Below are 50,671 nucleotides of genomic sequence, written 5' to 3' on the forward strand. Positions count from 1 at the left end.
GGCACCGTCATCTCGCGGATGCTGCCGTTCGTGGTGCCGTTCTGGCTCTCGTGGGTCACCGTGCTGACGATCTTCTACCTCACCGGCGCCGACGTCGGCCCCGGCGTCGGCATCCGCACCGACTGACGCGGACACCGACAGCCGGGGACCCCGTCGCTGGTTGAGCAGCGAGCGGAGCGAGCGTGTCGAGACCGCTCAGCGGCAGATGTTGACGTCCTGCGACCCCAGCACGCCGTCCCAGACCTGGCGCATCGGCGGCAGCCAGCTCGTGGTCGTGGGCACGAAGGCGATGCTGCCGTCGACCTCCCTGCGCACGCCGGCCACGCGGACCTTCTCCACGACGAGCGGCATCGTGACCCGGCGGCTGCGCACGCCCTCCCAGCACGCCGACGCCTTCGTCCGGGTCACGGCCTCCTCGAGGGTGACGGTGTCACCGACGTACTTGCCGTTGTAGCGCCAGGCCACGGTGGTCACGTAGCCGGTGTGGCCCTCCCACGGCGCGACGACGGTGGCCGACATGCCCCAGGTGCGTCGGGTGGGGATCGTGAAGGTCACGCTGCCGTCCTCCACCTGCTTGGTGCGCGACTCCCAGACGTGGACGACGTCGGCGTCGAGGGTGCTGCGGGCGTTGACGAGCTGGACCTCGCAGCCCTCGCAGTCCGCGACGGTGAAGGTCAGCGTGGTGCGCGGCGCGGCAGCACGCTCGTCAGTGGCCGGAGCGGCCGCCGCTCCACCCCCGGCCGGGGCGAGCAGCGTGGCGAGCAGGGCGGCGCCGGCGGCGCTCCGGACAGTGGTGCGGACGGTGGTGCGGACGGTCATGCGGACGGTCATGGATCTCTCTCCCGTGATGGTGCGGACCCAGACTGGACGCACCTGCAGGGACAAAGGTTGCATCCGGTCGTCAGTCGTCGCCCAGGGTGTTGCGCTCGAGCTCCGCCAGCGTCGGCCGGCCCCTGTTGCAGAACACTTCGAGGTCCACCGAGTTCCGACCGTCGCTGAAGACCGCGTCGACGTCGTCGTCGGGGCCCTTCTCCCAGCTGACGACGCGCCAGCCCGCCGCCCGATCGGGGCGCGCCGCGATGCCGTACGCCCACGTGTCGCGGCACTCCACGACGAAGGCGCCCCACTCCCCCGACACCTCGTCGCGGACCTTCGGGCCCTCCGGCGACGGCACGTCCGTCGGCTGCACCGAGGTGTCGCGGGCGACCTCGTCGCCCACCGGCCCGCGGTCGCGGATGGTGGCGCCGACGGTCGAGATGGCGAAGACGCCGACGAGCACCGCGACGGCGGTGACGGCGGCCCACAGGCCGACGAGCAGCATCCGACGTCTCAGGGGGCCAGTCACCAGCCCATCGTGCCCTGTCCTGCGTCAGCGGGAGGTCAGGTGGTGGTTAAGGGACGGCTAAGGAAGCCGCCTGCTCCGGGCGCGGGCGGTACGGTCCCTGCGTGGCCGAGGTGCTGATCATCGAGGACGACGACCGGATCAGGCCGTTGCTGGTGAAGGCCCTGCGCGAGCTCGGGCACACCGTCACCTCGGCCCCCTCCGGCATGGCCGGGCTCCAGCTCGCCGTCGACTCCTCCCCCGACCTCGTCGTCCTCGACCTCGGCCTCCCCGACGTCGATGGCACGCAGGTGCTGTCCATGCTGCGCGCGGTGAGCCAGGTGCCGGTCATCATCGCCAGCGCCCGCGACGACGACCCGTCCCTCGTCGGCGCGCTCGACGCGGGGGCGGACGACTACGTCGTCAAGCCGTTCACCAGCGCCCAGCTCGACGCCCGCGTGCGCGCGGTGCTCCGGCGCGTCGAGTCCGGGCGCGAACGCCCCGCCACCCTCACCGTCGGCGGTATCACGATCGACCTGGCCGGGCGGCGCGTGCACCTCGACGGCCGCGAGGTCGAGCTGACCCCGCGCGAGTTCGACCTGCTCGCCCACCTCGCCGAGCGGCCGGGCGAGGTGGTCACCAAGCGCGACCTGCTGGTCGAGGTCTGGCGCCAGCCGTGGGGCGGCTCGGACAAGACCGTCGACGTGCATCTCTCGTGGCTGCGGCGCAAGCTCGGCGAGACGGCCGCCGCCCCGCGCTACCTCACCACCGTGCGCGGCGTCGGCGTACGCCTCGCCGTCCCCGAGGACGGCTGAGGTGCGGCGCAGCCTGCTGCTCACGGCCGCGGCGGCCATCTCGATGGTGCTGCTCGCGATGCTCGTGCCGATGGCGATCCTGGTCCGCAGCTACGCCCTCGAGGACCGACTCGCCCGGGCCGCGCTCGAGGTGCAGGCCGTCGAGACCGTGGTGTCGCGCCACGACGACAAGGGCTCGGTCGCGGTGTACGTCGACCGGCTCAACGACGGCGAGGAGCACACCCAGGTCACGGTGCTCTACCCGGACGGCACCGGCGTCGGGCCGGACCCCGGCGAGGACTCGCGGGTGCTCGACGCCCGCAACACCGGCCGGGCGCGGGTCGACGACGTCGCGGACGGCTCGCAGATCCTGGTGCCCGTCTCGCGCGGCGGCAACTCCGCCCTGCCCTCGCAGACCCCGGTCATCCGGGTGGTCGTCGACGAGCCCGGGATCGACTCGGTGGTCGGCGTGGCCTGGGGCCTGCTGGCCCTCCTCGCGCTCGCCCTGCTGGCCGGCTCCCTCGTCGTGGTGGACCGGCTCGGCCGGTCCTTCGTGCAGCCCATCCGGCGGCTGGCGGAGCACACGCAGACCCTCGGCCGGCCGGGCGAGCCGGACCCGGTGGCCGCGGTCGAGGGTCCCGCCGAGGTCCAGGAGCTCGGGGCGGCGATCGACCGGCTGGTCGGCCGGATCCAGCTGCTGCTCTCCCGCGAGCGCGAGTCCGTGGCCGACCTGTCCCACCGGCTGCGCACGCCCGTCACCGCGCTGCGGCTGCGCGTCGAGGCGGTGCCGGACCCCGACCTGCGCGAGCGACTCTCCGGCGACCTGGACTCCCTGCAGGCGACCGTCGACGAGGTCGTGCGCGAGGCCCGGCGGTCCGAGCGCGAGGGGCTCGACCCCCGCACCGACGGCGTACACGTCCTCGCGGAGCGGGTACGCCACTGGGTGCCGCTCGCCGAGGACCTCGGTCGTCCGCTCGAGCTCGACCTCGCCACCTCCGGTCCCCTGCTCCGCACCAGCCGGGCGGACCTCGAGGCGGTCGTCGACGTGCTGCTCGACAACGTCTTCACCCACACCGCCGACGACGACGCCGTACGCGTCACGCTGACCGCCACGGACGAGGACGTCACCCTCGTGGTGGAGGACGCCGGTCCCGGGCTGCCGGCCGGCGTCGACGCCGCCGCCCGTGGCACCAGTGGCGCGGGCTCGACCGGGCTGGGCCTCTCCATCGCCGCCCGGACCGCGACGGACTCCGGCGGCTGGCTGGCCACGGACACCTCGGACATGGGCGGAGCCCGGGTCGCCGTCCGACTGGGGACGGCCTGACCCGGGCTCCTGGGTGCGATGCTCAGCCGACGGTGACGGAGGTCGAGCAGGCGCTGCCGCCGGACGGCTTCACGGTGAGCTTGTAGACGTCCTTGCCACGGGTGTTGCGCGTCCAGGTGTCGAGGTCCAGCTCGCCCTCGTCGTCGGCGCGCACCGTGCGCTGGGCGGCGACCTTGCCGTCGTGGCGGATCGTGACCTGCCACGTGCTGAACGCCTTGGCGCCCTCGAGGTCGGCGTCGACGTCGTAGCCGCCGCGCTCACGGTCGACCGAGAGCTCGTACGTCGCTCCGGCGCAGGTGCCGCGGCGCTCGACGTCGGCGTTGGCCGGGGCGGCGACCAGGACGGCGGTGCCGACCGCTGCGGTCGCGGCGACGGCGGTGCTGGCGATGATCTTCTTCATGACGGTGTCTCCTCGTGTGTCGTGGGGTCTGAGTGGTGGCGGGTCAGGAGCCGAGCGAGGCCGTGCAGGGCTCGCCCTCGGCGGGGGTGAAGGTGGCGGTGTAGGTCGCGTCCGCGGAGTCGTCCGCGGTGAAGGCGTCGACGTCGATCTCACCGTCGTCGTCGGTGGTGCGGCTGCCCTCCAGGAGGGAGGTGTCGCCGCGCAGCAGGGCGACGTCCCACGTCTCACCGGGACCGGACGACTGGATCTCGGCGCTCACCTCGACACCGCCGTCCTCGGCCTCCATGCTGAGCTCCCACGTCGCGCCGCCACACGTGCCGCGCTCGGTGGTCTGGGCCTCGGCCGAGCGGTCGATCGCCCACCAGGTCCCGGCACCGGCCACGACCACGGCCGCGGCGACACCGCCGATGACAAGCTTCTTCCTCTGCACTGTTCCTCCTCCTCGATCGACGCCGGTGCGGCGTCATGGAAGGAGGTTCTCCGGACCGCGGCTAACCGCGCTCCAGCCCGTCGTTAAGGGCAGGCAAAGGTCGGTGGGACCGCCCGCTCGAGCGGTGGTCCACCTACATTCCGGGCTGTCCGAATGTAGGTGGGCCACCGCCCACCGGCGTGGCGTACGACGACACGCCCGAGGCCGGTGGTCCACCCACATTCCTCGCGCGACAAATGTGGGTGGACCACCGCTGCCCGGTCAGGCGGTCGGGACGTCCCGCTCGATCTCGGCCAGCCAGGCCGTGCCCTTGGCGTCGCTGGGCATCCGCCAGTCGCCGCGGGGACTCATCGTCCCGCTGGGGCTGACCTTCGGGCCGTTGGGCAGGGCGGAGCGCTTGAACTGGTTGGCGAAGAAGCGCTTCACGAAGACCTGCAGCCAGGTGCGGACCTCCTCGAGGTCGTACGCCACCCGCGCGTCCTCGGGGAAGCCCGGCGGCCACTCGCCCGCCTCGAGGTCCTTCCACGCGTGCCAGGCGAGGAAGGCGATCTTGCGCGGGCGGAAGCCGTGCCGCACCACGAGCGCGAGCGTGAAGTCCTGGAGGTTGTAGGGGCCGACGGTGTCCTGGGTGGCCTGCGGCTTCTTGCCCTCCTCGATCGGGATCAGCTCGGGGGTGATCTCCTGGGACAGGATCTCGCCGAGCAGCTCGCCGACCTCCTCGGAGAACTCGCCGTGGCTGATCACCCAGCGGATCAGGTGCTGCACGAGCGTCTTCGGGACGCCGGCGTTGACGGTGTAGTGCGACATCTGGTCGCCGACGCCGTAGGTGCACCAGCCGAGCGCGAGCTCGGACAGGTCGCCGGTGCCGACGACGATGCCGCCGCGCTGGTTGGCCAGCCGGAAGAGGTAGTCGTAGCGCAGGCCGGCCTGGACGTTCTCGAAGGTGACGTCGTAGACCTTCTCGCCCTCGGCGTAGGGGTGCCCGAGGTCCCTGAGCATCTGCTCCGCGGCGGGGCGGATGTCGAGCTCCTCGAAGGTCACGCCGAGCGCCTGCGAGAGCCGGGTGGCGTACGACTTGCTGGTCGAGCCGGTCGCGAAGCCGGGCATCGTGAACGCGAGCACGTCGCTGCGCGGCCGCCCGAGCCGGTCCATCGCCTTGCAGGCCACGATCAGCGCGTGCGTGGAGTCGAGGCCGCCGCTGACGCCGATCACCGCCTTGGGCGAGCCGATCGCGTTGAGGCGCTGCTCGAGGCCGGAGACCTGGATGTTGTAGGCCTCGTAGCAGTCGAGCTCGAGGCGCTCGGGGTCGTCGGGGACGAACGGGTAGCGGTCGACCTTGCGGTGCAGGCCGATGTCACCGGCCGGCGGCGCGAGCTCCCACTCGACGATGCGGAAGCGGTGCACGCGCTCGCGGTGGGTGCGCCGGTTGTCGTCGAAGGTGCCCTGGCGCAGCCGCTCCTGCCGGACGAGGTCGAGGTCGACGTCCACCACCGTGCGCCGCGGGCCGTCGGGGAACCGCTCGCTCTCGCCCAGCAGCGAGCCGCACTCGTAGACCATCGTCTGGCCGTCCCAGCTGAGGTCGGTGGTCGACTCGCCCTGCCCCGCCGCGGCATAGACGTACGCCGCCGCACAGCGCGCGCTGGCACTGCGCACCAGCAGCCGGCGGTCCTCCGCTCGGGCGACGGTGATCGGCGAGCCGCTGAGGTTGGCCAGCACCGTGGCCCCGGCCAGCGCGGCCTCGGCGCTCGGCGGCACCGGCACCCACATGTCCTCGCAGACCTCGACGTGCAGGTCGAGGCCGGGCACGTCGAGGCAGCGGAAGATCAGGTCCGGCCCGAAGCGGACGTCCTGCCCGGCGACAGTGATCCACTCCAGCTCGCGGTCGTCCCCGGGGGCGAACCAGCGGCGCTCGTAGAACTCGCGGTAGGTGGGGAGGTACGACTTGGGCGCGACGCCGAGGATCGAGCCGCGGTGCACCACGACCGCGCAGTTGAGGACGCGGTTGCCCTGGACGAGCGGGGCGCCGATGACCAGGGCGGTCATCAGGTCGGCGCTCGCCGCGACGATCTCCGCGATCGCCTCCTCGACCGTCGCCAGCAGCGTGTCCTGGAGGAACAGGTCGTCGACCGAGTAGCCGGTCAGGCACAGCTCGGGGAACACCGCGACCGCGACGTGGTCGTCGTGGCAGGCCTCCGCCTGCTCGATGACCACGGCCGCGTTGGCGAGGGGATCGGCGAGGTGCACCGGCAGGGTCACGGCCGCGACGCGCGCGAAGCCCTGGGCGTAGGCGGAGTAGAAGTCCACGGCCTCACTCTAGGGAAGGCGCCTGCGGCCGCGGCCCGCCCGTGCGGGTAGTCCAGTGGCAGATGGCTGTCCCGCCCGGGTAGTCCAGTGGCAGATGGCTGTCCCGGGGCCCGGATGTCGACCATCTGCCACTGGACTACCCCGACGGCCGAAACCCACTGGACGACCCCGGCGTCGCGGCGCGAAGGTGCACCCATGGCCCTCGAGATCACCCGCTGCGTCACCGACGACGACTACGAGGCCTGGCGACAGGTGCGGATCGCGGTCCTCCCCTACGAGCGGACCGTCACCGTGGCCGAGCTGCACGAGGCCGACTCGCCCGACCGGCTGATGGTCCTGGCCCGCGAGGACGGCGTGGTCGTCGGCCACGGCCTGTCCGACCGGTCCGACAGCGCCGGCGGCGGCTCGGTGATCCCGCGGGTGCTGCCCGAGCACCGTCGCCGCGGCATCGGCACCGCCCTGCTGGAGCACCTGGTCGAGCACGTCCGCACCCTCGGCGTCCCGACGCTGCGGGCCGGGGCGGACGACGACGCGTCACTCGCCTTCGCCCACCGCTTCGGGTTCGCCGAGGTCAACCGGGAGGTCGAGCAGACCTTCCACCTCGACGGGCCGGTCGATGTGACGCCGACTCCCGACGGCATCGAGGTCGTCACCGCGCAGGAGCGCCCGGGCCTGTGGGAGGCGTCCTACGAACGCTTCGGGCTCGAGGCGATCGCCGGCCTCTCGGTCGACACCCCGCTCGACGTGAGCCCGGAGAACTGGGTACGCGAGTGGCTGGGCGACCCGATGTTCCTCGCCCTGGCCGACGGCGAGGTCGTCGGCTGCGCGGGCCTCGGCCTCGACCCCGACCACCCGACCCGCGCCGAGCACCTGCTCACCGCCGTGCGCAGCGACTGGCGCGGCCGCGGGCTCGCGATCCACCTCAAGCTGCGCACGCTGGCGTGGGCCGTCGACCACGGGCTCACCGAGGTCTACACGTGGACGCAGGACGGCAACGCGGCGATGCGGGCGCTCAACACCCGCCTCGGCTACGCCACCACCCGGGTGGGCATCCAGCTCGCCCGGCCGCTCGACCCGGCGTGAGGACCTTTACCGCCGCACCGCCCTCCGCGTAGCGTCACCGGCGTGCGCCACCACCTCCGCACCACCCTCGCCCTGTCCGCCTCCCTCCTCACCGCGCTCGCGCTGGTGCCGGCCGAGGCGTCCGCGCCGCCGGGCTCCGGCTCCCGGGCCGCGGCACCCGAGCTGAGGATCCGCACCGTCGCGCGCGGCCTCCAGACCACGTGGGACGTCCAGCAGGCGCCCGGCGGGCGGCTGCTCGTGACCGAGCGCAACCGCGCCCGCATCGACGTCGTACGCAAGGGCAAGCGGCACACGCTCGCCCGGCTCTCCAAGCTGGTCTGGGTCTCCGGCGAGACCGGCCTGATGTCGATGGCCGTCGACGCCGACAAGCGCTTCCTGTGGGCGTGCCACGGCCACATGACCAGCGGCGGCCCGGAGGTCATGGTGTCGCGCTGGCGTGTGGACAAGAAGTGGCGCTCGGTCGCCCACCGCCGCACGATCCTCTCCGGCCTGCCGTCGACCAGCGGCCGCCACGGCGGCTGCCGGCTGCTGCTCGAGCGGGGCAGCGACGCGCTGCTCGTCGGCACCGGCGATGCCGCCGTCGGCACCAACCCGCGCAACCTCGACTCGCTCGGCGGCAAGGTGCTGCGCGTGCACCGCAACAATGGCGGCGCCATGCCCGACAACCCGTACGCCGACGCCTCCTCCGCGCGCCGGTTCGTCTGGACCTACGGCCACCGCAACGTGCAGGGGCTCGCGCAGCGCGGGGACGGCTCGCTGTGGTCGGTCGAGCACGGCAGCTACCGCGACGACGAGGTGAACCTGCTCGTCGAGGGCGGCGACTACGGCTGGAACCCGGTGCCCGGCTACAACGAGGAGGTCCCGATGACCGACCAGTCGCTGCCCGGGACCCAGCAGGACGCGAAGTGGTCCTCCGGCAACCCGACGCTCGCGACCTCGGGCGCCGCCTGGGTCAGCGGCGCGCAGTGGGGCGACCTCGACGGCACCCTCGCCGTGGCCGCGCTGAAGGCCGGCGAGGTGCTGTTCATGCGCTTCGACTCCTCCGGCGCGCTGCAGTCGGTGACCCGCCCGGCCGCGCTCCAGCGCTACGGCCGGCTCCGCTCGATCACCGCGGCCCGCAACGGCGACCTCCTCATCACCACCGACAACGGCAACGACCGGGTGCTGCGCGTCTCGCCGCGCTGAGTGACCATCGCCACAGGGCTGCTACCCGCGAGTCCGCACTAGCCTGATGAGTGGTCCGTGGACTCCACCAGGGAGCTGCGAGATGACGAGGAGCGACCCATGCCTGCACCCGAAGAGACCGCCCCCTACGGCTCCGGCCCGGCAGCCGCCGCGGCGGCCCCGGCCAAGCGCGTACGCACCCATCACCTGCGGGAGATGAAGGAGCGCGGGGAGAAGATCACCATGCTGACGGCGTACGACATGTACACCGCGGCCACCTTCGACGAGGCCGGCATCGACCTCCTGCTGGTCGGCGACTCCGCGTCCAACAACGTCTACGGCAACGAGACCTCGCTCCCCGTCACCGTCGACGAGCTGCTCCCGCTCACCCGGGCGGTCGCGCGGTCGGTGAAGCGCGCGATGGTCGTCGGCGACCTGCCCTTCGGCAGCTACCAGGCCTCGCCCGAGCAGGGCTACCTGACGGCCGTCCGCTTCATGAAGGAGGCCGGCGCGCACTGCGTGAAGCTCGAGGGCGGCGCCGAGATGGCACCGGTCATCGAGAAGTGCACGCGGGGCGGCATCCCCGTCATGGCGCACATCGGCTTCACCCCGCAGAGCGAGCACACCCTCGGCGGCTACCGCGTGCAGGGCCGCGGCGAGGCCAGCGACCGGATCATCGCTGACGCGCACGCGGTGCAGGAGGCCGGCGCCTTCGCGGTGGTGATGGAGATGGTGCCCGGCGACGTCGCCGAGCGGATCAGCAAGGAGCTGACCATCCCGACCATCGGCATCGGCGCGGGCGCCGGCTGCGACGGCCAGGTGCTGGTCTGGCAGGACGCCTTCGGCCTGCGGACCGGCCGGATGGCCCGCTTCGTCAAGCAGTACGCCGACGTGCACTCCGTGCTGCTCGAAGCCGCCAGGGCGTACGCCGACGACGTCCGCGGCGGCACCTTCCCGGGCGCCGAGCACACGTTCTGACTCAGGCCCAGCCGAGGAACCTCGCGCCACCGATCACGGTGGCCAGCCACACGACCGCCACCGCGGCCGGGAGCAGCACGACCGCTCTCGGCCGGGTGGTGAACCACGCGACCGCCAGCAGCAGGGCTCCGCACCACACCAGGGCCAGCAGCCCGATTGCCCACCACGGGGCGCCCACGGCGACCGGGGTGGCGCCGATGAGGAAGGCGACGCACGCCAGCCCGACCAGCCCGGCGAACGGCCAGGGCGAGAGCGGCTCGCGTGTCGGGAGCGGCTCGCTCAGCTGTCCGGCGTCCCGTCGGTGAGGCCGTCGCCGGATCCCGCGCCGTCCTCGTTCCACTTGGGGTCGTTGTCCCAGGCCTCGTTGCGCTCCTCGACCTTCTCGAGCGCCCGGGAGGCCTCGTCGGAGGTGGCGTAGGGACCGAGGCGGTCGGCGTTCTTGCAGCCGTCGTGGCCCTCGACCGTGTGGTGCTTCAGGCAGAACCAGAACTCGTTGTCGCTCACCCCTCGAAACTACACTCGCGGACGTGCCAGTCGTATCCCCCGCAGAGGTGTCAGCCCGCCGGGCCGTCCCCGCCCACATCGTCCGCCCCGAGTACGTCGACAAGCCGGCGCCGCAGCGCTTCACCGGCGAGGAGGTCAAGGACGCCGCGACGATCGAGCGGATGCGGGTCGCCGGCCGCCTCGCCGCCCAGGCCCGCGAGCTCGTCGGGCAGCACGTCGTGCCGGGTGTCACCACCGACGAGCTCGACCGGATCGGCCACGAGTTCCTCTGCGACCACGGGGCGTACCCCTCCACCCTCGGCTACCGCGGCTTCCCCAAGTCGCTGTGCTCGAGCGTCAACGAGGTGATCTGCCACGGCATCCCCGACTCCCGCGTCGTCGAGGACGGCGACATCGTCAACATCGACATCACCGCCTACCTCGACGGCGTGCACGGCGACACCAACGCCACCTTCCTCGCCGGCGACGTCGACGAGGAGTCGCGCCTGCTGGTCGAGCGCACCCGCGAGGCCCTAGACCGGGCGATCAAGGCCGTGAAGCCCGGCCGCCGGGTCAGCATCATCGGCCGTGTCATCGAGTCCTACGCCAAGCGCTTCGGCTACGGCGTCGTCCGCGACTTCACCGGCCACGGCATCGGCACGTCGTTCCACTCCGGGCTGATCATCCCCCACTACGACGACGAGCGCTTCGACGACGAGATCCGCGTCGGGATGACCTTCACCATCGAGCCGATGCTCAACCTCGGCACCCCCGACTACGACATGTGGGACGACGGCTGGACGGTCGTCACCAAGGACCGTTGCCGCTCGGCGCAGTTCGAGCACACCCTGGTCGTGACCGAGGATGGCGCCGAGGTGCTCACCCACCCCTGACTCCCGGCTAGGATCCTCGGCGAGTGGGTCGGCCGGGCGGCCGCGGCACCACACTTCGGTGCGGTGTCGAGGAAGGTCCGGGCTCCACAGGGCAGGGTGGTGGCCAACAGCCACCCGGGGCAACCCGCGGGATCAGTGCCACAGAGAACAGACCGCCAGCCCCTCCGGGGACTGGTAAGGGTGAAACGGTGGTGCAAGAGACCACCAGTACGCCGGGCGACCGGCGTAGCTAGGCAAACCCCACCCGGAGCAAGATCAGACAGGATGCGTCCGAGGGCGGCCCGCCCGAGCATCCGGGTAGATCGCACCAGGCGGCCGGCAACGGTCGTCGCAGATGGATGGTCGCCCCTGCGTCAGCAGGACAGAACCCGGCCTACAGGCCGACCCACTCCCCGCCCCGGCTGGCTCACAGGCCGGGGAGGTGGAGCACGTGCCCGCCGGCGGCCTTGGTGGCGAGGTAGCCGTGGTTGACCTCGCTGAGGTGCAGGGCGGTGTGCACGCGGCGCTCGATCCGCAGACCCGCCTCCTCGAGCTGGGCGGCCTTGTCGGGGTTGTTGGAGAGCAGGTCGAGGCGGTCGACGCCGAGCGCCTCGAGCATCTGCACGGCGGCGGTGTAGTCGCGCTCGTCCTCGGCGAAGCCGAGCGCGAGGTTGGCCTCGTAGGTGTCGAGCCCCTCGTCCTGGAGGGCGTAGGCGTCGATCTTGTTGTAGAGCCCGATGTCGCGGCCCTCCTGGCGCAGGTAGAGCAGGTAGCCGCCCGTCTGCGAGATGCGTCCGATCGCCTCCTGCAGCTGGGGGCCGCAGTCGCAGCGGGCGCTGCCCAGCACGTCACCGGTGAGGCACTCGCTGTGCAGCCGCACGAGCGGTACGTCGACCCCGGGGGCGTCGTCGGTCGCACAGGCGCCCAGCCCGATGGCGACGTGCTCCCGCCCGTCGACCAGGCCGTGGAAGGTGACCATCCGCGCGGGGACCTGCGAGCCGTCGGCCAGGCGCAGCGGCAGCTGCACGTCGCGGCGTACGACGGCAGCGGAAGGCCGGTCCGGGAGGCGCTCGATGCTCATGCTGTCTCCTGGTAGCGGGAGGACAGCGCGTAGCGCAGCAGCACCACGTCACCGATCTGGCGGGTCTCGGCGAGGGTGGCACGGTGCCCGGGGTGCCACGGGAAGGCGCCGTCGCCCACGAAGCGGCGGGCCGCGGACGTCCCGACGAAGAACGGAGCCACGACCAGGTGGAGCTCGTCGGCGACGGCGCTGGTGAGGAACTGGGTGTGCACGCGCCCGCCGCCCTCGACCATCAGGCGGCGCACGCCGCGGTCCCAGAGGTCCTCGGTGAGCCGGCCGACCTGCACGTCGGCACCTCCGTCGACGACGGTGGCGACCCGCGAGAGCCGTGTGCGGGCCGCTCCCACCGACCCGGTCGGGCAGTAGACGAGCTTCTCGCTGTCGCCGGTCGCGAAGAAGTTGCTGCGGGCGTCGAGCTGTGCGTGCCGGGTGATCGTCACTTTCGCGGGCGACTCCGGCAGCCCGCGGTCGCGCCGTCGCTCGCGGAGGGCCGCGTCGCGCACCAGCAGCCGCGGGTTGTCGTCGCGCACCGTGCCCGCGCCGACCAGGATGGCGTCGCACTCGGCGCGGACCCGGTCGACCCGGCAGAGGTCGGCGTCGTTGGAGAGCACGAGCCGCTCCTCGGTCGCGCCGCCGAGGTAGCCGTCGAGCGAGATGCTGCAGCTGAGGATCGTGTAGGGCCGGTCAGGCATGGGCGGGTTCTCCTCGCACGGGATCGGGAGCGGGGGTGGTGCGGCGGCCCGCGGCGAGCACCGCCAGACCGGGGAGGTTGGCCACGAGCACGATCGCGCCGTAGGCCACGGCGGTCGCCATGCCGGCCGAGGCGCCGAGCCCGGCGGCGGCGAAGGCCCACGCGGCCGTCCCCTCGCGCGGTCCCCAGCCGGCGAGGTTGAGCGGCAGCCCGGCCGCGACCAGCACCACCAGCGCGAGGGGCAGCAGCGTGGCCACCGGCGCGTCGACGCCGACGGCGCGGGCGGCCAGGACGAGGGTGGCGACGTAGCCGGCCGTCGCGACGACCGAGGCCAGCACGACGCCCGGCCACGAGCGGCGTACGAGGAGCGCGAGGCGTACGTCGTCGCGCACCACGCGCGCCGCCCGGCTCCACCACGCGTCACGGTCGGGCGTGCGGCGCAGCAGCACCACCGCAAGCACCGCCACCAGCGCCACGGCGGCGACCAGCCACGGCAGCGCGGGGCGCGCCGGCGACGGCAGGACGGCGAGGACCACGACGGCGAGGAGCGCCTGGACGAGCTGGCCCGCGAACCGCTCCCAGCCGACGGCGCGCAGCGCCCGGCCGGTCTCCCCGGTGGACCGGCCGTGCACCACGCCGCGGTGCACGTCGCCCAGCACGCCGCCGGGCAGGATCGTGTTGAGGTGCTGCGCGCGGTAGCAGGCCGCCACCGCCCGCGGCAGCGTGAGGGCCACCCCGAGCTCGCGCGCCACGAGGGTCCAGCGCCACGCAGACGCGATCGTGGTGACGAGAGCGAGCGCCACGCCCGCCACCAGGACGCGGACGTCGAGCGCGCGCAGGCCCTCGAGGACGGGCCCGCTGCCGACCTCGCGGACGACGAGCGCGAGGACCAGCGCACCGCCGAGCCAGCGCCAGGACGAGCGCCAGGACGAGCGCAGGACCGCCCTCACGCCGCCACCTCCCGCACCGCTTCCGCGACGCGGCCGGCCGTGACGGACCAGCCGTCCAGCAGCGATCGCCGCTCGAGCGCGGCGGACCGGAGGAGGGCGCGGAGGTCGTGGTCGGTCAGCCAGCGGCGCAGCGCCGAGGCGAGGTCGGCCGGGTCGCCCGGCCGCACCACGAGCCCGGGCACGGATCCCGTCGGCGACTCCCCCAGCGCCTCGCGCACGCCGCCGACGTCGGTCGCCACGACGGGCAGGCCGTGCGCGATCGCCTCGGTGAGCACCATGCCGTAGGCCTCGGTGCGGCTCGGCAGCACGAGCAGGTCGGCATCGGCGTACGCCGCCTCGAGGTCCGCGCCGCCGAGTGGTCCCGCGAGCAGGATCCGGTCGGCGACCCCGAGGGTCGTCGCGGCCCGGCGCAGCCGCACCGTGGCCTCCGGCTCGACCGTCAGGGAGCCGACACAGGTCCACGTCCAGGCGAGGTCGCGGAGGTCGGCGAGCGCGGCCAGCAGGTGGTCCTGGCCCTTGATCGAGCTGACGGCGCCGACGGTGAGCAGCGACGCGCCGCTCCGCGTGCCCGACGCCACCGCGGCCCGGTCGACACCAGGCCGGGCGACGACCACGCGCCGCGGGTCGAGGTCGTAGGTCCAGAGGAGCCAGTCCCGGCACCAGTCGCTGGGCGTCACCACCCCGGCCGCCGCCATCACGACCTGCTGCTCGGGCAGCCGCGCCAGCACGTCGTCGACGCCGACGGGCAGGTGCAGGAGGAGCACCACCCGCAGCCGCCGGCTCGCCGGCAGCATCACCGACGGCAGGCGCGAGGCGAGCAGCCCGTCGACGAGCACCGTCGCACCGTCGGGCAGCCCGGCCAGCGCGCCCTCCAGGGCCGGTGCCCCGAGGTCTGCGGACCACGGCCAGCCACCCTCGACCTCGACGAGCCGGACCGTCCGGCCGCGCCCGGGCAGCGCCGCGCAGAGACGACGGTCGTAGGTGTTGCCGCCGCTGGGGCGCGCCGGGTCGTCGATCCCGCCCGGGACCACGACATGGAGCACCCCGCCCGTCACAGCGACCGCTCGTAGCTCGCCCAGGCGACGTGCGACTCGTGCAGGGTCACGACCAAGGCGGCGAGGTGGTCCGCGGGCCCGAGGCGCCCGGCTGCCACCTGCTCGGCCAGCCGGTCGGCGACGTGGCGGGCGAGCACCTCGGTGGTGGTGTTGGTCCCGGCGAAGGCCGGCTCCTCGTCGAGGTTGCGGTAGGAGAGCTCGCCGACGACCTCCTTGAGCACCTCGGTCGCGCGGCCGATGTCGACGAGGATCCCGTCCGCGTCGAGCGAGTCGCCGCGGAAGGTCGCGTCGACGACGAACGTCGCGCCGTGCAGCGCCTGCGCGGGGCCGAACACCTCGCCGCGGAAGCTGTGCGCCACCATCATGTGGTCGCGGACGGTCAGGCCGAACACGACACCTCCTCCGACGACGCAGCGCCGTAGGTCACCGCGTGGCACAGTGCGGGCAGCTCGCGCGAGACCAGCCGCGGCATCACCTCGGGCAGCGCCTCGAAGTCCGACTCCCCCGTCAGTAGGCAGTCGAAGGCGTCGTCGCGCAGCAGCTCGAGCGCGAGCGCGAGCCGCTCCCCGGTCGTACGCCGGTCGCGCCGCGCCGGGGCCACCCGGCCGACCTGGCTGGCCCGGAGGCTCAGCCGCCCCGAGTGGAAGCTGCCACCGAGCGAGACGGTCGTGGGCTCGTCGCCGTACCAGCTGAGCTCCAGCACCGTGCCCTCCGGTGCGAGCAGGTCGAGCGAGCGCTGGAGGCCGGCGGACGTCGCGCTCGTGTGCACCACCAGGTCGCAGCCGCCCGACGCCTCCTCGGGCTCGGCGAAGGCCACGCCGAGCGCCTCGGCGACGCCTGCCCGGGACGGGTCGACGTCCACCAGCGTCACCGTCGTCCCGGGGACCTGTGAGGCCAGCCGTGCCACGCTGCAGCCGAGCACGCCCGCGCCCACGACCGCGATCCGGTCGCCGATGAGCGGCGGCTGGTCCCACAGCGCGTTGAGCGCGGTCTCGACGATGCCAGCGAGGACGGCCCGGTGCACGGGCACCCCGTCGGGCACGGGCGTGACCGCGCCTGCCGGGACGACGTACGTCGTCTGGTGCGGGTGCAGGCAGAAGACCGTGCGCCCGCGGAGGTGCTCGGGCCCGGCCTCGACGCGACCGACGTTGAGGTAGCCGTACTTCACCGGCCCGGGGAAGTCGCCGTCCTGGAAGGGCGCACGCATGACGTCGTACTGGCTGGTCGGCACGCGGCCGCCGAAGACCAGGCTCTCGGTGCCGCGGCTGACCGCCGAACGGAGCGTGCGCACGACGACGTCGTCGGCGCCCGGCTCCGGGAGCGGGACGTCGCGGATCTCGCCGATCCCCGGCTCGCGCAGCCAGAACGCCCGCGCCTCCCACGGCGTGTGCTCGTGCATCCGTCCACCTCTGCCCGGTCCCGTGAACCGAACGGGGCACCGCCCCGTTCCCTCCCGAAGAGCTGCTTGTACCCGGGGTGAACGGAGGGGATGTGCAGACGGTTCAACGCCGCCGCGCCCGGTCCGGACTGCTGACGCTGCTCGCCCTCGGCCTGGTCGTGCTAGCCCTCCTGGCGCCCAACCACCTCGAGGACATGACGCCCGCCGCCTTCCTGCGGCTGCCGGTCGAGCTGCTCGTGCTCGTCGCGCTGGTCCTCGCCCTGCCCGACCGCATGGCACGGGGGCGTCGCCTGCTCGTGGCCGCCGCCGGCGGCCTGCTCGCGCTCGTGACGGTCTTCAAGCTCCTCGACCTCGGCTTCTACCAGGCGCTCAACCGGCCCTTCGACCCGATGATCGACTGGCGCTACGGCGCCGACCTCGTCGAGACGGTGCGCGGCTCCGCCCCCGGCGCGCTGGGGGTCGTGCTCCTGGCCGGTGCGGTGGTGTCGCTGCTGGCCACGCTGCTGGTGGTGCCGCTGGCCGTCGCGCGCGTCACCCGCGCGGCACGCGCGCACCGGCCGGTGGCCGTGCGCCTGCTCGCCGTGCTCGCGCCGCTGTGGCTGGTCCTCAGCCTGCTCGGCGTGCGCGCCGGCTCCGTCCCGGTCGCGTCCGAGGCGGCAGCGGCGTACGCCTACGGCCAGGTCGCCCGCGTCCCCTCGCAGCTGCGTGACCAGCGCGAGTTCGCCCGCGCCGCCGCCGACGACCCCGCGCGCGACCTCGACCCCGACGGGCTGCTCGCCGGCCTGCGCGGCAAGGACGTGCTGCTGGTCTTCGTGGAGAGCTACGGGCGGGTCGCGCTGGACGACCCCGGCCTGTCCGACGGGGTCGCGGCCGCGCTCGAGGAGGGCGACCAGACGCTGTCCCGACGCGGGCTCACCGCCCGCAGCGGCTGGCTGACCTCGCCCACCTTCGGCGCGCTGAGCTGGCTCGCGCACTCCTCGCTGCAGGCGGGCCTGTGGGTCGACAGCCAGCAGCGCTACGACCACCTCGTCACCACCGACCGCGAGACGCTCACCAGCCTCTTCGGCTCGGCCGGCTGGCGCACCGTGGCCGCCGTCCCGGCCAACACCCGCGACTGGCCGCAAGGCGAGTTCTACGGCTTCGACCGGGTCTACGACTCCCGCACGCTCGGCTACCGCGGGCCCCGCTTCGGCTACCCGACCATGCCCGACCAGTTCACGCTCGACGCCGTCCAGCACCTCGAGCTCGCCGCTCCCGACCGGCAGCCGGTGATGGCGGAGATCGACCTGATCAGCAGCCACGCACCCTGGTCGCGGACGCCACGCCTCATCCCGCAGGACAGCGTCGGCGACGGCTCGATCTACGCCGGCATGCCCGACACCCTGCCCTCGGAGGCCGACATCTGGCCCGACGCCGACCGCGTGCGAGCGGCGTACGCCGGTGCGGTGGCGTACTCGCTGCGGTCGGTCGTCGCCCACCTCGAGGCGTACGCCGACGAGGACACCGTCGTCGTCATGCTCGGCGACCACCAGCCGGCGACCATCGTGTCGGGCCACGACCCCGGCCACGACGTGCCGGTCACGATCATCGCCGGCGACCCGGCGGTGACGGACCGGGTGGCCGCGTGGGGCTGGGACGACGGCCTCCGGCCCTCCGACGAGGCGCCCGTGTGGCGGATGGACGCCTTCCGCGACCGGTTCCTCGCGGCGTTCGGCGACGAGCGCCAGACTGGGACGGCGCAGGCGGGCGCGGGGTGAACCGAACGGGTCGCTCCGGCGTTCCTTCCCGAGGGAGGTGACATGCCGAAGGACGAGGTCGCGCTGATGCAGCAGGTGCACGACGAGCACGCCGACGTGCTCTGGCGCTTCTGCCTGCGCCTGGTCGGCAACGACCGCGCCCACGCCGAGGACGTCACCCAGGAGACCCTGCTGCGGGCCTGGCGGCACGGGACGATCCTCGAGAGCCCGCCCGCCGCCGTGCGGTCCTGGCTGTTCACCGTGGCCCGCAACATCGTCATCGACGACTGGCGCAGCCGGAAGGCCCGCCCCGAGACGCCCGTGGACGAGGTGCCCGAGCAGCGCCGCTCGCTGGAGGACGACGACAGCGACCAGCTCCTGCTCTCCTGGGTGGTCGCCGAGGCGCTGACCCACCTGTCGGAGGACCACCGCACCGTGCTGCTGGAGTGCTACTACCGCGGCCGGCCGGTCGCCGAGGTCGCCCGCCGTCTCGGCGTCCCGCCGGGCACCGTGAAGTCGCGCACCCACTACGCCCTCCGCGCCCTCAAGCTCGCGCTCGAGGAGATGGGGGTCTCCGCATGAGCTGCACCCACTCCCACGACGACGCCGCTTACGTCCTCGGCGCGCTGAGCCCCACCGAGCGGCTGGAGTTCGAGCGCCACCTCGCGACGTGCGACGAGTGCACCCGCTCGATCCGCTCGCTCGCCGGCATGCCCGGCCTGCTCGACCTGGTCGACGCCGGCGTGCTGGAGGACCCGCCGGCCGACCCGCCGCTGCCCGCCACGCTGCTGCCGTCGCTGACCCGGGCGGTCGACGCCCGGCGCCGCCGGCGCACCGTCGTCATCGCGGGGCTGGCCGCCGCTGCGGCCGCGGTCGTCGCGCTGGCCGTGCCACTGGCGCTCGACGACGACGCACCCCCGGTGTCCGGGCCCGGCACGAGCGGCCCGTCGACGGCCGGCCAGGACGAGGTCGAGACGCGCGTGATGGCCCCGCAGGGCGACGTACCCATCGAGGCGACGCTGGGCCTGGAGCAGGTCACGTGGGGCACCCGGATGCTGCTGACCTGCACCTACGACAAGGACGCGATCGACGTCGAGCTGCCCGAGCAGGTCGACTACCTGCTCTACGTCACCGACGCCCGGGGCCACACCGAGCAGGTGGGCAGCTGGACGTCGGTCAGCGGCACCACGATGACGGTGCCGGCCGCCACCTCGGTCACCCGCGACGACCTCGCCTCGGTCGAGGTGCGGACGCCCGACGGGCGGGTCGTGCTACGACTTGACGCGTGAGGCGAGCGGGTTGTCCACGGCGAGCAGCCGGGCGCCCGCGACGATCGCGACCACCTCGGAGGCCGCGGCCACCCACACCGCCCAGCCCGACCAGTTCGCGGTGGTGCCGAAGAGACCCACGGTGGTGGCGAGCACGAAGGCCAGCAGCGTCGAGAGGCCGAAGCCGAGCGCCAGGAACGCCGAAATCCAGTGCCGCCAGACGAGCAGCAGCACCGCGATCACCGCGCCGGCGACCGCGTTGAGCATGAACGACGGCCCGAGGAAGTCGTCGTCCCTCGCCCAGTCCAGCCAGAGGTAGAGGTGCACCGCCGCCGAGACGAGGACCGAGAGGGCTGCAAGGACACGCATCGCGCTCACCTGTTTCGCTGGAGGGTCTTTCCCTTCCGTACGTCCCACACGCCCCGCCGGTTCAGTCCGCGCCGGCGCCACAGCCACACCACGTCCCAGCCGAACGACTCGGCGAGCAGCAGGAGCGCCACGACCAGCACGGCGTACGTCGCCACTGCTGGCAGCAGCCCGGACGCGGCTGCCGTCAGTGCGATGCCGGCGTAGGCCGCGACGACCTTGCGCCAGTAGCGCGGCGGGAGCTGCCGCTGCATCCATGGCACCAGCCAGGTCGCGACGGCGTACGCGTAGCGCACCAGGCCCATCGCCAGCACCCACCAGCCCGCCTCGCGGCCGACGTACGCGCTCAGGACGAGGATGAGGAAGGCGTCGGCCTCGCCGTCGATCCGGCCGCCGAAGGCCGACGCCGTGCCCGTCCGACGCGCGACCCGGCCGTCGACGAAGTCGAGCGCCAGCGCCACGACGGTGAGGGGCACCAGGGTGCGCACCATGTCCGTGCCGTCGAACGACTGCGCCACCAGCGCTGCGACCGCGCACGCGAGCGTGGCCCGGGTCAGCGTGACCAGGTCGGCGGGGCCGAAGGCCTCCACCTCGTCCACCACGGCCCGGCGCGCGGTGGCCACCGCCAGCACGAGGCCGCACCCGAGCCCGGCGACCCACCCGATCGTCCCGACGCCCAGCACGAGATGGAGCCCAGCGAGCACAACCAGGCAGACCGCCAGTCCGCGTCGCACCTCGATGACGGCCACCTCCCTCGGCTGCCCAGTGTGTACGCACGGCTCGGCGATGTGGTTCATCCCGACGTGCTCAGGAGCTCGCCACCAGCCCACCCAGCAGCTCGTCCCTGCCGCGCACCCCGCACTTGCGGTAGATGGACGACAGGTGGTCGTTCACGGTCCAGGGTGAGATGTCCAGCTCCCGGGCGATCGACCGGGAGGTGAGTCCGCGCGCGGCCAGCACGAGGACACGGTGCTCGCGGGGCGTGAGGCGGTGCCCGGCCGCCACGGCGTCGAGCAGCAGCGGGACTCCGGCCGGCTGCAGGACGACTGCGACGTCTGCCTCGCCGCCCGGCAGGGCGTGACCCGACACCTCGAGCCAGCGACCGCTGATCGTCCTCACGGCGGCCCGGACGCTGTCGGGGCCACCGGCGCGAACGACCTGGGCCGCGTCGTAGAGGACGCGGGTGACGTCGTTCGGTCCCGTCTCGTCCCCATGCCCCGGGACGAGGTCATCCAGCCATGCCTGCGCCTCGGGCGAGACCGCCACCAGGCGATCGTCGGGTGCGAGCAGCACGACCCCGGTGGGAGCGGGGCCGGGGGCACCGCGCAACGTCCGCACGGGGTGGCGGCGGAACGCTTCGGTGAGCTCCGGCGCGATCGTCAGCAACCGGGCCACGTCGCGCTCACCGAAGCTGGTCCCCGCGTCGCGGTACAGCACGATCGCACCCCACACGGCGTCCCGGTCGCGCAGCACCAGGCGCAGCTCCGAGCCGACCCCCTGGGGGATCAGGATCTCGTTGAGCCGCACGCTGGTCCCCGCCAGCGGGTGCCCGGCCCCCAACCATCCGGCGGGCACGGCGGCGCGGGCGAGGTCGGCGTACTTGTTGACGTCCGGGACGGCTGCCTCCAGGCGCGCGAGCTCGGCGGTGCCGTCCGTGCCGTTGCGGCAGAACTGGAACGTCCGCAACCTGGTGGCCGGGTCGAGCCCGACGAGGACCCAGCCGTCGTGCGGCACCGTCCGGCGCAGGACGGCAGCGACGACAGCAGCGAACTCCTCCGGCTCGGCGTCGTCCCCCCGGAGCAGGTCCGAGGCGAGTCGTGGCTGGACGCCCACCTGCTCATCGTCGCACCGGTCCGACCCCCAGCAAATAGGGATGGTGCGCCGCGGGTGGCACGCTGCACCCTCGAGTCGTGGACACGAGGACGATGGTGCGGGCCGGGGTCTCGGTGCTGCTCGCGACGCTCGTCGCCGGATGCTCGAGCAGCACGCGCGACGCCGGAGCTGGCAGCACGACGTCGACACCGGCCTCGCCGACGGCGAGCGAGGCGGCAGGCCTGGCGTACGTCGCGTTCGGCGCGTCCTGGGCGTACGGCGCCCACTGCGGCATGTGCGAGACGTTCGTGTCCTACTACGCGACCTACCTCGAGGAGGAGACCGGCAGGCAGGTCGAGCTCGACAACCGCACCACCAACGGCGGGGACACCGCCGACCTCCTCCGCACCCTCCGGAGCGACGACGACGCCCGCGCGTCCGTGGCGCGAGCAGACGTCGTGGTCATCGGCGACGGGCTCAACGACCTGGACCGGACGGGCACCCTCGAGATGGTCGCCGACGACAGGTGCGGGGCAGGCGGTTCGGAGTGCCTGCGCCGGATGGGACCGCGCTGGCGCCGCAGCTTCGATGCGATCCTCGACGAGGTCGACGCCCTCACCTCGGGTCGAGCGGTCGCCGTCCGGCTGGTGGGCGCCCAGAACGTCTTCCTGTCCGATCCCTCGATCGTGGCGGACTACCGGCTGCCTGCAGGGTTCGCCCGTGGGGGCGGCGAGACCCTCACGCGCGACCTGGCCGACGCCATGCAGTCCGCGGCCGACCGTCACGACGCCAGGTTCGTCGACGTGTGGCGGTCGTTCAACGGCCCCTCCCACGACCGATCGTGGGACGAGAACAGCCCGGAGGCCCACCAGGCCGTGGCGCGCGCGCTCCTCGACACCGGCCTGGCGCCGCTCGACCTCGGCTGAGCAGGCACGCCGGGTTCAGGCCAGCCGGAACTCCACCGTGCGGGTCCGCGGATCGGCCTGCGCCAGCTCGACGGTGACCTCCTCGCCCAGCGGCAGCTCGTGGGTGCTGGTGACCGTGGCCTCGATGGCGGGGTCCTGGATGGTGATGTCGCCCTTGCGGTCGTCCTTGTCGTCGAGGTCGACCACGACGGCGGCGAACGACTCCCCCACCCGGTCGTGGAGCAGCTCGGCTTCGCAGAGGTCGACGACGGCGTTCTCGTACTGGTTGGCACGACGGCCCGAGCTCGTCATGGTGTCCGGCAGCTCGTGCATGGCGGTGAGCACCCAGTCGGGGACCTCGGTCCCGGCACACAGCGCCACGCAGATCTCGCCGGCGTAGCGGTCGGCGAGGCGCCGCAGGGGGGCCGTCACGTGGGCGTACTCCGAGGCGAGGGCGGAGTGCTGCGCCTGCTCCGGCAGCTCGCCGTTGAAGGTCACGTAGCCGGCGCCGCGGAGCAGCCGGGTGCACGCGACGATCATCGCGGCGTGCGTCGGCCTCGACGGGTCGAGGGTGCGGACGAAGTCGGGGTAGAGCTGCTCGGCCGGCCACTCGATCCCCAGCGCCCGCGCCGTGCGGTGCAGCCGCTGCACGTCGCGCGGGTCGGCGGGCGGCAGCGTGCGCAGGATGCCGACGCGGGCGTAGACCATCAGCGAGGCGGCGCCCATGCCGGTTAGCAGCGAGATCTGCGCGTTCCAGGTCTCCACGGGCGTGAGCCGCCGGAACTCCAGCTCCCAGTGGCCGTCGCCGGTCTCGACGAGCTCCTGCTCGGGCAGCGGGAGCGAGACGCCGCCTCGGGCCGCTTCGCGGGCGAGGCGGAGCTCGCCGACCTCCTTGAGGAGCCCGATCAGCTCGCCGGCCTTCCCGGCATCCAGCTCGGCCTGCACGGCCTCGTAGGACAGCTGGGCGCGCGACCTCACCAGCGCCCGCTCCACCTGGACGTCGGTGCCCTCTCCGGTCTCGTCGACCCGGATCGTCCACAGCAGCGCCGGGCGCACCTGGTCGGGCAGCAGCGAGGCGGCTCCCTCGCTCAGCACCGGCGGGTGGAGGGGGATCTTGGAGTCGGCGCCGTAGAGCGTCTCCCCACGCCGGTTGGCCTCGACGTCGACCGGGTCGCCGGGCGAGACGAACGCCGCCACGTCGGCGATCGCGTAGTGCACGACGTAGCCCTCGCCGCTGCGCTCGATGTGCATCGCCTGGTCGAGGTCCTTGGCGCCCTCGGGGTCGATGGTCACCAGCTCGATGTCGGTGCGGTCCAGCTCCGGCAGCCGCGGGTCGGCCGCCGCCTCGGCCGCAGCCTGCTCCACCGCCTCCGGGAACGAGGCGGTCACCTTCATCTCCTGCTGGATCGCGGCGATGCCGTCCCGCATCTCCTGCGCCGTCACGCTGTCGCCGGTCGAGCGGACCTTCACCACGCGGTTGCTGGGCATGTCACGACCCTAGCCGGGCGCGACGGAGTCGCGCACGGCGTGGGGCGGGAGGTCGAGTGGCGCCGCGACCGAGGCACGAGGTCGCGACGGGGCGTACCGAGACCCGACCCTAGCCAACCGACGTCCCCGCGCCATCCCTACGCTTGCCGCGTGCTGATCCTGCTGCCGCCCAGCGAGGGCAAGACCGCCGCCCGCCGGGGCAAGGCCCTCGACCTCGCCTCGCTGTCGTCGCCCGTCCTCACCCCGACGCGCGCGACGCTGCTGGAGGCGCTGACCACCCTGTGCCGGGAGGACCCGGAGAAGGCCGCGGCGGTCCTCGGCCTCGGACCGGCGCAGCGCGACCTCGTCGAGCGCAACGTCCACCTCGCCACGGCCCCGACCGCCCGCGCGGACGCGGTCTACACCGGCGTGCTCTACGACGCGCTCGGCTTCGACACCCTCTCCCCCGCCGCCCGCCGCCGCGCGACCTCCCGCGTCGCGGTGACCAGCTCGCTGTTCGGCATCGTCCGCCCCGGCGACCGGATCCCTGCCTACCGCCTCTCCGGCGACGCTGTCCTGCCCGGCGTCGGGTCAGTCGCCGGCGCGTGGCGCGAGGTGCTCGGCGAGGCGATCACCGACGGCATGCGCACCGGGCTGCTCGTCGACCTCCGCTCCAGCACGTACGCCGCGTTCTGGCGGCCGACGAAGGAGCTCGCCGGGCGCGTCGCGACCGTGCGCGTGCTCCACGAGTCGGGTGGGAAGCGGACGGTCGTGAGCCACTTCAACAAGGCGACCAAGGGCCGGATCGTGCGCGCGCTGCTCGAGGACGGCGCCGACCCCCGCACCCCGAAGGCGCTCGCCGAGGCGCTGACCCGCCTCGGCTGGACCGTCGAGGTCGGCGGCCCCACGCCGAGGGGCACCCAGCTCGACGTGGTGGTCAGCGAGGTCTGAGCACGATCCGTCGAGCCGCTACCGCAGCGGGATCAGGTCCGTCGCCTCGAGCGGGTCGACGCCGCAGAGCGCCAGCAGGTCGGCGATGATCGAGCGCACCTGCGCCAGGATCACCTCTGCCGAGAGGTCGTCGCTGTGCTCGACCGTGGCGGTCGCCCGGCCGAGCTTGACCAGGTCGTCGACGACGGCGGTGGCCATCCGGTCGGCGACCAGCTCGTCGGCGACGCGGTCGGCGAGGTCGGCCAGGTCGCGCATCAGGGCGGCGTACGACGGCGGCACCGGCTCGCGGCGGTAGACCGCCACCGCCACCCGGCGCACGACGACGCGGGTGTTGCGCAGCGCGACGTCGAGCGGCTCCACGAGCTCGGCGAGCTGGCGCTGGTGCTCGCCGTGGCGGCGGCGGAAGGGCGAGGACTGCACGACCGAGATGCCCTCCTCGGAGGCCGCCCGCAGCTCGCCGATCAGCACGTCGGTCGCGCGGGCGTCGCGCAGCACCGCCAGCGCCCTGTCCACGTCACCGTCGCCGAGCCGGTCGGCGGCGGAGCGCAGCAGCTCGACGATCTTGCGGACCACGACGGCCGCCTGGTCCCGCGGCTTGCGCAGCGCGGCGCGCGGCACGACGGTCGCCGCCACGAGCGCGACCGCGCCGCCGATGAGGGCGTCGGTCCAGCGCAGGAAGGCGGCGCCGGGAGCGGGCGCCAGCGCTGCGACCACGATCCCCTGGACGGCCGCCTGGATGACGATCAGCTGCGCGGCGTCGAGGAGCAGCGCGATCGACATCCCGCAGGCGACGATGATCGCGATCTGCACCCCGCCGGACCCGATGAGGTGGGTGAGCAGGTCGCCCAGCAGGACGCCCAGCGCGACACCGACGGTGACCTCGGCCACCCGGCGCTGCCGCTGGCCGTAGGACATGCCGAGGGAGACGACGGCGGCGATCGGCGCGAAGAAGGGCAGCTGGTGGTCGAAGACGTCCTTGGCCAGCCACCACGCGACGCCCGCCGCGATCGCGCACTGTCCGATCACCCAGCCCTTGGACCTCAGCCGGGAGACGCGGGCGCGCAGCGACGTACGACCGCGCGCCGCGAAGTCCTCGGCGCGGAGCACGGCTCCTGCCCTCAGAGACCCGACTCGTCGGTGCGCACCAGGATCCGCTGGCACTCCTCGCAGCGGATGACCTCGTCGGCCGGCGCGGCCTTGATGCGGGAGAGCTCGGAGGCGTCGAGGGTCATGTTGCAGCCGCCGCACTGGCGGGCGCGCAGCAGTGCGGCGCCGATGCCCTTCTGCTCGCGGAGCCGCTCGTAGAGGGCCATCAGGTCCTCGGGCATCCCCTCGGTCGCCGGGCCACGGGCGCCGGCCACCTCGTCGAGCTTCGCGTCGATCCCGACGCGCTTCTCGTCGCGCGCCGCCACCAGCTCGGCGAGCTTCGCGTCGATGTCGTCGGCACGGATGCCGAGCGCGTCGAGCACCTGCTGGGCCTGCTCCAGGGCCTCCATCACCTCGAGCTCGGCGTCCTCGAGAGTGGTGATCCGGCGCTCGAGGGAGACCAGCTCGTGCTGCATCCGCTCGAGGTCCTTGGGGTTGGTGATCTGGCCGCTGTCCATGCGGCTGCGGTCACGCTCGCGACGCGCCTTCACCTGCTCGACCTCGCGGTCGGCCTTGGCCTGCTCCACCGTGAGGTCGTCGACGACGATGCGCGCGTCGCGCACCTGGTCGGTGATCGTGGTGCGCTCCTCCTCCAGCGAGGCGATGTCGGCGAGCTCGGGCAGGTGCGCCCGCTGGTGGCGCAGCTGGGCAGCCAACGAGTCGAGCTCGGCGACGTCGAGCAGCTTGAGCTGGTGGGTGGGATCGGCCTTCAACGGCACTCCTGCTTCGACTACGGATGCGACTTCAGTGGCGGAACGTCCAGGGGTCGGTGCACAGGGTGCTGACCCGGGTGTCGACCCTATCGCCCATGGCGTCGCGCAGCCGAGCCTCCACCACCGGCAGCCAGGTCCACTCCGCGGCCCAGTGCGCGACGTCGACCAGGGCCGGCCCCTCGTGCTCCAGGAACTCCCCCGCGCGGTGGTGCCGCAGGTCGCTGGTGACGTAGACGTCGACGTCGCTGCGGGCGAGCTCGTCGAGCAGGAAGTCGCCCGCGCCGCCGCACACCGCGACCCGCCGCACCGGTCGGTCCGGGTGCCCCGCCACGCGGACGCCGTGGGCGGTGCTGGGCAGCGCCCGTGACACGCGCGCGGCGAACTGGTCGAGCGTGGTCCTCTCGACCGTGCCGATCCGGCCGGTGCCGGTCGTGGCCAGGCCGGGGTCGGCGAGCGGGACCACGTCGAAGGCCGGCTCCTCGTAGGGGTGTGCGGCCAGCAGCGCCCGCACCACCGGCGTACGCCGTGCCCGCGGCGCCACGACCTCGACTCGCACCTCGTCGACGACCTCGAGGTCGCCGACCTGCCCGATCGCGGGCGCGGCTCCGTCGAGCGGGCGGAACCGCCCCTCTCCGCGCGATGACCAGGACGCCGAGTCGTAGTCGCCGATCCGTCCGGCACCGGCCTCGTGGAGCGCGGCGCGCACCCGCTCGGCGGAGTCCACCGGGACGAAGACCACGACCTTGTCGAGCGGGGCGGCGGGCGCCGGCCGGATCGGCTCGAGGTCGGACAGGCCGAGGGCGAGCGCGAGCGACTCGGAGACCCCGGACACCGCCTGGTCGGCGTTGGTGTGGGCGGTCAGCAGCGCGCAGCCGTTGGAGGTGAGCGCGTGGAGGGTGCGCCCCTTGGGCGTGGTCGCCGCGACCGAGCTCACCGGCGTCAGCAGCAGGGGGTGGTGCACGACCAGCAGGTCGGCGCCCCACTCCACCGCCTCGCGCGCGACCTCGAGGGTCGGGTCGACGGCGAACATCACCTTGCCGACGTCGGCGCGCGGGTCGCCGGCGACCAGTCCGACCGCGTCCCAGGAGTCGGCGGTGCCCGGCGGGTACCAGGCGTGCAGCAGGTCGACGACGTCTGCGAGCGAGGGCATGCGCTGATTATCGGGGGCTAGTTGACCTGTCGCTGCTGCCCCTCCCAGTAGGGCTGGCGCAGCTTGAACTTCTGCAGCTTGCCGGTCGCCGTGCGGGCGAGCTCGTCGCGGAACTCGATCGACGTCGGCGCCTTGTAGCCGGCCGCCTTGTCCTTGCACCACGCGATCAGCTCGGCCTCGTCCGCGCTCTCGCCCTCGACCAGCACGACGAGCGCCTTGATCGTCTCGCCCCACTTCTCGCTGGGCACGCCGATCACCGCCACCTCCGCGACCGCCGGGTGGGAGAAGAGCACGTCCTCGACCTCGATCGAGGAGACGTTCTCGCCGCCGGTGATGATCACGTCCTTCTTGCGGTCGCTGATCGTCAGGTAGCCGTCGTCGCCGATGACGCCGCCGTCGCCGGTGTGGAACCACCCGTCGACCAGCGCCCGCTCGGTCTCGTCGGGCCGCTCCCAGTAGCCGTCGAGGATGACGTTGGAGCGCGCCAGCACCTCGCCCTGGTCGTCCGTGCGCAGGCGTACGCCGATCGCGGGCGCACCCGCGCGCACGAGCTTCGCGGCCCGGTCCTCCGCCGGCAGGTCGTCCCACTCGGCCCGGGTGCGGTTGACCGTCAGCAGCGGCGAGGTCTCGGTGAGGCCGTAGATCTGCATGAACTCCCAGCCGAGCTCCTCCTGCACCCGCACGACGGTCTTCGTGGGCGGCGGGGCGCCGGCCATGATGATCCGCACCCGGTCGCGGCCGGGGATCTCGCCCTCCCAGTCGGCGGCGGCGTCGAGCACCGCGGCCGCCACGGCCGGAGCCGCGCACATCACGGTCACGCCGTGCTGCTCGACGCGGCGCAGGATCTCGGCGCCGTCGACCTTGCGCAGCACGACCTGCGGGACCCCCAGGCCGGTCATCGCGAATGGCATCCCCCAGCCGTTCGCGTGGAACATCGGCAAGGTGTGGAGGTAGACGTCGCGGTCGGTCACGCCGGCGTGGAGGCCGAAGGTCACGGCGTTGGTCCAGAGGTTGCGGTGCGTCAGCTGGACGCCCTTGGGCCGGGCGGTGGTGCCCGACGTGTAGTTGATGGTCGCCGTCGCATTCTCGTCCGGCTCCCAGTGCCGCGGCTCGACGCCCGGCGCCGCGAACATCGACTCGTCCTCGCCCAGCACGAACTTGTGCTCGACGTCGATGCCCTGGAGCTGGTCGACGAGCTCCGGGTCGACGTAGAGCACCCGCGCGCCGGAGTGGGCCACGATGTAGGAGATCTCGTCGGGCCGCAGCCGGAAGTTGATCGGCACCAGCACGCGGCCCGAGCCGCACACCCCGAAGAACGAAGTGAGCAGGCGCGAGCTGTTGTGGCTGATGATCGCCACCCGGTCGCCCACCTCCATGCCGAGCTCGTCGAGCCGGGCCGCCTTGCGCCGGGAGAGGTCGTACGCCTCGGCGTAGGTGAGGGTGCCGAGCGGTGACGCCGGCTGGTCGGGCTCGTCGATGAAGCCGGGGCGCTCGCCGTAGACGGCAGCAGCGCGCTCGATGAAGTCGGTGACGCTGAAGGGCACGATCATGCGCCCACTGTGGCATGCGTCACCGACGGCGACGAGGGGCTCGGGGCGCGGTGCGACGGACGGTCAGCCGCCGGCGCCGAGCGGCAGATGAGAGGGTTCTCATCCTGCTCTCATGCCCCCGCCACGTGCGGCCGGGAGGCTGCGACCGTGAGTCACGTGACCAAGGTGCTGCTGCTCCTGGCGTTCGTGGTGCCCCTCGTGGCCTACGTCGCCGGGTCGCTCGCCTCGACCGGCGGACCCGACCCCGCCGACCGCGGTCCGGTCATCCTGCGCGACGCACCCACCACGCCGGCCGTCACGCGCGACCCCACTCCCGAGGACCCTCCGCCCGACGGACGGCGCGAGCGGCGCGACAGGGAGCGGGACGACCGCCAGCAGGAGGCGAGGGTCGTCACCCCGCTCCCCACGCCGGTCGGGGAGGATGACGACGACGAGTGGGACGACGACGGGCCGGACGATGACGACACCACGGACGAGCGCGACGACTGATCGTGCGACGCGCCGCCTTGCCCAGGTCTCCGTGCGCACCCGCATCGCGGGGGTCATCGCCGTGCTCACCGCGGTCGCGATGACGGGCGCCGGGGTGCTCGTGTACGCCCTCGAGTCCGCGCGCATCGAGCGCGCGGTCAACGCGCAGATCGACCAGGAGATCGCCGAGTTCCGCGAGCTGCGCATCGACCCCGGCACGGGCGAGGAGTTCGCCGACGTCGGCAGCCTGCTCAACGTCTTCCTGACCCGCAACGTGCCGGACGACGACGAGATGCTCGTCGGCTACGTGCGGGGCGAGGTGCCCGAGCGCACCCGCAACAGGTACGGCCAGGAGGTGCTCGACGAGCCCGCCTTCCGCAGCGCGGTCAGCGACCTGTCCGGGGCGGGCGGCACCCGCGTGATCGAGTCCCCCGCCTTCGGCGAGACCTGGGTGACGGTTGTCCCGGTGGTCAACACGCTGGGCAGCGGCGCGCTGGTGATCGTCAACTTCCTCGCCGACGAGCACGACGAGCTGCGGCGCACCCTGCAGACCTATGCGCTCGTCGCCCTGCTCTCGCTCGGGCTCATCACCACGATCGCCGCGTTCCAGTCCGGCCGGCTGCTCGCGCCGCTGCGCACCCTCGAGGAGACCGCGCGCGAGATCACCGCGACCGACCTCTCGCGCCGGCTCCCCGAGCGCGGGAACGACGACATCACCGCGCTGACGCGCACCATCAACGGGATGCTGGAGCGGCTCGACAGCGGCTTCGCGGCCCAGCGGCAGTTCCTCGACGACGCCGGCCACGAGCTCAAGACCCCGCTCACCGTGCTGCGCGGCCACCTCGAGCTGCTCGACCACGGCGACCCGGAGGACCTGGCCGACACGCGCGACCTCCTGCTCGACGAGGTCGACCGGATGTCCCGGCTGGTGGGCGACCTGATCCTGCTGGCCAAGGCCCGGCGTCCCGACTTCCTCGTCACGAGCGAGGTCGACCTCGACCAGCTCACGCGGTCCGTGCTCGCCAAGGCCACGGCACTGGGCGAACGCGACTGGCAGCTCGACGGCACCGCCTCGGGCACCGTCGTCCTCGACGAGCAGCGGGTCACCCAGGCCGTGCTGCAGCTCGCCGACAACGCCGTCAAGCACACCGACCCCGGCGCCCTCGTCGCCATCGGCTCGGCGCGTGCAGGCGGTCGGCTCACGCTGTGGGTGCGCGACGCGGGCGACGGCATCGCCCCGGAGGACCGCGACGCCGTCCTCGAGCGCTTCGGCCGCAGCCACGTGCGCCCCGGTGACGACGGCTTCGGCCTCGGGCTCTCGATCGTCAGCGCCATCGCCCACGCGCACGGCGGCGAGGTCCGGATCGGTGACGCCGAGCCGCACGGGGCCCACGTCGAGATCGTCCTGCCCGACCCGGCGACCAGCCGCCCGTCCACCCGCCCCGCCAGCACCAGCACCCGCCCCACCGAGGAGTCGACGTGGCCCAGATCCTGATCGTGGAGGACGAGCAGCGCATCGCCTCGTTCGTGGCCAAGGGCCTGCGTGCCGAGGGTCACCAGCCGACGATCGCCCACGACGGGCCCACCGGGCTGGACGAGGCCATGTCGGGGCGTTTCGACCTCATGGTGCTCGACATCGGCCTGCCTGGCATGGACGGCTTCGAGCTGCTGGACCAGCTGCGGTCCCAGGGCAGCCGGATGCCCGTCATCGTGCTCACCGCCCGCGACTCGGTCACCGACACCGTCACGGCGCTCGAGGGCGGGGCGGACGACTACATGGCCAAGCCGTTCCGCTTCGCCGAGCTGCTCGCGCGCGTACGACTCCGCCTGCGCCAGGCGTCCGAAGGAACCGGGGCGACCTTCGACGAGGAGCTCGTGGTGGGTGGCACGCGACTCGACCGACGCACCCGTCAGGTCCGCGTCGGGGGGCAGGTGGTCGAGCTGTCGGCCCGCGAGTACACGCTCGCCGAGATCTTCATGCTCAACCCCGGCCAGGTCCTCACCCGCGAGCAGCTGCTCGACCACGTGTGGGGCTACGACTTCGACCCGGGCTCCAACGTGGTGGACGTCTACGTCGGTTACCTGCGCAAGAAGCTCGGCGGCACCGCGATCACGACTGTGCGGGGCGTCGGCTACCGCTTCAGCGGATCTTGAAGCCCGCCAGCGAGCCTCGCGGCTGCCTGGCCAGCACGGGCTCCAGCGCCTCGGCGACCTCGTGGGGCAGCGGCCGGTCGGAGGGGTCCCGACGCAGGCTCGCCATGATCACGTCGGCCACCTCGTCCGGCACGCCGGCCGGCAGCGGCGCCGGGTCCTCGACCAGCTGCGGGAAGCGGAGTCGTACGTCGTGGTGGTCCGGGTCGCCCTCGGTGAACGGCCGGTGCCCCGCGACGGCGTGGAAGAGCGTGGCGCCCAGACCCCAGATGTCCGAGGCGTACGACGGGACGTGCTCGCCGGGGTCGCTCTGCTCGGGCGCCATGTAGGCGTCGGTGCCGATCGGGTGGCGCAGGCGGCGGGCGTCCTCCTCCGGCCTGGCGACGGACAGGTCGATCAGGCGGGCGGGTGCGCCCATGATGACGTTGCTCGGCTTGATGTCCAGGTGCGTCCAGCCGACCTGGCGGAAGTAGTGCAGCGCGGACGCCACGTCGATGGCCAGCGGCAGGTACTGCGCCTCCTGGAGGCGCCCGTAGCGCCTGATCAGGCTGGAGAGGCGCGGCCCGTCGACGTGCTCGAGCACCACGAGCGGCCGGTCTCCGTCCTGGCCGTCGCGCAGGCCCCGCGCGACGACCGGGTGGTTGATCGTCCGCAGCGCGAGGACCTCCCGCCGCAGCCCGCGGCGGGAGGACTCGTCGTCGACCTGGGAGGGCCGCAGCACCTTGACGACCACCGGCGACCAGGTCACCTCGTCGAAGCACAGCCACGCCTCGTAGGCGGAGCCGCCGCCGAGGCGCCGCATCGCGGTCAGCCCCGGCGCCAGCAGGTCGCCCTCGGCCAGCCCCCAGACGTCGTCACGCGTGCTCATGGACCGGCCTCAGCCGCGGGTGTCGTTGCGGCTGCGGTCGTTGGTCTTGTTGGCCGACCAGTCCCGGGTCCGGTCCCCGCCGTCCCGCGTCCAGTCGCGGGTCTTGTCGCCCCGGCTGTCGTCGCGGTCGCGGCTGACGCCCGTGAAGTTGCTCGCGGTGTTGTCACGGGTGTCGCGGCTCTTGCCGGTGCGGGTGTCGTCGTCGGTGTCGTCGTCGTTGGTGTCGTCGTCATCGTCGTCGGCGACCAGCACCAGCGACGGGGCGTCGTCCTCGCGCTTGGCGGCCTCGTCGGAGGCCGAGGCGGTGAGCGGCGACGACGTCGCGATCAGGCCGACGGCAGTGAGACCGGCGACGCCCAGGAGGGCGGTGGGCAGGAGCTTCCTCATCAGGTTTCCTCTCGTCGGGGCCGTGCCGGCCCGGTGGACGAGGAGCAGCCTGCTGGCGCGGCGTGAGCCGACCGTGAGGCGCCGATGAGAGGGCTCTCATGAAGGGGGACGTGGTGCGTCGGGACGGTTTCGAACCGCCGACCGCTCGGGTGTAAACCGAGTGCTCTACCGCTGAGCTACCGACGCGCGAGGGCACACACTACGGGACCGACACGGCCCGCCCGGAATCCGGCGAGGACGCGCACGGACCCGGCTGGCGGGCGGAGATGAAATGAGTTGAGCCGCTGGCGTCTCGGGTCACCAGCGGCTCAACAAGTAGAAGATTACACCGTCACCCAAGCCTGTCCGAGGAATCCGGAATTTCTCCCAGCCGGTCTAGACCACTGCCCGGCTCCGGGGTCAGGAGACCGCCGCGTGGAGCTCGCGCAGGTGCTCGTCGAGGTCGCGCCCGTCCGGGTTGGCGTTGTGCACCGACCACCGCAGCCGGCCCTCCAGGTCCACGACGTACGACGACCGACGCGGCGCTCCCTTGACGCTGTCGAACACCTCGTAGGCCGAGGCCACCGCGCCGTGCGGCCAGTAGTCGGAGAGCAGCGGGAAGTTCAGGCCCTCGGCCTCGGCGAAGGACCGCAGCGCGTAGACCGAGTCGCACGACAGCGCGATCACCTCGGTGTCGAAGGTCATGAACTCGGCCAGCCGGTCGCGTACGCCGGACAGCTCGCCGGTGCACACGCCGGTGAAGGCGAACGGGAAGAACATCAGCACGACCGCCTTGCGGCCGCGGAAGTCGCTGAGCCGCACGTCCTGGCCGAACTGGTCGCGCAGGGTGAAGTCGGGTGCCTCGTCACCGATGCACAGTCCCGGGCCGTTCACTCCTCGCCCTCGCTGTCCTTCGCCTCCGCATCGTGCTGCGCGAGCTCCCGCTTGAGGATCTTGCCGGTGGCGTTGCGCGGGAGCTCGTCGAGGAAGACGATCTCACGCGGCACCTTGAAGCGAGCCAGGTGGGACTTCACGTGCTCGCGCAGCTCGTCGGCGCTCACGTCGCCGGAGCGCACCACGAAGGCCCGCAGCCGCTGGCCGTAGTCGTCGTCGACGACGCCGATCGCGGCCACCTCCTCGACCCCCTCGTGCGTCACCAGGCAGTCCTCGACCTCCTGCGGGAAGACGTTCTCGCCACCGGAGACGATCATGTCGTCGTCGCGGCCGGCCACGTGCAGCCGCCCAGCAGCGTCGTAGTAGCCCACGTCGCCCGACGACATCAGCCCGTCCACGACCTCCTTGGACCCACCGTTGGTGTAGCCCTCGAAGAGCAGGCCGTTGCCGACGAAGATCCGGCCGGTCTCGCCCTGCGGCAGCTCCCGGCCCGCGTCGTCGAGGATCTTCACGACCGTGCCGTAGGGCGGCTTGCCCGCGGACGTCGGGTCGGCACGGAGGTCCTCCGGCGTCGCGATCGAGGCGTAGGCGACCTCGGTGGAGCCGTAGATGTTGTAGAGGTTGTCGCCGAAGCGGTCCATCCACGCCTGCGCGAGCGTGGCCGGCAGCGCCGACCCCGAGGACGCGACGACCTCGACGCGGGACAGGTCGATGCGGTCGAGCTCGGCCGGATCGAGGGCCAGCATCCGCTGCAGCATCACCGGGATGACCACCATGGACTGGCAGCGTTCGTCCTGCGCGGTGCGCAGCGCGGCCAGCGGGTCGAACGAGCGCCGGAGCACCACGGTCGAGCCCAGCAACATGGCGAGCGCGAGGTGCGCGAAGCCCCAGGTGTGGAAGAGCGGTGCCGCGATGTGCGTGCGCCAGCCGGCTCGCAGCGGCATCCGCGAGAGCAGGGAGACCGCGGCGTCGATCCCCGCCTCCTTGCGCGGCGCCCCCTTGGGCGCGCCGGTCGTGCCACTGGTGAGGATCACGACCCGGGCATGGCGGCCGGGCGGCTGCAGGTCGCTCTCGTCGTACGCCCCGACGAGCTGCTCGAGCGTCTCCCCGTCGGGGTCGCCGTCGGTCCACGCCAGCAGGCGGCGCTCGACGCGCGCGCCCGACAGCAGGCCGGTGAACTCCTCGTCGTGGATGACCATGCTCGGCGCCTCGCGCTCGAGCACGTCGACCAGCTGGGGGCCGGCGAAGGCGGTGTTGAGGTAGAGCACGTCGGCGCCGAGCTTGGCGACGGCGATGGAGGCGTCGATGAAGCCGCGGTGGTTGCGGCACATGACCGCGACCGAGTCGCCCTCCCCCACGCCACGCTCGGACAGGGCGCGGGCCAGGGAGTTCGACCGCCGCTGGAGCTCGCCCCAGGTCAGCTCGCCGAGCTCGTCGACCACGCCCACCTGGTGGGGCGCCCGGGCGGCGAGCGTCGCGAAGCCGCCGGCGGGCCCGGTGCCCCAGCGGAGCACCACGCGGCCGATGTCGACGAGCGTGCGGGGGCCGTAGGGGCGGATGACGCCGGCACGGCCGAGCACCCGGACGGTGGTGCCGATGCCGGAGACCGTGCCCGCGAGGTCACGGGCGGCCGCGCGGGCCGCCGAGGTGCCGGAGCCGGTCACGCGGGTGTCTTCGGAGCGACCAGACGGGTGGCCTGCCAGTCCTTGCTGACGGCCGCCGTCGTGGTCTGGGAGAGGCCGGCGATCGGCGCCGCCTCGGAGACGTCCGCCGCGTCGACGGTGCCGGGCCGCCCCACCTTCGGGGTGAGCAGCCAGATCGAGCCGCCGCCGACGAGGTCGGTCAACGCGTCGACGAGCCCGTCGACGAGGTCGCCGTCGTCGTCGCGCCACCAGAGCAGGACCGCGTCGACCACGTTGCCGTAGTCGCCGTCGACCATGTCGGCGTCGATGCAGTCCTCGACGGCGATGCGCAGCTCATCGTCGGTGTCGTTGTCCCAGCCGAGTTCCTGGACGACCATGCCGGGCTTGAGCCCCAGCCGGTCCCCCACACCTGTCGCCGGGGCAGAGTCGCCCACCGTCGAGCTCACGCAGTTGCCTCCCATGTCCCGGTGCGCCGGTCACGCACGGTGACGCACAGTCCACAGGAACACGGCAGGAGCCGCAACCCCGTCCCGTACGACGAGCCCCGCACGCGTGCGCCGTCTCACGGCGATGGGTCTACCCGCGGGTAGATTTCGCGGGGGCGAGTCGCGTGACACGATGAGCGGGTGAGTGACGCCGAGAAGTCCAGCAAGAGCCCCGTCGCATCGGTCATCCACGAGGGACTCCCCACCCAGCTGCCCGACATCGACCCCGACGAGACCCAGGAGTGGCTCGCGTCCTTCGACGCGATGCTCGACGACCGGGGCCGCGACCGGGCTCGCTACGTGATGCTGCGCCTCCTCGAGCGCGCGCGCGAGAAGCAGGTCGGCGTGCCGGCCCTGCGCTCCACCGACTACATCAACACCATCCCCCCGGAGCGCGAGCCCTGGTTCCCCGGTGACGAGGAGGTCGAGCGCCGGATCCGCGCCTTCATCCGCTGGAACGCCGCGGTCATGGTCTCCAGCGCCAACCGCAAGGGCCTCGAGGTCGGCGGCCACATCGCCACCTACCAGTCCTCCGCCTCGCTCTACGAGGTCGGCTTCAACCACTTCTTCCGCGGCAAGGACCACGAGGGCGGCGGCGACCAGATCTACATCCAGGGCCACGGCTCGCCGGGCGTCTACGCCCGCGCCTTCCTCGAGGGCCGCCTGACCGAGGAGCAGCTCTACCGCTTCCGTCAGGAGGTCCAGCACGGCAAGGGCGCCGGCCTCCCGTCGTACCCGCACCCGCGCCTGATGCCCGACTTCTGGGAGTTCCCGACGGTGTCGATGGGCCTCACCGCCATCGGCTCGATCTACCAGGCCCGCTTCAACCGCTACCTCGACAACCGCGGCATCAAGGACACCAAACAGCAGCGCGTGTGGGCGTTCATGGGCGACGGCGAGATGGCCGAGCCCGAGTCGCTGGGCGCGATCCGCGTCGCCGCGCGCGAGGAGCTCGACAACCTCACGTGGGTCATCAACTGCAACCTCCAGCAGCTCGACGGCCCGGTCACCGGCAACGGCAAGATCATCCAGGAGCTCGAGGCCAACTTCCGCGGCGCCGGCTGGAACGTCATCAAGGTCGTCTGGGGTCGCGAGTGGGACGCCCTGCTCGCCCGCGACGTCGACGGCGTCCTGGTCAACCGGATGAACTCCACGCCCGACGGCCAGTTCCAGACCTACTCCACCGAGGACGGCGCCTACGTCCGCGAGCACTTCTTCGGCGGCGACCCGCGCCTGCGCGCGATGGTCGAGCACATGTCCGACACGCAGATCGAGAAGCTGCCGCGCGGCGGCCACGACTACCGCAAGGTCTTCGCCGCGTTCGACGCCGCGTCCAAGCACACCGGTCAGCCGACGGTGATCCTCGCCCACACCATCAAGGGCTGGACGATCGACGCCCTCGAGGGCAAGAACGCCACCCACCAGATGAAGAAGCTGACCCTCCCGGACCTGAAGAAGTTCCGTGACCGGCTCTACCTCCCGATCAGCGACCGCGACCTCGAGGAGTCCTACGAGAAGACCGGCGGCGCGCCGTTCTACCACCCGGGCGCCGAGTCGCCCGAGATCGAGTACATGCTCGAGCGCCGCACGGCCCTCGGCGGTTCGATCCCGCGCCGGATCAACCGCGCGGCCTCGCTCAAGCTGCCCGGCGACGAGCTCTACGCCGAGCTCAAGCAGGGCTCGGGCAAGAACAAGTTCGCCTCGACGATGGCCGTCGTCCGCCTCCTCCGCGACTGGATGAAGGACCCGGAGATCGGCGAGCGCGTGGTGCCGATCGCCCCCGACGAGTACCGCACCTTCGGCATGGACTCGATGTTCCCGAGCGCGAAGGTCTACAACCCGGGCGGCCAGCAGTACGAGTCCGTCGACCGCAAGATGCTGCTCTCCTACAAGGAGTCCGCGCAGGGCCAGATGCTCCACGAGGGCATCTCCGAGGCCGGTGCCATGGCGTCGGCGACCGCGGCCGGATCGGCGTACTCCACGCACGGCGAGCACATGATCCCGTTCTACATCTTCTACTCGATGTTCGGGTTCCAGCGCACCGGCGACTCGATCTGGGCGATGGCCGACCAGCTCGCGCGTGGCTTCCTGATCGGCGCCACCGCCGGCCGGACCACGCTGACCGGTGAGGGCCTCCAGCACGCCGACGGCCACTCCCCGCTCATCGCGGCGACCAACCCGGCGATCGTGCACTACGACCCGGCGTTCGCCTACGAGATCAGCCACATCATGCAGAACGGCCTCGAGCGGATGTACGGCACCGGCGGGCCCGACGGCAACGGCGAGGACGTCATCTTCTACCTCACCGTCTACAACGAGCCGGTCTCGCAGCCGGCCGAGCCCGACGGCGTCGACGTCGACGGCATCCTGCGCGGCATCCACAAGGTCTCGACCGCCGAGGGCGAGGGCCCGCGGGTCCAGCTGATGGCGTCCGGTGTCGGCTACCCGTGGATCGACGAGGCGGCCCGCCTCCTCGCCGAGGAGTGGGGCGTGCAGTCCGACCTGTGGTCGGTCACCTCCTGGAACGAGCTGGCCCGCGACGGTGCCGCCGCCGAGCAGTGGAACCTCCTCAACCCGGGCGAGCAGCGCCGCACCGCCTACGTCAGCGACAAGCTCGCCGGCGTCGACGGTCCGGTCATCGCGGTGTCCGACTACATGCGCGCCGTCCCGCTGCAGATCGCCCGCTGGGTGCCGGCCGACTACCGCGTGCTCGGTGCCGACGGCTTCGGCTTCGCCGACACCCGCCCCGCCGCCCGCCGGTTCTTCCACATCGACGCGCAGAGCGTCGTCGTGCAGGCCCTGCAGGCGCTGGCCGACGCCGGTCAGTTCCCGGTGGAGAAGGTCGTCGAGGCAGCCCAGCGCTACCGGATCGACGACCCGACCGCGACGAAGGACATCAAGCAGGAGGGCGGCGACGCCTGACCGTCGCCGGCTCCACCTGGTGGGTCACGCTTCTCGCGCGTAAGCGGCGGGAGGGTGGCCCACCAGCTGCGTGAAGGCCCGGATCAGGTGGGACTGGTCCGCGTAGCCCAGGCGCGCGGCGAGGTCCGCCCAGTCCACGACCTCGTCGCCGTGGGCCGCTGAGGTGACGTCGAGCAGCCGGAAGCGCTGCACCACCCACTTCGGCCCGATGCCCACGTGGGAGTGGAAGCGGCGCTGGAGGGTGCGGAGGCTGACGCCCGCCAGGTCCGCCAGCTGCTCGGCCCGCACCAGCGTGGTGTCGGCCTCCGCGCGCTCGACCAGCGCGGCGAGCTCGGGCACCAGCGGGTCGTCCTCGGGTCCGAGCCCGCGGAGCCACCTCGCGAGCACGGCCGCACCCTCCTCGGGGCGCTCGTGGGCCAGCACCTCCTCGGCCACGGGGCGGTCGTCGACCCCGAGCACGTCGGCGGCCGGCACCTCGCGCCCCTCCAGCGCCCCGACGTCTCCGCGCAGGAACGGCCGGAAGCCCGCCGGCCGGAAGCCGGCCGCGACCGTGTGCCCCCGGCCCTCGAGCCGGCGGCGGAACATCCGTGGGTGCACGCCGTGCACCAGCAGCCGCGGCCGTCCCTCGACCAGCTCCGCGCTCACGTGCACGACCGGTCGTGGCACGACCTCCTGCACGTGCGGTGCGGGCGCGTCCCAACGCACCCACCAGAAGTAGTCGACGAGCCCGGCCAGGTCGGCGTCCGGCTCGCCCCGGCCGATGTCGATGCGGTGCCCCGCGCTGCTGGGACGCATGATCGCCGCCTGCACGCGGCCCGACCGGGAGGGCACCACGCCAGCCTAGGACCGTCCTCCGACAGCCCTGTCGCCTTTGTCCAATCCCCGCGCTCGGGCCCGCGGAAGACTTGGTGCCACCGATCGACGAGCACGAGGAGACGAGAAGTGGCCCAGCAGACAGCCCGGATCGCGATGGTGACGCTCGACTGCGCGGAGGTCGCGCCGTCAGCAGAGTTCTGGTCGGCCCTCCTGGGGTGGGACGTCGCCGCCAGCACCGAGGACTACGCGATGCTCACCGGCCCGGACGGCTCCCCCGCCCTCGGCCTCGGCCGCGTGCCCGACCACCAGCCGCCCTCGTGGCCCGACGAGGGCGGGCGCAAGCAGTTCCACCTCGACCTCGCCGTCGACGACATCGACGCGATGGCCGAGCGCGCGGTGGGTCTCGGTGCGCGGCTCGCGGACCCGCAGCCCGGCGAGACGTGGCGCGTGCTGATCGACCCGGCCGGCCACCCGTTCTGCCTGACGGACGCCGCCAGCTGGGGCTAGGAGCTGGGGCTAGGCGCCTGCGGCTCGGCGTACGGCGTGGAGCGGGGCCACCGGTGCGTCGCCCGCGCCGCCGTAGGCCGGCACCAGCGGCGCACCCTCCTCGAGGAGGTCGCGCCAGCGGTCGCGGTCGTAGCGGCTGGGCTCGGTCGAGCGGATGAAGTCCCGCACGATCTTCACGAAACGCTCGGGGTGGTCCTTGTGCGGGAAGTGTCCCGCGTTGGGGACGACCTCCACGCGCGCCGTCGGCGCCAGCGCGCGGGCGTTGCTGGCGTGGTCGACGGGGATGACGAGGTCGTCGGCACCCCACACCACGCACATCGGCATCGCCTCGGTCAGGTAGGCGCGGTCTGCCATGGTCACGATCTGGCCGCGCCAGTCCACGACCGCACGCACCACGTGGCGGATGGCGGCGCGGGTGTCGGGGTCCTTGAACGAGTCGTAGATCGCGGCGACCTCGTCGAGGTCGCGCAGCTGGGTGACCCCGCTGGCCGCGAGCACCCGCATGGAGGCGGTGGCGAGGTGGCGCAGGCCCGGCAGCGAGAGCACACCCATCAGCTGCTGGAAGCCCGGCGTCGTGATCGCCCGGATCGCCGGGGTGACCTCGGGGCCGAGCCCACCGGAGCCGACGAGGATCAGCCGCTCGGTCCGCTCGGGGTACTGGTAGGCGAACTGCATCGCCACGCCGCCGCCGAAGCTGTGGCCCACCACGGTCGCCGAGTCGATGCCCAGGAGCGTGAGCAGGTCGCGCATGCCGTTGGCGTAGCCGCCGACGCTGTAGTCCGCGCGCGGCTTGTCCGAGGCGCCGTGGCCGAGCAGGTCCGGTGCGATCACCGTGTGGGTGCGGGCCAGGGAGTCAATGACCGGGTTCCAGGTGGTGTGGTCGCAGCCGAGTCCGTGCAGCAGGAGGACGACGGGCCCGGACCCCTTCCTGACGTACGCGCGACGGTGTCCGTGCACGGTGACGTACTGCAGGTGCGGGTTGCTGCGACGGGGCACTCGTACTCCTACCTGTGAGGACCGATCCCGGATTCAACCAGACGCATCCCCGGTCCGACCCGCGCGGCGGGCGGCGATGCGAAGTCGTGACCTCGGGCGGCTGCCGCGGGGCGCCGGAAGGGTCGCGAGCGGCTTCGTGGGAATCCCACTACGGGCCGCACCGCACTACAGTCGCCCCATGCCCCCCTCCCGCCGTCGCGCCGCCGCGGCGCTCCGCAGCTCGACGGGGGCCCTCAGCACCGCCGCCACGGGCCGGATGTCGAGCGACCTCCCGTGGTTCGACGACCTGAGCGCCGAGGACCGCTCCTGGGTCGGGCTGATCGTCCAGGCCGGCATCAGGGGCTTCGTCGACTGGTACGACGTCGAGGTCGAGGCCTCCGCCCACGACCCGCTCGACGTCGTCGTGTTCGGCGCCGCGCCGCGCGAGCTGACCGGCGTGATTTCGCTGCAGCAGACGGTCGAGCTGGTCCGGCTGAGCATCCGCGTGGTCGAGACCAACATCGACGCGTTGCTGCACCCCGAGGACGTCGGCGAGGTGCACCAAGCCGTGCTGCGCTACGCCCGCGAGGTCGCGTTCGCCACCGCAGCGGTCTACGCCCGCGCCGCGGAGTCCCGGGGCGCCTGGGACGCGCGGCTCGAGGCGCTGGTCGTCGACGCCGTCGTCCGCGCCGAGACCGACGAGTCGGTGCTGTCCCGCGCGAGCGCGCTCGGCTGGGGCGCGCACGGCGACGTCGCCGTGGTGCTGGGCTCCGTGCCCCCGCACCGCGCGGAGATCGACGTCTTCGAGTCCGTACGCCGCTCGGCGCGCACCGCCGACATGGACGCGCTGTGCGCCACGCAGGGCGACCGGCTGGTCGTCGTGCTCGGCGGCGTGGACGACCCGCTGAAGGCGGCCACCCGGTTGCTCGACCACTTCGGCGAGGGACCGGTGGTCGTCGGACCGGTCACCGCCGACCTCGCCCACGCGAACGCCTCGGCGCGCGCAGCGCTCTCCGCGCACCGGGCCGCGAGCGGCTGGCCCGACGCGCCCCGCCCCGTCGCCAGTCGCGACCTGCTGCCCGAGCGGGCGCTCGCCGGCGACGGCCACGCCCGCCGCCACCTCGTCGACGACGTCTACCTCCCGCTCGTGGCGGCACGGGGCACGTTGCTGGAGACGCTGGGCGCCTGGTTCGAGCACGGCTCGTCGATCGAGGGGACGGCCCGAGCGCTCTTCGTCCACCCCAACACCGTGCGCTACCGGCTGCGCCAGATCACCGATGTCACCGGCTGGTCACCCACCCGTCCCCGGGAGGCCTTCACCCTGCAGCTCGCGCTGATCCTAGGGCGTCAGTCCGGCCGGACGGAATTGTAGGAACCCTACAAGGATCTGGGGGTCAGTTTCGTCGGCGTCGGACCCGCGGCCGGGGCCAGCGGTTCGGCACAGTGGACTCGTGCTCGTCATCGTCGCCCCCGGTCAAGGGGCCCAGACCCCCGGATTCCTCGCCCCCTGGCTGGAGGATCCCACCTTCGCCGCGCGGTTCGACTGGCTGGCCACCGTGGCCGGCATCGACCTCGCCCACTACGGCACCGAGGCCGACGCGGACACCATCCGCGACACCAAGATCGCCCAGCCGCTGCTGGTCGCGACCGGCCTGATCGCAGCCCTCGACCTCTTCCCCCACCCCGCCGACGCGTTCTCCCGCATCGGCGCCGTGGCGGGCCACAGCGTGGGTGAGCTCACCGCCGCGGCCGGCGCCCGCGCCATCACCGCCGAGCAGGCGATGGTGCTGGTGCGCGAGCGCGGCAACGCGATGGCCGACGCGGCCGCCGTCACCGCCACCGGCATGACCGCCGTCCTCGGCGGTGACCGCGACGAGGTGCTGGCCACGATCGAGCGCCACGGCCTCACCGCGGCCAACGACAACGGCCCCGGCCAGGTGGTCGCCGCGGGCACGATGGAGCAGCTCGCCGCGTTCGCCGAGGAGCCCCCGGAGAAGGCGCGGATCATGCCGCTCAGCGTCGCGGGCGCCTTCCACACCACGCACATGGCCCCGGCGGTCGACCGGCTGGCCGCGCTGGCCCGCTCGGTGTCGACCCACGACCCGCGCACCCCGGTCATCTCCAACCGCGACGGCCAGGTCGTCCACGACGGCCGCGACGTGCTGCGCCGCATCGTCGGCCAGATCGCCAACCCGGTCCGCTGGGACCTCTGCATGGAGACGATGAGCGACCTCGGCGTCACGGGCATCCTCGAGATGCCTCCCGCCGGCACCCTGACCGGCATCGCCAAGCGCGCCCTGAAGGGCGTGGAGACCTTCGCCCTCAAGACGCCCGACCAGCTCGACGCCGCCCGCGAGTTCTGCGACAAGCACGGCGAGGCCTCGATGATCGAGACCACCCCGACCTGGCGGATGATCGTGTCGCCGGCCAAGGGCACCTTCCACCTCTCCCCCGAGGCCGCCGAGCTCGACGTCCTCCCACCGGGTGCCGAGATCGGCGCCGTGGCCAGCCTGCGCGACCGCACACGGGTCAGCGCCCCGCACGGCGGCTCGGTCGTGGAGTGGCTCGTCGAGGACGGCGACCTGGTGTCCCCGGGCCAGCCGCTGCTCCGCCTGCACCCCGAGGCGAGCCACTGATGGCCCCCATCACCGGGGCCGCCGGCTCGGCCCAGGCCCGCATCCTCGGGATCGGCGCCTACCGACCGTCCCGCATCGTGCCCAACTCCGAGGTCGTCGAGGCGATCGACTCCAGCGACGAATGGATCCAGCAGCGCTCCGGCATCCGGACGCGGCGGTTCGCCACACCGGAGGAGACCGTGCAGATGATGAGCGTCGCAGCGTCGCGGGAGGCGATCGAACGCGCGGGCATCAGCCCCGCGCAGATCGACTGCGTCGTCGTGGCCACGGTCAGCCACCTGCTGCAGACGCCCGCGATCGCCCCCGCCATCGCCCACGAGCTCGGCACCGACCACGCTGCCGCCTTCGACATCTCCGCCGCGTGCGCCGGCTTCTGCCACGGCGTCGCCCTCGGGGCCGACATGGTGCGCGCCGGCAGCGCCGGCCACGTGCTGGTGATCGGCGTCGAGCGGCTCTCCGACATCACCGACATGCGCGACCGCGGCACCGCGTTCATCTTCGCCGACGGCGCCGGTGCGGCCGTGATCGGCCCGAGCGACACCCCCGGCATCGGCCCGGTCGTGTGGGGCTCCGACGGCGAGCAGTACGACCTCATCCGGCAGCGCGAGGACTGGCGCGACGTCGTCGGCGACGACGACAAGCCCGGCAGCGGCCTGATGCCCCACCTGACCATGCAGGGCAACCCCGTCTTCCGGTGGGCGTCGTTCACCATGGCCAAGGTCGCCCAGCAGGCGCTCGACGCCGCCGGGGTCAGCGCCGACGACCTCGACGTCTTCGTCCCCCACCAGGCCAACATGCGCATCATCGACGCGATGGCACGCTCCATGAAGCTGCCCGAGCACGTCCGGATCGGCCGCGACATCGCCGACCAGGGCAACACCTCCGCCGCCTCGATCCCGCTCGCGCTCGACCGGATGATGCTCGAGGGCGACGCGCGCAGCGGCGACACCGCCCTGCTCATCGCCTTCGGCGCCGGCCTCGCCTACGCCGCGCAGGTCGTCACGGTGCCCTGAGCGGCACCCCACCGGTTCCCACCCGAGTTCTGACCCAAGCACCACCACCACACAAGAAGGGAAGGCCCCATGGCCACCACCGAAGAAATCCGCGCCGACCTCGCCGACATCGTCAACGAGGTGGCCGGCGTCGACGCCGACGACGTCCAGCTGGACAAGTCCTTCGTGGACGACCTCGACGTCGACTCGCTCTCCATGGTCGAGGTCGTCGTGGCCGCCGAGGAGAAGTTCGGCGTGACCATCCCGGACGACGAGGTCAAGAACCTCAAGACCGTGGGTGACGCCGTCGCCTACATCGAGCGCGCCCAGGGCTGAGCCCTCCCCCGACGTCACGGGCGGCCGGCCAGCCTCGGCCGCTCGTGACCACGGACCCCACACCACCGCACCGAGAAACGGAAACCCACAGATGCCCTCGACCCGCGTAGTCGTCACCGGCCTCGGCACCACCTCCCCCGTCGGCGGGGACGTCGCCTCCACCTGGCAGGCCATGCTCGCCGGCACGTCCGGCATCGCCCGCCTCACCGACGAGTGGGTCGAGGACCTTCCGGTGAAGATCGGCGGACGCGTGGCCGTGGAGCCCTCCGAGGTGCTCGACCGGGTCAAGGCACGCCGGCTCGACCGGTCCAGCCAGTTCGCGATGGTGGCGGCCGACCAGGCCTGGGCCGACGCCGGCCTCGAGGGTGCCGACATCGAGGCCGAGCGCCTCGGCGTCGCCCTCGCCTCCGGCATCGGCGGCGTCACCACGCTGCTGGCCAACTACGACACCCTCCTCGAGAAGGGCGCCCGCCGGGTCTCCCCGCTCGCCGTGCCGATGCTGATGCCCAACGCGCCCGCCGCCAACGTGAGCCTCAAGTACGGCGCCCGCGCTGCTGTGCACGCGCCCACGTCCGCCTGCGCGTCGGGCAACGAGGCGATCGCGATGGCCCTCGACCTGATCCGCCTCGGCCGCGCCGACATCGTCATCGCCGGCGGCACCGAGGCCGCCATCCACCCGCTCCCGATGGCCGCCTTCGCCAACATGATGGCGCTGTCCAAGACCGGCAGCGAGGAGGGCGGCGACCCCACCACGGTCTCCCGCCCCTGGGACAGTGGCCGCGACGGCTTCGTCCTCGGCGAGGGCGGTGCCGTGCTGATCCTGGAGTCGGAGGAGCACGCACGCGCCCGCGGTGCCACGGTGTACGCCGAGGTGCGCGGCGCCGGCATCAGCAACGACGCCCACGACATCGCGCAGCCCGACCCCGAGGGCCGCGGCGGCACGCGCGCGATCAAGATGGCGCTCCGCGAGGGCGACGTCGACCCGGCCACCGTGGTCCACGTCAACGCCCACGCGACCTCCACGCCCAAGGGCGACATCGCCGAGGGCCTGATGCTGCACGCCGTCCTGGGCGAGCACGTCGACCGCTGCGTGGTCACGAGCACCAAGTCGATGACCGGCCACCTGCTCGGCGGAGCCGGTGCCCTCGAGGCGGTCGCCACGGTCATGGCGCTGCGCGACCGGGTCAGTCCGCCGACGATCAACCTCGACGACAAGGACCCCGAGGTCGACCTCGACATCCCCACCTCGAAGCGCGACCTGCCCGAGGGGGACATCGTGGCCCTCAACAACTCCTTCGGCTTCGGCGGCGCCAACGTCGCCGTCGCCTTCGGCAGCGTCTGATCCGCACCCGCCCCCGGGCAACCCATCGGAAGGACTCCCCACTGTGACTGCCACCGCCGCCAAGCCCGCCAAGCTGCCCCGCGAGGAGGACCCGCGCAACCCGGTCCACCGCCTCACCGCACTGCTCGACGAGGGCACCCTCGAGCTCATCACCCCCGACGACGACTCGGGCATGCTCGCGGCGGTCGGCCGGGTGGACGGCACTCAGGTGGTCGCCTTCTGCAGCGACGCCACCGTGATGGGCGGCGCGATGGGCGACGTCGGCTGCCGGGTGGTCGTCGACGCCTACCACCGCGCCCTCACCGACGGTGTGCCGATCATCGGCCTGTGGCACTCCGGCGGCGCCCGACTGGCCGAGGGCGTGCTGTCCCTCCACGCCGTGGGCCGCATCTTCCAGGTGATGACCCAGGCCTCCGGCGTGATCCCGCAGATCTCGGTCGTGCTCGGTCCCGCCGCCGGCGGCGCCGCCTACGGCCCCGCCCTCACCGACGTCGTCATCCTCGGCCCCGAGGGCCGCATCTTCGTGACCGGCCCCGACGTGGTCCGCTCCGTGACCGGCGAGGACGTCGACATGCTGCGCCTCGGCGGCCCCGAGCCCCACGGCCGCCGGTCCGGCGTGGTCCACATCCTCACCGACTCCGAGCGCGAGGCGCTCGACAAGGCCCGCACCGTCGCGTCGCTGCTCGGGGCCCAGGGCAGTCTGGCCGCCGACACGGTCGAGGACCGCGACCTCGACGCGCTGCTGCCGGAGTCCAAGAAGCGCGCCTACGACGTGCACCCGCTCGTCGAGGGCCTGCTCGACGAGGGCACCATGCAGGAGATCCACGCCCGTTGGGCACCCAACATCGTCACCGCGCTGGGTCGCTTCGGCGGCCGGACGGTCGGCGTGGTGGCCAACAACCCGCTGCGCCTGGGCGGCTGCCTGGACTCCCTGTCCGCGGAGAAGGCCTCCCGCTTCGTGCGCATGTGCGACGCCTTCGGCGTCCCGCTCGTCGTGATCGTCGACGTCCCGGGCTACCTCCCCGGCGTGGGCCAGGAGTGGGACGGTGTCGTACGCCGCGGCGCCAAGCTGCTGCACGCGTTCGGCGAGTGTGTGGTCCCCCGGGTCACCCTGGTGACCCGCAAGACCTACGGCGGCGCCTACATCGCGATGAACGCACGCTCCCTGGGTGCGACCCGGGTCCTGGCCTGGCCGGGCGCCGAGGTGGCCGTCATGGGTGCCGTGGCCGCCATCCGCATCCTGCACCGCCGCAAGCTCGCCGAGGTCTCCCCCGAGATCCGGCCGCAGGTCGAGGCCGAGCTGGCCGCCGAGCACGAGCGCATCGCCGGAGGCGTCGACAAGGCGGTCGAGATCGGTGTCGTCGACGAGGTCGTCGAGCCGAGTCGCACGCGCAGCGCGATCGCCGCGGCGATGCGCCACGAGATCGACACCGTCGGCGTGCGCCGCGGGCACCACGGCAACATCCCGCTCTGACCCCGTTCCCGGGCGTAACGCACGTCACAGGCCGTCGTTGGACCTCTGAACCCCTCGGAGGTGTCCCATGTCGAGCCTGCTCGCAGCCGCCGTCCTCAGCGCGGCGAGCGTCCTGCCACTGCCGCTGCCCGTGCCACTGCCCGTGCCGCTGACGCCCGGTCAGCCGGCCCCGCAGGAGCAGCCGCAGTCGCAGCCGGTCCAGGTCACGGGCGTCCTCGACGCGCCGGACGGCCGACTCAAGCGCGGGTGCAAGGACTACCACTACAGCTACGCAGTCGAGACGCCCACCAGCGACTGGACCTTCGACATCACCATGCAGGACCGCGCGGGCAAGGGCGTCAACGCGCAGTCGCTGATCGGGCCCAACGACCTCACGTCGGGCGTCCTGGACTTCCGGCTCTGCCGCTGGGCGACGAAGCCGGGGATCTTCACGCTCAAGGGCCAGCTCGTGTCGTACGACGGCACGGAGGAGACCTCGGTGACGGTCACCGAGTCCTTCCGGCTGCGCAAGCGCAACCCCTGACGGCCTGGCTGGGCCTGCCGGTCGCTCAGACGACCTGGTGCAGCCAGCGGACCGGCGCGCCCTCTCCCGCGTGCCGGAAGGTCTCCAGCTCGTCGTCCCACGGCTTGCCCAGCAGGTTGTCGATCTCGAGCAGCAGCGTCGTGTCGCCGAGGGCGGCCTTCACGACGGCGGCCTTGAGCCGGTCCTCGGGGATCAGGATGTCTCCGTGCGGTCCGGTGATGGCGTGGAAGATGCCCAGGTCCGGCGTGCACGAGAACCGGGTCCCCTCGGAGGAGCTGGTCGGCTCCTCGGTGATCTCGAAGCGCAGGTGGTTCCACCCGCGCAGCGCGGAGGCCACCGCGGCAGCCGTGCCGGCGACACCGGTCCATGACAGCTCGGCGCGGTAGGAGCCCGGCTGGGCAGGCTGCGGCGTCCAGTCGAGCGAGACGGCAGCTCCGAGCACCCCGCCGACCGCCCACTCGATGTGCGGGCAGAGTGCGGAGGGCGCAGAGTGCACGTAGAGGATGCCCCTCGTCGCCGGACCGTCCGGACGGGAAGCAATGCGTGTGGTCACCGTGACCTCCTTGAGTTCCGACGCTCCAGATGCGCCTTCCCCAGCGTTCTGTCGTCAGTGCTCAACGAGAGTCGAGTGACACGTATGTGATTAGTGGCTCCATTGTGGCCCATGAGGCGCACGAATGCCAGCACACCGGGCCGACCGGGTGCCGAGCGCCCCTCAGGCCTGGCGGCGCTCCAGCAGGTCGGCGCGCTCCGCGGCGTCGGTGAGCTCCTCGGAGTCGATGGCGTGCGTGCGGTGGAACCACGCCAGCGCGTCGGACTCGCGCCCGGCGGCCTCGAGGGTGTCGGCGTACGCGTAGCGCAGGCGCACCACCCAGGCAGCCCGGCTCTTGGAGGTCAACGGCGCCAGCTCGAGGGTGCGCAGCGCGGCGTCGAGCTGACCCATGTCACGACGGGCACCCGCCTCCACCAGGGTCATCTCCGCCTTGGCCTCCGAGCTGAAGTTCGCCACCGAGGGGCTCTTGGCCAGCTTGATCGCCTGCTCGGGGTTGCCGAGCGCGCGGTGGCAGTCGGCCATGATCGGCAGGTAGTCGGTGGCGCCGTTCATCCGCTTGGCGGCGCGCAGCTCGGCCAGGGCCTCGGCGTAGTGGCCGGCGGCGTACGCCGACTCCCCCGCCGCCTCGCGGACCACGGCGATGCGCGACGCCCGGGCACGAGCCGCCAACGCGTGCTGGTAGGCCAGCTCGGGGTTCTCGTCGATGAACACGCCGGCCGCGGCGAGGTGCCGGGCGACGCGGGCGGCGAGCTTCTCCGGCAGGCCCTTGAGCTGCGCCCGGACCCCGCGATCGAGCTCGGCACCGGTGATGTTCTCCGGCAGGTCGGGACCGTCGTACGCCGCCTGCTCCGCGGTGCGGGCCTTCTCCTCGGCGCGGGGGCGGAACGCCTTCTGCGCCGAGCTCGAGGGCCGCTTGCCACCGGGCTTGCCCTGGTAGCCGCCACCCTTGCCACGAGGCTTGTCGTCCCGGGGCCCACGCCCGCGCGAGTCGCCGGCGGAGCCGCGACCGCCGCGGGAGTCACCACCACGGGAGTCACCGCTGCGCCCGCCGGAGCCACCACGGGAGGAGGACCCACCCCGGCCGCCGGCCGAGCCGCCTCGTCCGGCGCTCGATCCACCTCGCGACGGACGCTGTCCTCGACGGTCCTCGGCCACAGCCGCACTTCCCTTCTCACGCATGCTCGACACAACGGCCCCCGTACCCGGGCAACCGTACTCACTCGGGCCACCAAATGGCGCAGAGGCCACCAGGATGCCTGGTGGCCTCTGCCAAATGTATGTCCGGCGGCGTCCTACTCTCCCACAACCTCTCGGTTGCAGTACCATC

Annotated in this window: 54 protein-coding genes, 1 tRNA gene and 1 other RNA gene (1 of these 56 running past the window's edge); 25 read left to right on the plus strand and 31 right to left on the minus strand. The window is 72.9% G+C overall.

Annotated features, from left to right (window positions below):
- On the plus strand, positions 1 to 126 hold the 3' portion of the coding sequence (locus ACE3QY_RS08045) for an AbgT family transporter (protein WP_374455491.1). It extends 1,491 nt beyond the left edge of the window; only the last 126 of its 1,617 coding nucleotides appear in the window; the start codon falls outside the window, past its left edge; its stop codon occupies positions 124 to 126.
- Between the two features lie 69 nt (positions 127 to 195).
- Here the strand turns inward: ACE3QY_RS08045 and ACE3QY_RS08050 are convergent, their stop codons facing one another.
- Both ACE3QY_RS08050 and ACE3QY_RS08055 read right to left on the minus strand, forming a co-directional pair.
- On the minus strand, positions 196 to 831 hold the full coding sequence (locus ACE3QY_RS08050) for a hypothetical protein (RefSeq protein WP_374455492.1): 636 nt from the start codon (positions 829 to 831) through the stop codon (positions 196 to 198).
- 70 nt (positions 832 to 901) lie between these two features.
- On the minus strand, positions 902 to 1,345 hold the full coding sequence (locus ACE3QY_RS08055) for a hypothetical protein (RefSeq protein ID WP_374455493.1): 444 nt from the start codon (positions 1,343 to 1,345) through the stop codon (positions 902 to 904).
- 101 nt (positions 1,346 to 1,446) lie between these two features.
- Between ACE3QY_RS08055 and ACE3QY_RS08060 the strand changes: the two genes are divergently transcribed.
- Both ACE3QY_RS08060 and ACE3QY_RS08065 read left to right on the plus strand, forming a co-directional pair.
- Complete coding sequence (locus ACE3QY_RS08060; RefSeq protein ID WP_374455494.1) at positions 1,447 to 2,136, plus strand: response regulator transcription factor; 690 nt, start codon at positions 1,447 to 1,449, stop codon at positions 2,134 to 2,136.
- Position 2,137: 1 nt separating this feature from the next.
- Positions 2,138 to 3,439 (plus strand): sensor histidine kinase, encoded by a 1,302-nt coding sequence (locus ACE3QY_RS08065; protein ID WP_374455495.1) that lies wholly within the window; start codon positions 2,138 to 2,140, stop codon positions 3,437 to 3,439.
- A gap of 22 nt (positions 3,440 to 3,461) precedes the next feature.
- On the opposite strand, the gene ACE3QY_RS08070 is transcribed toward ACE3QY_RS08065, so the two are convergent.
- The 3 genes from ACE3QY_RS08070 to ACE3QY_RS08080 form a co-directional block, all read right to left on the minus strand.
- Complete coding sequence (locus ACE3QY_RS08070; protein WP_374455496.1) at positions 3,462 to 3,839, minus strand: hypothetical protein; 378 nt, start codon at positions 3,837 to 3,839, stop codon at positions 3,462 to 3,464.
- Between the two features lie 43 nt (positions 3,840 to 3,882).
- Positions 3,883 to 4,269 (minus strand): hypothetical protein, encoded by a 387-nt coding sequence (locus ACE3QY_RS08075; RefSeq protein WP_374455497.1) that lies wholly within the window; start codon positions 4,267 to 4,269, stop codon positions 3,883 to 3,885.
- Between the two features lie 261 nt (positions 4,270 to 4,530).
- Positions 4,531 to 6,573, minus strand: coding sequence for an NAD(+) synthase (locus ACE3QY_RS08080; RefSeq protein ID WP_374455498.1), 2,043 nt, complete (start codon positions 6,571 to 6,573; stop codon positions 4,531 to 4,533).
- 195 nt (positions 6,574 to 6,768) lie between these two features.
- Between ACE3QY_RS08080 and ACE3QY_RS08085 the strand changes: the two genes are divergently transcribed.
- The 3 genes from ACE3QY_RS08085 to panB all read left to right on the plus strand — a co-directional run bounded on the left by ACE3QY_RS08085 (position 6,769) and on the right by panB (position 9,798).
- Positions 6,769 to 7,656, plus strand: coding sequence for an N-acetyltransferase family protein (locus ACE3QY_RS08085; RefSeq protein ID WP_374455499.1), 888 nt, complete (start codon positions 6,769 to 6,771; stop codon positions 7,654 to 7,656).
- A gap of 42 nt (positions 7,657 to 7,698) precedes the next feature.
- Positions 7,699 to 8,841: a sorbosone dehydrogenase family protein gene (locus ACE3QY_RS08090; RefSeq protein WP_374455500.1), complete on the plus strand. Its 1,143-nt coding sequence runs from the start codon at positions 7,699 to 7,701 to the stop codon at positions 8,839 to 8,841.
- A 99-nt stretch (positions 8,842 to 8,940) separates the two neighbouring features.
- A complete protein-coding gene (panB, locus tag ACE3QY_RS08095; RefSeq protein ID WP_374455501.1) occupies positions 8,941 to 9,798 on the plus strand; it encodes a 3-methyl-2-oxobutanoate hydroxymethyltransferase in 858 nt (285 codons plus the stop codon).
- 1 nt (position 9,799) lies between these two features.
- Here the strand turns inward: panB and ACE3QY_RS08100 are convergent, their stop codons facing one another.
- Entirely contained in the window at positions 9,800 to 10,138 is a 339-nt protein-coding gene (locus ACE3QY_RS08100; RefSeq protein WP_374455502.1) for a hypothetical protein, read from the minus strand.
- On the minus strand, positions 10,078 to 10,302 hold the full coding sequence (locus ACE3QY_RS08105) for a hypothetical protein (protein ID WP_374455503.1): 225 nt from the start codon (positions 10,300 to 10,302) through the stop codon (positions 10,078 to 10,080). Before ACE3QY_RS08105 ends, ACE3QY_RS08100 begins: the two co-directional genes overlap by 61 nt.
- A 23-nt stretch (positions 10,303 to 10,325) precedes the next feature.
- On the opposite strand from ACE3QY_RS08105, the gene map reads away from it, so the two are divergent.
- Complete coding sequence (map, locus tag ACE3QY_RS08110; protein WP_374455504.1) at positions 10,326 to 11,174, plus strand: type I methionyl aminopeptidase; 849 nt, start codon at positions 10,326 to 10,328, stop codon at positions 11,172 to 11,174.
- 24 nt (positions 11,175 to 11,198) lie between these two features.
- An RNA gene (rnpB, locus tag ACE3QY_RS08115) (RNase P RNA component class A) lies at positions 11,199 to 11,566 on the plus strand.
- 14 nt (positions 11,567 to 11,580) lie between these two features.
- Here the strand turns inward: rnpB and ribA are convergent.
- From ribA to ACE3QY_RS08145, 6 genes are all read right to left on the minus strand, one after another.
- Positions 11,581 to 12,132 (minus strand): GTP cyclohydrolase II, encoded by a 552-nt coding sequence (gene ribA / locus ACE3QY_RS08120; protein ID WP_374455555.1) that lies wholly within the window; start codon positions 12,130 to 12,132, stop codon positions 11,581 to 11,583.
- Positions 12,133 to 12,230: 98 nt separating this feature from the next.
- Entirely contained in the window at positions 12,231 to 12,926 is a 696-nt protein-coding gene (locus tag ACE3QY_RS08125) for a RibD family protein (protein ID WP_374455505.1), read from the minus strand.
- Positions 12,919 to 13,875 carry a lysylphosphatidylglycerol synthase transmembrane domain-containing protein gene (locus ACE3QY_RS08130; protein ID WP_374455506.1) on the minus strand — a complete coding sequence of 319 codons (957 nt, stop codon included), beginning with the start codon at positions 13,873 to 13,875 and terminating at the stop codon, positions 12,919 to 12,921. The genes ACE3QY_RS08125 and ACE3QY_RS08130 overlap by 8 nt, the downstream gene beginning before the upstream one ends.
- Complete coding sequence (locus ACE3QY_RS08135) at positions 13,872 to 14,930, minus strand: glycosyltransferase family 4 protein (RefSeq protein ID WP_374455507.1); 1,059 nt, start codon at positions 14,928 to 14,930, stop codon at positions 13,872 to 13,874. Before ACE3QY_RS08135 ends, ACE3QY_RS08130 begins: the two co-directional genes overlap by 4 nt.
- Positions 14,927 to 15,322, minus strand: coding sequence for a 6-pyruvoyl tetrahydropterin synthase family protein (locus tag ACE3QY_RS08140; RefSeq protein ID WP_374455508.1), 396 nt, complete (start codon positions 15,320 to 15,322; stop codon positions 14,927 to 14,929). The genes ACE3QY_RS08135 and ACE3QY_RS08140 overlap by 4 nt, the downstream gene beginning before the upstream one ends.
- A complete protein-coding gene (locus ACE3QY_RS08145; protein WP_374455509.1) occupies positions 15,310 to 16,329 on the minus strand; it encodes a zinc-binding alcohol dehydrogenase in 1,020 nt (339 codons plus the stop codon). Before ACE3QY_RS08145 ends, ACE3QY_RS08140 begins: the two co-directional genes overlap by 13 nt.
- Positions 16,330 to 16,421: 92 nt before the next feature.
- On the opposite strand from ACE3QY_RS08145, the gene ACE3QY_RS08150 reads away from it, so the two are divergent.
- Genes ACE3QY_RS08150 through ACE3QY_RS08160 form a run of 3 tightly spaced genes read left to right on the plus strand, consistent with a single transcriptional unit; the run spans position 16,422 to position 19,354 of the window.
- The gene (locus ACE3QY_RS08150) at positions 16,422 to 18,086 is read left to right on the plus strand and encodes a sulfatase-like hydrolase/transferase (RefSeq protein ID WP_374455510.1); all 1,665 of its coding nucleotides are present in this window, start codon (positions 16,422 to 16,424) and stop codon (positions 18,084 to 18,086) included.
- 42 nt (positions 18,087 to 18,128) lie between these two features.
- Positions 18,129 to 18,647, plus strand: a complete 519-nt coding sequence (locus ACE3QY_RS08155) for a sigma-70 family RNA polymerase sigma factor (protein ID WP_374455511.1) — start codon at positions 18,129 to 18,131, stop codon at positions 18,645 to 18,647.
- Positions 18,644 to 19,354, plus strand: a complete 711-nt coding sequence (locus tag ACE3QY_RS08160) for an anti-sigma factor (RefSeq protein ID WP_374455512.1) — start codon at positions 18,644 to 18,646, stop codon at positions 19,352 to 19,354. The genes ACE3QY_RS08155 and ACE3QY_RS08160 overlap by 4 nt, the downstream gene beginning before the upstream one ends.
- On the opposite strand, the gene ACE3QY_RS08165 is transcribed toward ACE3QY_RS08160, so the two are convergent.
- The 3 genes from ACE3QY_RS08165 to ACE3QY_RS08175 are packed head-to-tail and all read right to left on the minus strand — an operon-like array spanning position 19,337 to position 21,532.
- Complete coding sequence (locus ACE3QY_RS08165; protein ID WP_374455513.1) at positions 19,337 to 19,702, minus strand: hypothetical protein; 366 nt, start codon at positions 19,700 to 19,702, stop codon at positions 19,337 to 19,339. The two genes, ACE3QY_RS08160 and ACE3QY_RS08165, sit on opposite strands and share 18 nt — an antisense overlap.
- A 5-nt stretch (positions 19,703 to 19,707) precedes the next feature.
- A complete protein-coding gene (locus ACE3QY_RS08170) occupies positions 19,708 to 20,448 on the minus strand; it encodes a CDP-alcohol phosphatidyltransferase family protein (RefSeq protein WP_374455514.1) in 741 nt (246 codons plus the stop codon).
- A gap of 58 nt (positions 20,449 to 20,506) precedes the next feature.
- A complete protein-coding gene (locus ACE3QY_RS08175; protein ID WP_374455515.1) occupies positions 20,507 to 21,532 on the minus strand; it encodes a LuxR C-terminal-related transcriptional regulator in 1,026 nt (341 codons plus the stop codon).
- 77 nt (positions 21,533 to 21,609) lie between these two features.
- Here ACE3QY_RS08175 and ACE3QY_RS08180 point away from each other — a divergent pair, with 77 nt between their 5' ends.
- On the plus strand, positions 21,610 to 22,437 hold the full coding sequence (locus tag ACE3QY_RS08180) for an SGNH/GDSL hydrolase family protein (RefSeq protein ID WP_374455516.1): 828 nt from the start codon (positions 21,610 to 21,612) through the stop codon (positions 22,435 to 22,437).
- A gap of 15 nt (positions 22,438 to 22,452) precedes the next feature.
- Here ACE3QY_RS08180 and ACE3QY_RS08185 read toward each other — a convergent pair whose 3' ends face one another.
- Complete coding sequence (locus tag ACE3QY_RS08185) at positions 22,453 to 23,904, minus strand: RNB domain-containing ribonuclease (RefSeq protein ID WP_374455517.1); 1,452 nt, start codon at positions 23,902 to 23,904, stop codon at positions 22,453 to 22,455.
- A 150-nt stretch (positions 23,905 to 24,054) separates the two neighbouring features.
- On the opposite strand from ACE3QY_RS08185, the gene yaaA reads away from it, so the two are divergent.
- On the plus strand, positions 24,055 to 24,834 hold the full coding sequence (gene yaaA, locus ACE3QY_RS08190) for a peroxide stress protein YaaA (protein WP_374455518.1): 780 nt from the start codon (positions 24,055 to 24,057) through the stop codon (positions 24,832 to 24,834).
- An 18-nt stretch (positions 24,835 to 24,852) separates the two neighbouring features.
- On the opposite strand, the gene ACE3QY_RS08195 is transcribed toward yaaA, so the two are convergent.
- The 4 genes from ACE3QY_RS08195 to ACE3QY_RS08210 are packed head-to-tail and all read right to left on the minus strand — an operon-like array spanning position 24,853 to position 29,393.
- Positions 24,853 to 25,941: an aromatic acid exporter family protein gene (locus ACE3QY_RS08195; RefSeq protein WP_374455519.1), complete on the minus strand. Its 1,089-nt coding sequence runs from the start codon at positions 25,939 to 25,941 to the stop codon at positions 24,853 to 24,855.
- A gap of 11 nt (positions 25,942 to 25,952) precedes the next feature.
- Complete coding sequence (locus ACE3QY_RS08200; RefSeq protein ID WP_374455520.1) at positions 25,953 to 26,693, minus strand: zinc ribbon domain-containing protein; 741 nt, start codon at positions 26,691 to 26,693, stop codon at positions 25,953 to 25,955.
- Positions 26,694 to 26,724: 31 nt separating this feature from the next.
- Complete coding sequence (locus ACE3QY_RS08205; RefSeq protein WP_374455521.1) at positions 26,725 to 27,843, minus strand: Nif3-like dinuclear metal center hexameric protein; 1,119 nt, start codon at positions 27,841 to 27,843, stop codon at positions 26,725 to 26,727.
- Positions 27,844 to 27,860: 17 nt separating this feature from the next.
- Positions 27,861 to 29,393 carry an AMP-binding protein gene (locus ACE3QY_RS08210; protein WP_374455522.1) on the minus strand — a complete coding sequence of 511 codons (1,533 nt, stop codon included), beginning with the start codon at positions 29,391 to 29,393 and terminating at the stop codon, positions 27,861 to 27,863.
- A 147-nt stretch (positions 29,394 to 29,540) separates the two neighbouring features.
- Between ACE3QY_RS08210 and ACE3QY_RS08215 the strand changes: the two genes are divergently transcribed.
- Genes ACE3QY_RS08215 through ACE3QY_RS08225 form a run of 3 tightly spaced genes read left to right on the plus strand, consistent with a single transcriptional unit; the run spans position 29,541 to position 32,015 of the window.
- The gene (locus ACE3QY_RS08215) at positions 29,541 to 29,882 is read left to right on the plus strand and encodes a hypothetical protein (protein WP_374455523.1); all 342 of its coding nucleotides are present in this window, start codon (positions 29,541 to 29,543) and stop codon (positions 29,880 to 29,882) included.
- A gap of 31 nt (positions 29,883 to 29,913) precedes the next feature.
- Entirely contained in the window at positions 29,914 to 31,356 is a 1,443-nt protein-coding gene (locus tag ACE3QY_RS08220; RefSeq protein ID WP_374455524.1) for an ATP-binding protein, read from the plus strand.
- Entirely contained in the window at positions 31,341 to 32,015 is a 675-nt protein-coding gene (locus tag ACE3QY_RS08225) for a response regulator transcription factor (protein WP_374455525.1), read from the plus strand. Before ACE3QY_RS08220 ends, ACE3QY_RS08225 begins: the two co-directional genes overlap by 16 nt.
- On the opposite strand, the gene ACE3QY_RS08230 is transcribed toward ACE3QY_RS08225, so the two are convergent.
- From ACE3QY_RS08230 to ACE3QY_RS08255, 6 genes are all read right to left on the minus strand, one after another.
- Positions 32,002 to 32,880, minus strand: coding sequence for a serine/threonine-protein kinase (locus ACE3QY_RS08230; RefSeq protein ID WP_374455526.1), 879 nt, complete (start codon positions 32,878 to 32,880; stop codon positions 32,002 to 32,004). The two genes, ACE3QY_RS08225 and ACE3QY_RS08230, sit on opposite strands and share 14 nt — an antisense overlap.
- 9 nt (positions 32,881 to 32,889) lie before the next feature.
- Positions 32,890 to 33,267, minus strand: coding sequence for a hypothetical protein (locus ACE3QY_RS08235; protein ID WP_374455527.1), 378 nt, complete (start codon positions 33,265 to 33,267; stop codon positions 32,890 to 32,892).
- Between the two features lie 111 nt (positions 33,268 to 33,378).
- Positions 33,379 to 33,453 (minus strand) — tRNA-Val (locus tag ACE3QY_RS08240).
- Between the two features lie 213 nt (positions 33,454 to 33,666).
- Entirely contained in the window at positions 33,667 to 34,140 is a 474-nt protein-coding gene (locus ACE3QY_RS08245; RefSeq protein WP_374455528.1) for a peroxiredoxin, read from the minus strand.
- Entirely contained in the window at positions 34,137 to 35,804 is a 1,668-nt protein-coding gene (locus ACE3QY_RS08250; protein ID WP_374455529.1) for an AMP-binding protein, read from the minus strand. The genes ACE3QY_RS08245 and ACE3QY_RS08250 overlap by 4 nt, the downstream gene beginning before the upstream one ends.
- Entirely contained in the window at positions 35,801 to 36,229 is a 429-nt protein-coding gene (locus ACE3QY_RS08255) for a DUF3052 domain-containing protein (protein ID WP_374455530.1), read from the minus strand. Before ACE3QY_RS08255 ends, ACE3QY_RS08250 begins: the two co-directional genes overlap by 4 nt.
- Before the next feature lie 180 nt (positions 36,230 to 36,409).
- Here ACE3QY_RS08255 and aceE point away from each other — a divergent pair, with 180 nt between their 5' ends.
- Positions 36,410 to 39,190: a pyruvate dehydrogenase (acetyl-transferring), homodimeric type gene (aceE, locus tag ACE3QY_RS08260; RefSeq protein WP_374455531.1), complete on the plus strand. Its 2,781-nt coding sequence runs from the start codon at positions 36,410 to 36,412 to the stop codon at positions 39,188 to 39,190.
- A gap of 24 nt (positions 39,191 to 39,214) precedes the next feature.
- On the opposite strand, the gene ACE3QY_RS08265 is transcribed toward aceE, so the two are convergent.
- Positions 39,215 to 40,021 carry a DUF6597 domain-containing transcriptional factor gene (locus tag ACE3QY_RS08265; RefSeq protein WP_374455532.1) on the minus strand — a complete coding sequence of 269 codons (807 nt, stop codon included), beginning with the start codon at positions 40,019 to 40,021 and terminating at the stop codon, positions 39,215 to 39,217.
- A gap of 111 nt (positions 40,022 to 40,132) precedes the next feature.
- Between ACE3QY_RS08265 and ACE3QY_RS08270 the strand changes: the two genes are divergently transcribed.
- Positions 40,133 to 40,513: a VOC family protein gene (locus tag ACE3QY_RS08270; protein ID WP_374455533.1), complete on the plus strand. Its 381-nt coding sequence runs from the start codon at positions 40,133 to 40,135 to the stop codon at positions 40,511 to 40,513.
- Positions 40,514 to 40,522: 9 nt separating this feature from the next.
- Here ACE3QY_RS08270 and ACE3QY_RS08275 read toward each other — a convergent pair whose 3' ends face one another.
- The gene (locus ACE3QY_RS08275; RefSeq protein ID WP_374455534.1) at positions 40,523 to 41,509 is read right to left on the minus strand and encodes an alpha/beta fold hydrolase; all 987 of its coding nucleotides are present in this window, start codon (positions 41,507 to 41,509) and stop codon (positions 40,523 to 40,525) included.
- A 178-nt stretch (positions 41,510 to 41,687) separates the two neighbouring features.
- Here ACE3QY_RS08275 and ACE3QY_RS08280 point away from each other — a divergent pair, with 178 nt between their 5' ends.
- From ACE3QY_RS08280 to ACE3QY_RS08310, 7 genes are all read left to right on the plus strand, one after another.
- Entirely contained in the window at positions 41,688 to 42,860 is a 1,173-nt protein-coding gene (locus ACE3QY_RS08280; RefSeq protein WP_374455535.1) for a PucR family transcriptional regulator, read from the plus strand.
- Positions 42,861 to 42,939: 79 nt separating this feature from the next.
- Positions 42,940 to 44,124 carry an acyltransferase domain-containing protein gene (locus ACE3QY_RS08285; RefSeq protein ID WP_374455536.1) on the plus strand — a complete coding sequence of 395 codons (1,185 nt, stop codon included), beginning with the start codon at positions 42,940 to 42,942 and terminating at the stop codon, positions 44,122 to 44,124.
- Entirely contained in the window at positions 44,124 to 45,137 is a 1,014-nt protein-coding gene (locus ACE3QY_RS08290; RefSeq protein ID WP_374455537.1) for a beta-ketoacyl-ACP synthase III, read from the plus strand. The genes ACE3QY_RS08285 and ACE3QY_RS08290 overlap by 1 nt, the downstream gene beginning before the upstream one ends.
- Before the next feature lie 69 nt (positions 45,138 to 45,206).
- A complete protein-coding gene (locus ACE3QY_RS08295) occupies positions 45,207 to 45,452 on the plus strand; it encodes an acyl carrier protein (RefSeq protein ID WP_129456799.1) in 246 nt (81 codons plus the stop codon).
- Positions 45,453 to 45,543: 91 nt separating this feature from the next.
- Complete coding sequence (gene fabF / locus ACE3QY_RS08300; protein ID WP_374455538.1) at positions 45,544 to 46,794, plus strand: beta-ketoacyl-ACP synthase II; 1,251 nt, start codon at positions 45,544 to 45,546, stop codon at positions 46,792 to 46,794.
- 43 nt (positions 46,795 to 46,837) lie between these two features.
- Positions 46,838 to 48,268 (plus strand): acyl-CoA carboxylase subunit beta, encoded by a 1,431-nt coding sequence (locus ACE3QY_RS08305; protein WP_374455539.1) that lies wholly within the window; start codon positions 46,838 to 46,840, stop codon positions 48,266 to 48,268.
- Between the two features lie 67 nt (positions 48,269 to 48,335).
- Positions 48,336 to 48,791, plus strand: a complete 456-nt coding sequence (locus tag ACE3QY_RS08310; RefSeq protein ID WP_374455540.1) for a hypothetical protein — start codon at positions 48,336 to 48,338, stop codon at positions 48,789 to 48,791.
- A 25-nt stretch (positions 48,792 to 48,816) separates the two neighbouring features.
- On the opposite strand, the gene ACE3QY_RS08315 is transcribed toward ACE3QY_RS08310, so the two are convergent.
- Both ACE3QY_RS08315 and ACE3QY_RS08320 read right to left on the minus strand, forming a co-directional pair.
- Positions 48,817 to 49,344, minus strand: a complete 528-nt coding sequence (locus tag ACE3QY_RS08315) for a DUF3145 domain-containing protein (protein ID WP_374455541.1) — start codon at positions 49,342 to 49,344, stop codon at positions 48,817 to 48,819.
- A 162-nt stretch (positions 49,345 to 49,506) separates the two neighbouring features.
- Positions 49,507 to 50,523: a tetratricopeptide repeat protein gene (locus ACE3QY_RS08320; protein ID WP_374455542.1), complete on the minus strand. Its 1,017-nt coding sequence runs from the start codon at positions 50,521 to 50,523 to the stop codon at positions 49,507 to 49,509.
- Positions 50,524 to 50,671: the final 148 nt, after the last annotated feature.

Source organism: Nocardioides sp., from assembly GCF_041913365.1.
Lineage (GTDB): Bacteria > Actinomycetota > Actinomycetes > Propionibacteriales > Nocardioidaceae > Nocardioides.

Coding starts and splice junctions, on each gene's coding strand:
- ACE3QY_RS08145 (WP_374455509.1), bottom strand. CDS start 16,329: ATGCACGAGCACACGCCGTGGGAGGCGCGGGCGTTCTGGCTGCGCGAG.
- ACE3QY_RS08295 (WP_129456799.1), top strand. CDS start 45,207: ATGGCCACCACCGAAGAAATCCGCGCCGACCTCGCCGACATCGTCAAC.
- ACE3QY_RS08160 (WP_374455512.1), top strand. CDS start 18,644: ATGAGCTGCACCCACTCCCACGACGACGCCGCTTACGTCCTCGGCGCG.
- ACE3QY_RS08210 (WP_374455522.1), bottom strand. CDS start 29,393: ATGATCGTGCCCTTCAGCGTCACCGACTTCATCGAGCGCGCTGCTGCC.
- ACE3QY_RS08280 (WP_374455535.1), top strand. CDS start 41,688: ATGCCCCCCTCCCGCCGTCGCGCCGCCGCGGCGCTCCGCAGCTCGACG.
- ACE3QY_RS08235 (WP_374455527.1), bottom strand. CDS start 33,267: ATGAGGAAGCTCCTGCCCACCGCCCTCCTGGGCGTCGCCGGTCTCACT.
- ACE3QY_RS08205 (WP_374455521.1), bottom strand. CDS start 27,843: ATGCCCTCGCTCGCAGACGTCGTCGACCTGCTGCACGCCTGGTACCCG.
- ACE3QY_RS08070 (WP_374455496.1), bottom strand. CDS start 3,839: ATGAAGAAGATCATCGCCAGCACCGCCGTCGCCGCGACCGCAGCGGTC.
- ACE3QY_RS08125 (WP_374455505.1), bottom strand. CDS start 12,926: ATGCCTGACCGGCCCTACACGATCCTCAGCTGCAGCATCTCGCTCGAC.
- panB (WP_374455501.1), top strand. CDS start 8,941: ATGCCTGCACCCGAAGAGACCGCCCCCTACGGCTCCGGCCCGGCAGCC.
- ACE3QY_RS08155 (WP_374455511.1), top strand. CDS start 18,129: ATGCCGAAGGACGAGGTCGCGCTGATGCAGCAGGTGCACGACGAGCAC.
- ACE3QY_RS08320 (WP_374455542.1), bottom strand. CDS start 50,523: ATGCGTGAGAAGGGAAGTGCGGCTGTGGCCGAGGACCGTCGAGGACAG.
- ribA (WP_374455555.1), bottom strand. CDS start 12,132: ATGGTCACCTTCCACGGCCTGGTCGACGGGCGGGAGCACGTCGCCATC.
- ACE3QY_RS08290 (WP_374455537.1), top strand. CDS start 44,124: ATGGCCCCCATCACCGGGGCCGCCGGCTCGGCCCAGGCCCGCATCCTC.
- fabF (WP_374455538.1), top strand. CDS start 45,544: ATGCCCTCGACCCGCGTAGTCGTCACCGGCCTCGGCACCACCTCCCCC.
- ACE3QY_RS08185 (WP_374455517.1), bottom strand. CDS start 23,904: ATGCCCAGCAACCGCGTGGTGAAGGTCCGCTCGACCGGCGACAGCGTG.
- ACE3QY_RS08310 (WP_374455540.1), top strand. CDS start 48,336: ATGTCGAGCCTGCTCGCAGCCGCCGTCCTCAGCGCGGCGAGCGTCCTG.
- ACE3QY_RS08230 (WP_374455526.1), bottom strand. CDS start 32,880: ATGAGCACGCGTGACGACGTCTGGGGGCTGGCCGAGGGCGACCTGCTG.
- ACE3QY_RS08050 (WP_374455492.1), bottom strand. CDS start 831: ATGACCGTCCGCATGACCGTCCGCACCACCGTCCGCACCACTGTCCGG.
- ACE3QY_RS08085 (WP_374455499.1), top strand. CDS start 6,769: ATGGCCCTCGAGATCACCCGCTGCGTCACCGACGACGACTACGAGGCC.
- ACE3QY_RS08165 (WP_374455513.1), bottom strand. CDS start 19,702: ATGCGTGTCCTTGCAGCCCTCTCGGTCCTCGTCTCGGCGGCGGTGCAC.